The sequence below is a fragment of the Natronorubrum halophilum genome (assembly GCF_003670115.1).
Lineage (GTDB): Archaea > Halobacteriota > Halobacteria > Halobacteriales > Natrialbaceae > Natronorubrum > Natronorubrum halophilum.
The window spans coordinates 1,065,357-1,122,095 of the sequence record NZ_QQTY01000002.1; the positions used below are offsets into that span (position 1 = coordinate 1,065,357).

Sequence of the window (56,739 nt, forward strand, 5' to 3'; positions counted from 1 at the left end):
GTCATGCGGGCTATGCTGTCTGACAGAAATATAAACGCTCGGATGCAAGTATTGCTGGTTAAGTAACTCAACGGCGTGTCCGCACGCCCACCAAATAGCTGTTTCAGCGTGAGAGTGTCGGACTAACAGGATTTCAACAGAGCCTACGGGCGGTAATCGTCGCGACGGGTATCCGGCGGGCCGTTCTGCGGTTTACAATGCGCCGTGAAGTCGACGGTCTCCCGCCTCACGTCCAGACGCGAAGGCAGTCGCTCGAGCAAAAGTGCAGATCGATACGCTCCGTCGGGTCGTTCTCGACGTGAGTCGTGAGCGTGTACGCGACCTCTGCCGACGCACAGTTATCGCAGTTCATGCGAGACGAATCACGGGAGATGATATTCAGTATGTCGTGATTATCAGCTTCGACGTACCGGTTAGTCGCGAACTAACTTCAGTAAGACGGTATTGCAGGCGGGCGAGAACCGGTACCGGGAAAGCCGACGGCTCAGGCCGGGGCGTTCTCTTCGGCCTCGAGCAACTCGTGATACCGGTTGCGGATGGTGACCTCGGAGATGCTGGCGACCTCGCTGACGTCGTTCTGGGTGACCTTCTCGTTGGTCAACAGGGCGGCGGCGTACACCGAGGCGGCGGCGAGGCCGACCGGCGACTTACCGCTGTGGATCCCCTGTTCTTTCGCCGTCGAGAGCAGCGTTCGAGCCCGGCGTTCGGTTTCATCCGAAAGTTCGAGATCGCTGGCGAACCGCGGCACGTAGCTCTCCGGATCGGCCGGCTGGACCTCGAGGCCGAGTTCCCGGATCACGTAGCGATACGTCCGGGCGACTTCGTCCTTCTCGACGCGGCTGACGGCCGAAATTTCGTCGAGGCTGCGCGGCGTGCCGGCCTGACGGGCGGACGCGTACAGCGAGGCCGTCGCGACGCCCTCGATCGATCGCCCGGGGAGGAGATCCTCCTCGAGCGCGCGGCGATAGATCACGCTGGCGGTCTCACGGACGTTCTCCGGGAGACCGAGCGCGCTGGCCATTCGGTCGATTTCGCCGAGGGCCTGCTTGAGGTTGCGCTCCTTGGAGTCGCGGGTGCGAAAGCGCTCGTTCCAGGTGCGCAGCCGTTGCATCTTCTGGCGCTGACGGGTCGAGAGGGATTTCCCGTAGGCGTCTTTGTTCTGCCAGCCGATGTTCGTCGACAGGCCCTGGTCGTGCATCATGTTCGTCGTCGGCGCCCCGACGCGGGATTTCTCGTCCTTTTCGGCGGAGTCGAACGCTCGCCACTCCGGCCCGCGGTCGATCTCACTCTCGTCGACGACGAGACCACAGTCCGCACAGACGGTTTCAGCGTGTTCGGTGTCGGAGATGAGCTGTCCGGCACATTCCGGACACTGCTCTCGGGCTTGCTCGTCCGCTTGCCCGAGTGACTCGTCTGACTCGTGCTGGCGTCGCTTGCCGCTCTGGGTTCGGATCGTGGTATCAGGCATTGTGTTGAATCACAACGATCGCTTGAAAACGTACTGTCGTGGATCATTCCCTGGTATCGCAGTCACTTAAATTCTTCGATAGTATTGCGAGATGAACGCGCGACTGCCGTACAACGTCCGCGCTCGAGCGTCACGCCGCCCCGATCGAACGTCGCGGGACGGATCGAATTACGGATCGCGGGACCGCGGCGTGTACGCGTATCGAAACCCTTACTCCCCGCTGGCAAGTGCGAGCAAGCATGAGCGACGACGCCGTCAGTCCCGAGGAGGTCCGCCACGTCGCGGAGCTGGCTCGCGTCGATCTCGCGGACGACGAGGTCGACCGGTTCACGCGACAGTTCGCGGACATCCTCGAGTACTTCGAGACGTTAGACGAGGTGCCGGAGGTCGACCGCGAGGCCGACCTGACGAACGTGATGCGACCGGACGAGGGACGCGACTCGCTCGAGCGCGACGAAGCGCTCGAGAACGCACCGGAGACCGAGGACGGCTACTTCAAGGGGCCGAACGTTTCCTGATCATGTCGAACGATATTTTCATTACCGAAACGACGATCGAAGGCGGAGACGACGGCTCGCTCGCGGGCACGACCGTCGCCGTCAAGGACAACATTTCGACCGAAGGCGTTCGGACGACCTGCGGCTCGCGGATGCTCGAGGAGTACGTCCCGCCCTACGACGCGACGGTCGTCTCCCGTCTCAAGGAGGCCGGAGCGACCATCGTCGGCAAGTCGAACATGGACGAGTTCGGCATGGGGACGACGACCGAAACCTCGTTCTTCGGCCCGACGGACAACCCCGCTGCACCGGGTCACGTCCCCGGCGGCTCCTCCGGCGGCTCCGCCGCCGCTGTCGCCGCGGGCGAGGCCGACGTCGCACTCGGCTCGGACACGGGCGGGTCGATCCGCTGTCCGGCCGCCTTCTGTGGCGTCGTCGGGATCAAGCCCAGCTACGGGCTGGTGTCGCGCTACGGACTGGTCGCCTACGGCAACAGTCTCGAGCAGATCGGTCCCTTCGCGAACACCGTCGAGGACGCCGCATCCCTGCTCGATGTGATCGCCGGTCCCGACGAGCACGACGCGACCACCCGCGAACCGCCCTACGACGAGGGTGCCGACTGGTCGGATTCCGACGGTGAGATCGACGGAACGTACGCCGACGCCGCCACCGGCGACGTCGACGGCCTCTCGATCGGCGTCCCCACGGAACTGCTCGAGGGGGCCGACGAGGGCGTCGTCGAGACGTTCTGGGACGCCATCGCCGACCTCGAGGACCAGGGTGCGGAGTACCACGAAGTCTCCCTGCCCTCGGTCGAGCACGCCGTCGAGGCCTACTACGTGATCGCGATGTCGGAAGCGTCCTCGAACCTCGCGCGGTTCGACGGCGTCCGCTACGGTCACTCGGCCGACGCCGACGGGAACTGGAACGAGACCTTCGCACGGACTCGCAAGGAAGGGTTCGGCGACGAGGTCAAGCGTCGTATCCTGCTCGGAACCTACGCCCTCTCGGCCGGCTACCACGACAAGTACTACAAGAAGGCCCAGGACGCCCGAGCGTGGGTCAAACAGGACTTCGACGACGCGCTTTCGGAGGCGGACGTCCTCGCCTCGCCGACGATGCCGGTGCCGCCGTTCGAACTCGGCGAGAGCCTCGACGACCCGCTCCAGATGTACCTCGCCGACGCGAACACCGTCCCCGTGAACCTCGCCGATCTTCCGGCTATCTCGGTGCCCGCCGGCGAGACCGACGGCCTCCCGGTCGGACTCCAGTTCGTCGGCCCGGCGTTCGGCGAACGGCGACTGATCCGCGCCGCAAGCGCACTCGAGTGACGCTGTTCGCGGCGTGCAGTTCGGTGAAAGATACTTATATATACTAATTTGTCTAACAGTAATCGTACCGAACCAGTTGCTCGGTGACCGCCCAATGAAAATCACGGAAGATCAACAGGTCGAATTTGACGAATTCTCCCGAGCATGTGACCTCGTCGAGGGGTACTTCGACGAGACGATCGACGACGTCGCACTCCACGCCTCGGTCTCTCGACGCCAGCTCGTCGCCGTGCTCGCTCGAGCACAGCTCTCCGGACGGCAACTGGCGATCGACGGCCTCACAGAGCAGGGTGACGTCGTCTACCAGTCTAACGACGAAACGCTCCTCTGGCTCGATGGCGGGTTCTGGACGGATATGCGCGGTCGCCACCACCTCGCGCCCGACGAAGGACGGGCCGCACGCGAAGTCCATCGGCGACTCATCGAGGCGATCGATGGCGATGTGTCCTACTACAATCACGAACGCGATCCGTTCGTCCTCATCGAACGGTTCGAGCCATACGAGTAGCCCTCGTTCTACCGTTTTGATTCCGGCGCAGCCGTCGCTCTACTGACAACCGCCGAGAACGCGCTGATCGCCACTCGACCTCGAGAAGCGGGAGAATCCCTCGAGTCGGCCGCAATCGCCGGGTGGAACTACTCTTCGTACGCGAGGTTCATGATCCACTGCGAGAAGGCGTCGTTGTTGGCGTCGACTTCCTCCTCGCCGATAAACGGCGAGAGCATGTCGCCGGCCATCAGGAGGGTGAAATCGAGATCGCGAGCCGTCGGCGTGATGTGGTAGGTGTTGTGGCCGTCGTACACCGTTTCCTCGCGATCGACCAGTTCCTTCTCGACGAGCGACTCGACGATCCGGCTCCCTTTGCGCGAGGAGACATCGAGTTCCTTCCAAAAATCGCTCTGGTGAATACCACCGCTCTGGCGAACGAGTTCGAGTCCGGCCCGCTCGTCCTCGGAGAGTTCGGCTTCGATCGCGGAAACGCTCACGGTGACCACCTCGCCGTACTCGTCGCTACAGGCAGGAGTGCGTCCATGTGCGTATGAGATGGATCGAGGCGCTTAAATGTGCCCTTCGGCATCGCAGTCGGAATTATCGGCGGAGGCGACCGTCTCGGTGCCGTGCTCGAGGTCGACAGGTTCGTACGACGTCGTGCAGGGCGGTCCCGGCGCGAACGAGTACCGTCCCCGCCCCTCGACCCCGAGTGCGATCAACGACGACGATCGCGTGCCGTACCCGTCCCCGTGGACACAGACGCCGTACTCGTGATCGCCGAGCACGTTGCCGGCGCGCTCGAGCCACGCCGAAACAGACTCGTCGCCGCTGACGGACAGGGTTTCGCGGACCGCTCGAGCGTTGTCGGCCTGGACTCGAGCCGCGTCGGACCGAATCGTCGGGATATCGACGACCTCGTCGACGGCGACGTTGACCACGACGTGGACGCCGGGTTCGAACTCGATCCGGGACCGCTCGCCGTCCCACTGGTAACAGTAGGCCGCCGATTCGTCGGCGATCACGAGGTAGAAGCCGTCGTACTCGTCGCGTTCGGTCGCGTCCTCGAGAACCTCGGCCGCCGCCGCGGCGGACTCGGCCTCGAGCACGTCGGCGACGAGCAATCCCCGCGAGCGCTCCCCGGCGAGGTCGGCGTCGGTCCACTTGTTCGTGATACCGGCGAAGACCCCGTGTTCGTTGTATCCGATCCACGTGCCGCCGGCTTCGGCGTCCCGCGGGGCGACGATCAGCGGGTCCTCGCGGTAGATGTCCGGCGGGAGCGCGTCTCGCTCGAGGAACTCGTCCCGATTCGCGGCGACCGCGACCGGCGCATCGTCGAAGACTCGCCAGGCGAGAGTGAGTGTACACACGGAGTATGAGAGGAGCGCCAGCGCCTTAACTACGGTTCCACGCCACGAGGGCGCGCCGCTACGTTTTCACCGCGGCTCACTTCCGTCCGTTCCTGCCTCGAGCAGTCGGTCGCGAACCGCGTCGCGGTCGACGGTTCCCGACGCGGTTCGGGGGAGCGAATCGGCGACGCCGATCGTCTTCGGTCGCTTGAACCCGGCGAGACGCGCGTCGCAGTGTTCGAGGATCGACTCGAGATCGATCGTCCCGTCCGGTTCGTGTCCGCCGCCGTCGACGGGGATGACCAGCGCGCCAACCCGTTCGCCCCATTCCGGGTCCTCGAGGCCGACGACTGCGGCCTCCTCGACGGCCGGATGGGATCGCAGCGCCTCGAGCACTTCCCCGGGGTCGACGTTCTCGCCGCCGGTCACGATCCGATCGGTCCGTCGGTTGAGCACCCACAGGTAGCCGTCCGCGTCTTCGTAGCCGATATCGCCCGTGTACAGTCCGCGCTCGCCGAACGCCGCATCCGTCACCTCGTCGCCGAGATAGCCCGGCGTCACCGTCGGACCCGAAACCACGAGTTCCCCCGGTTCGCCGGCTGAAACCGGATCGCCCGTCCCGTCGACGACCGTCACGTCGGTACAGACGAGCGACTGGCCGACCGTCCCCTCGCGGGTCGCCGTCGCTTCGGGGGTGGCCGTCGCGATCTGAGACGCCGTCTCGGTCATCCCGTAGGTCGGATACGCCGGAACGTCGGCCGCCCGACAGCGCTCGAGCAACTCGCTCGAGGCGGGGGCTCCACCGAGCAGGACGAATCGCAGCGCGTCCGTCGGCTCCCAGCCGGCGTCGAGCAGCCGTTTGCACATCGTCGGCACGAGCGAGACGCCCGTAACGGCGTACTCCTCGAGAACTCGTCGAGTCTCGTGGCGATCGAACGTTCGCTGGATGACGACCGTCGTGCCGTACAGCGTCGACCGGAGGACGGGAGCAAGTCCGCCCATGTGGTACATGGGAAGACAACACAGCCAGCGATCGGCCGGATCGACGCCCAGCCGGAACGCGGAGGCCGTCGCGCTCGCGACGAGGTTTCCGACCGTCAGCCGAACGCCCTTCGGCTCGCCGGAGGTCCCCGAGGTGAACATGAGCAACAGCGTGTCGTCGCGCTCGAGCGAAACGGGGTCGACAGACGCCCGGGTTCGTCGATCCGAATCCGACCCGTTCTCACCGCCAGCGGCCGGGCGCAATCGTCGCGCCCGATCCGTCGCCGGTTCGTCCACCGTCAGCACCGGTGTCGAGTTTCCTTCTGCATCGATCTCCGTGGGGAGTTCGAGGGCCGGCGACTCGGTATCGCGCTCGCAGACGATCGCCGCGAGATCGGTCCGATCGGCCTTCGCGGCCAGTTCGCCGACGGTTTCGCGGACGTTCAGTGGGACGACGGTGACTCCCGTCCGCATCGCGGCGAAAAAGACGGCGACGAACGCGGGCCTGGTATCCATGAGGACGCCGATCCGGGTTCGATCGCTCCGATCGCGATCGGCGGCGACCGTCTCGAGGCTCCGGGCCACACGATCCGCGCGCCGGTCGAGTTCTCGAAACGTCAGGGTCGTCCCCGTCCCGTCGTCGATCAGGGCCGTCCGCTGGGGCGTCGCCGCCGTCCGGTGAGAGAGGAGGTCTCGAGTCGGCCACTCGACCGGGTCGCCCGTCACTCCGCCCACACCCCCTCGACGCCGAGGCCCTTCGCCTGCGGGACGACGGCCGCTCCCTTCTCGAGGAGCACGGGATCGCGACCCAGATCGGCGGCGAGTAGATTCGCCGTCGCCAGTCCGCACGCCGGCACCTCGGGGATCGATGCGGCGAGATGAACCGCTCCCGTCCGGGCGACGACGCCGTCGATCGTGGTCGTCACGATCGGCGTGATCTCGAGTTCCTGAACCCACGCGGCGACCTTGCGGGCGACGTCGACGCCGCCGAGCGCCATGGGTTTCAGGACGACGGCGTCGGCCGCTTCGGCCTCGCAGATCGCGTCGATCCCGTGCTCGAGGAGTCCCTCGTCCAGGGCGATCGCAACCCCGTCGCCCCCCTGGGCCTCCCGGAGATCCGCGTGTCCCTCGAGCGAGCCTCCAGGGAGCGGTTGCTCGGCGATCGAGACTTCGAGTTCGTCGAAGGCCTCGAGGGCCGTCACCGCCTCCTCGTAGGTCCACGCCTCGTTCGCGTCGACCCGCAGTTCGACGTCGGGGCCGACGACCTCGCGGGTTCGCCGCACGCGTTCGATATCGGCGTCGACGGACCGGCGGCCGACTTTCAGTTTGCAACAATTGAACCCGCGATCGACGGCTTCGCTGGCCTCGCGAGCGGTCTCGGTCGGCGATCCGTCTCCGATCGTCGCGTTGACCGGCACCCGACCGACCATGGGTCCCTTCCCGATGTGCCGGTACAGCGGCGTCGCCTCGCGGGTGGCCTGCAGATCCGCGAGTGCGAGCGTGACCGCGTGCCTGGCCGCGACCTGCCCGGCGACCGCCTCGAGCGCCTCCTTCGGCGCGGTCCGAATCGCGTCGCCGGCGCGCTCGAGGGCGGCCCCGCAGTCCGCGGGCGATTCGGTCCAGCCCGGCAGCGGCGCGGCTTCGCCGTAGCCGACCACCGGATCGCTCCCGTCGGAGGCCGCGTCGACGATTCGGATGAGAAACCCGTCTCGCGAGTCGATCGTTCCGTTCGCCGTCTCGAGCGGACTGGCGAGTTCGAGGGAGAACGACCGGTACTCGAGTTCGAGCGATCGGTTCTCGTCGCAGCCGTCGTTCACACCACCACCCCGACGGCGAACAACGCCGCGTAGATCGCCAGCAGTTTGCCCGTCCCCTCGAGGGCGGGGTTGAGCGCCTCGCCGTCGGTGCGCGTACACACCGTTCGAGCGATGACGGCCGCGTAGGGCAGCGTCACCAGCGGGAGCAACGCACCGGGGCCGAACCCCTCGCCGAGCCAGAACCACAGCGGCGTGACGTAGGCGAGCGCGAGGAGCGAAACGTACTCGAGGCGACTCCACCGGTAGCCGAGTCGAACCGCGAGCGTCCCTTTCCCGGTCTCCGCGTCGGTTTTCCGGTCGCGAATGTTGTTCACGACGAGGATGGCCGTCGAGAGGCCGGCGACGGGGAGACTCGCGACGAACGCTTCTCGCGTGACCGTCCCTTCGGGCACCGTCGTCGCCAGGGGCTCCGCGAGGGTGGCTGCGGCCTGGACGTAGAACGTGCCCATCACGGCGACGATCCCGAAGAAGACGAAGACGAAGAGGTCGCCGAGTCCGTGATACCCCAGCGGGTAGGGGCCGCCGGTGTAGGCCCACCCGCAGAAGACGCTCACGAGCCCGACGACGAGAATCGGGACGCCGCCGGCGTAGACGAGGTACGTTCCGGTAACGATCGCCAGCGCGAACGTCACGATCGTGGCCAGTTTGACCTGCGCCGGCGAGATGAGTCCCGACTGCGTAACCCGCGTGAACCCCTCCCGATCCTCCGTGTCCGCACCCTTGATCGCGTCGTAGTAGTCGTTCGCGAAGTTGGTTCCGATCTGGATCAGCGCCGCCCCGACGAACGCCATCACCGCCGGAAGCGGGGCGAACACGCCCTCGTGGATCGCCAGCCCCGTCGCGACGATTATCGGCGCTGCAGCCGCGGGCAAGGTCTGTGGTCGTGCAGCCATCACCCACGCCTTCGTCCGCGAGATATCGACCTCGGCCGTACTCATTGCTCGAGTATCCCACTCGTGGGAGTGTCAACGTTGGCATTGCAGCCGACCGGCAGGTCCCCGCTCGGGTCGATCGAAACGCCGCTACCGACCGACTCGATCACGGTTGAGAGCCGATGCGGCGGCTCCACAGCACCAACAGCGCACCGATCCCGGCCAGCGTTAACGGGAGCGTGAAGCCGGCGATGGAATCGTCGTTCTGCTCGGCCGAATCGCCACCGGCGACGAGGACGGTGGCGTTCCGTTCCACCGACGGCTGTGGATAGTCGCTGACGAGGATCGCCTCGGCGTCTGCAATCCCGATCGTCTCGGTCGTCGACGGGGCGTCCTCGGCGACCGCGACCTCGACCGTGGCCGCCGTCTCGGTCGCTTTTGCGCCGTCGCCGGAGGGAGTCCGCTCCTGGTTGACCGTCACCTTTCCGTTCTCGTCGTCGATCTCGACCGTGCCATCGACCGTCGCGTTGGAATCGCCGTCGGCCAGCATCGGTCCGTGTTCGACGTCGGTCACGGTGAACACGTCGGGATCGTACTCGAGCGCGAACGAGAGTTCGTGGATTCCGTCGCCGGTGTAATCGCCGTGACTTCGTACGACGAGATCGAACGACACGGTCTCGCCTGGGTCGGCGTCGATCTCACCCGGATCGGTGTAGAGTATCGACGCGTTGTCGCCGGCACCGACTATCATCGGGAACGCGAGACCAGCGATAAGGCTACACGAAAGCGCGATCAGCAGGACGATCGAAACGCGAGAGACCCGTGATTTCATTGGCTGTAGATCCTCATTCGCGCTCCGGAACCGTCAACTCGAGCGGCGGCATCTCGAGGAACGCCGTCTCGTACCCCTGGTGGCGAGCGACCTGTGGCGGGGATTCGATCGCGATCGTCACGGCGTCGCCCGGCCGAGCGTCCGGGAGGGACGCGCCGTAGTGGAGGTCGTACTCGCTGTCGATGGTCTGCTCGAGGATCGTTTCGTCCGCGCCGGCGACCGTCTCACCGTCGCGCTCGACCGTTACGTTCATGGTCATATCCGCGAGCGGGACGCGGTTGTAGGGCGTGCGCGGCGAGACGAGCAGGTAGCGGTCGTCGCCGTCGGCCAGTCGAGAACCGGACTCGAACAGCGTGACGAGGAACGCCGCGTCGCCGCTTCGAGGAAGGTCGGTATCGGAGTCGTCGGTCGGCTCGAGGTGCGTTCCCGGATACGCGTCGGCTGACGGAAGCGCGGAGTAGGGGATGGCAGCCTGACCGTGGCCATCGTCGCTGTGATCGTCGTGTTCGTCTCCGCCGTCACCGTGGCCGCCGTCGCCGTCCCCGTGGTCGTCGCCGTCGTTCTCGCCGTGGGTCATCGGCTCGAGGGCACCGAGCGCTCCCCACTCCTCCTCGTCGAGGTACTCGACGCCCTGCGTGACCGCTTCTCGGAACGACTCGTCGTAGTCGAACTCGAACGTCGCGGTTTCGACGTCGGTGAACCGTCCCTCGAGTTCGCCGGCCGTCCGCGCTGGAAGCGGCGGCAGTTCGACTTCGACCGCGTAGGTGCCGTCCCCCTCGAGGGGAACGTTGTCGCCGAAGTGAAAGCCCATCTGCTGGGAGATCATGGCCCACGGCGACGTCGGCGAGCCCACCTGCTCGCCGTCCAGCGAGACTCTGATCACGGCACCGGAGTCGACCGGCAGAACGATTCCGGTCTCGTCGTCCCAGAGGGTAATCATCATGTGGACGCCCCGGCTCTGCTCGGGAACGACGCGTTCGACTTCGTCCTCGCTCCCGCTCCCGCCGACGAGCCAGAACGGATGCGGATACGAGAGCATCGGCGCAAGGGTGTAGTCACCGGCCTCGATCGGCTCGAGCATCCGCATCGATTCCCGGTGCGTCGGGAGATAGACCGCCGCTGGCGGGTCCTCAACCATCGGAAACCCGGGCAGGTCGTCGACGTTCTCCTCGGAGTCCTCGTCTTCGCCGTCGTCGCCGAGACAGCCCGCCAGCGCGAGCGCCCCGGTTGCGACGCCTGTTCGCTTGAGGAACGTTCGTCGATCGGGATCGTGTTCGTGCATGTGTCTGGTCGTGAGCGGTGGTGGCTCGGTGCGTCGTTACTCCGGAGATGGGGCCGCCGACGGCAACGCCCGAATCGAACGGGGCGGAATCAGATAGTTGCCGCGCCGGTTGACGAAGAGATAGCTCAAAATTCCGTTATTCGAGTGGCCGACGGCGAGATCATCGCCCGTCATCGCCTCGCGAACGCGGACGAAATCCCCGATCCCGTGTTGCAGGGAGACGAAGTGCAAGCCCGGACCGCCTCCGTCGACGGTGTTGAAATCCCGTCGCAACAGCGGCGGTTCGCCGTCCTCTCTCGCTCGAGCGGCCTTCTGGGCGTGCCCGACGACGCCGCTCCGCGCGTCGGACTCGGTGGCTTCGATCCGCTCGTCGGTCAGCCCGTTCGAGTTCGTCAGCTTTTCGCCGACGTCGCCGACCAGGTCTTCGTCGGCGTGTTCCGGGCTGAACGTCTTCCTGATCCGCATGGAGTGACTGTCCTGCTCGAGCCACGTTCGGAGCTGAATGTCCATCGACTCGATGTGCTGCGTCGTCCCCCCCGCGAACGGGCCGTCTTCGATCGTCACCCGGTCCTCGGTCGCCTGGCTCCGCTCGAATCCGGAGCGAAAGCCCATGAAGAACGGGGCCTCCTCAGGAACCGAGTCGGGAACGCCCGAGACGTCGGTGTGCTCGGCGGGCATTCCCGCACCGACGAAGCCGGTCCGGCGCTGGTCGTCTACGCGTTCGAACGCGCCGGTGAGGTCGGTCTCGAGGTCGGTGCCGTTGAGTTCGGTCCGCTCGCCGAACAGCCCCTCTTCGGCCTCGAGAACGACCTGCGAGTGGTCGCTGGCGAGGTGAAGGACGGCGTCGAACTCGTCGAGCGTCGGATCTTCCCCGGCGGCCAGCGCCTCCGGTTCCGGGAGGTCGACCGCCTCGGGCAGCGGCTCGTCGAACCGGTCGAAGTACGCGGGCGTGTAGCCGAGCGTGAAGAGCAGTCCCTCATTGCTCCGCTCGTAGGCGCGCTCGAGCGCCCGGAGGGCCGCCTCGACCCGCTCTCGAGCGTCGTCGCTCGGCTCCGTATCCAGCGAGAGCGGAACCAGAACGTGGTGTTCCGCCGGCCGAACGTTTCCGTCGTCGTCTCGGGGCAGGGCGTCGTTCCACGCGTGCTGTCGCGCTGGAAGCGCGTCGGGGTCGTCCGTTCCGGAAGGGACGTCGGTCCCGTCGCTCTCGGACATGCAGGCGCTGAGCGCGGTTGCGCCGCCGACAGCGACGAGGCTTCGGAGGTAGTCCCGACGGGACAGCGCGGACCGATCGGGGAGTGTCACTGCTAGGTCCTCCGGGCTGGAACGCCCAAAGCGTTGCCCTTTTTCTCGAACCGGCCCCGGTGGACGACGGCGGGAGGGCTTGATTCACCGCCACACAGGAGGGAGCGGGACGGTATCGGTCCGTCAGAACGATCTCGCCGGAGACGACCGATCGGAGATTCCGGACTGTGTAGCCGGCGGTCCGGAGCAGCGATTCGAACTCGAGTCGACGCCCGTTCCGGTGCTAGCTGGAACGAGAGAGGCGGCCGATCAGTAGTGCCACGGGTAGTCGTCGAAGTCGGGGTCGCGCCCCTCGACGAACGCGTCCCGCCCCTCTTTCCCCTCGTCGGTCATGTAGCCCAGTCGGGTCGCCTCCCCCGCGAACACCTGCTGGCCGACCATCCCGTCGTCGGTCATGTTGAACGCGTACTTGAGCATCCGCATCGCCGTCGGGCTCTTCGCGTTGATGCGCTCGCCCCACTCAAGGGCGGTCTCTTCGAGTTCTTCGTGAGGAACTGCCTCGTTGACCATCCCCATTTCGGCGGCCTCCTCGGCGGAGTAGGTCTTTCCGAGGAAGAACACCTCGCGGGCCTTCTTCTGGCCGATCTGCTTGGCGAGGTAGGCCGAGCCGAAGCCGGCGTCGTAGCTCGCCACGTCGGGGTCCGTCTGGAGGAACTTCGCGTGCTCTTCGCTCGCGATCGTGAGGTCGCAGACGACGTGCAGCGAGTGGCCGCCGCCGACGGCCCACCCCGGGACGACGCAGACGACCACCTTCGGAACGTGTCGAATCAGCCGCTGGACCTCGAGAATGTGGAGTCGCCCCTGCTCCGATGCTCGTGCTCGCGGACCCTGTCCGCTCGCTTCTTCCGAGGCGCTCCGCGCCTCGCTCTCCTCATCGTCCTCGTACTGATATCCGTCCTTACCGCGAACGGTCTGGTCGCCGCCGGAACAGAAGGCCCAGCCGCCGTCTTTCGACGACGGGCCGTTACCGGTCAGCAGGATACAGCCGACGTCGGTCTGGCGTTTGGCGTGGTCCAGCGCGTCGTACAGTTCGTCGACCGTTCCCGGGCGAAACGCGTTGCGCACGTCGGGCCGGTCGAACGCGATCCGGACCGTTCCGGAGTCGATCGCTCGGTGGTACGTAATATCCCGAAAATCGCGCTCGAGATCGTCGATCGGCTCCCACTGCGCCTCGTCGAAGAGTTCCGAAACCATTGCCTCGAGTTTGGTGTGCCGCGGGTGAAATAGGTTCGCGTCGCCGCCGCTCGCGGCCGCTCCCTGGAGCGGCCTCAGTCCCGAATCAGTGCGGATAACAACCGGCGACGGGCGCATACGCGGCTCCCCCCAGTCCGAGTAAATCAGCCGATCCGCTGATGGGAGTCCGTTCAGATCGATCGTACAGCCGCCGTTCGATCGGAGCAGTTTCCGGCGACGAAATACCAGTTCGCGATGACACGGATCGTTTTATTACCGTAAGCGTCGTTTCGATATGTACTTCGTGATGACAGAATCGGACGAGAGCGCCCCGCACGCATTCGAGTTCCGTCGCCAGCTAGGCGTCATTCTCGCCAAGGCCACGCTGCTCGAGGACGAGTCCCTCGGCCCGGTGACACCCGAACAGCGTGACGCGCTCGAGGAGGTCGTCGCGGCGACACTGAAACTGACTGCGGAAACGGCGGACACGCTAGAAACGCACGGTGACACCCCGCAGACGACCGACGACCGGTCTCAGTCGACCGACGACGATCTGGCGCTCGACCAGCCGGCCGACGATATCCTGACGCCCGGCGAATCGCCGGCCACACCGGAGTCGGCGACGGTGCTCGACTCGATCGTCCTCGGGGTCGGCGACGACGAGGAGTTCGTGACGTCGCTGGAGAGACAGTTCGAGCGTGCCGGGTACGCGGTTCACACCGCGACCGACGGCGACGACCTGCGGACGATGCTCGACCGATCGCGCCCACAACACCTCGTTCTGGACTGCCGATTTCCGGCGGGGACCTTCCACGACGGCCTCGAGCGAACGATCAGTGGACTCGACGGCGAAACGTCGCTGACGCTCGTGTCGACGGTGGAAGGCGACCTCCCGGGACCGCTTCAGGGGATCGCGGGCATACTCGCGTCGAGCATCGAGCCGGAACCCCTCGCGGCACTCCTCGAGAACCGGTTCGAGCTTCCGATCGAGTCCTCGAACGCCGGCACGGCGGTCGCCGTTGTCGGCGACGTCGGAGACCGTTTCCTCGCGACGCTCGACGAACTCGACAACTCGATCGATCGGGTGACGCACTCGTCCGCCACGGCGCTCGACGCGGTTGATCCGGGCGACGTGGATTTCGTCTTTCTCTCCGGCCCGGCGATCGATCACGCCGACGAATCCGCGTTGGCCGGGCTCCGAAACCCGACCGACGGGGAAGCGATACCGCTCGTCGCGGTCGGATCGACGCCGACCGAGGCCGAGTGGGTGCCGTTCCGCGGCCACCGAACGCTCGCACAGACACCGCTCACATCGACCCAGCTTGCCGCGGCAGTACTCGCGGCGATCGAGCCGGATCCGGACGAGGAACGATGACACGTCACGTCCTGATCGCCGAGGACGACCGGCCGATCATCGAGATACTCCGCTATCGGCTCGAGAACGAGACGTTCGACGTCGACGTCGTCGACGACGGTGACGACTGCTGGGAGTTTCTCCAGTCGGCCGACCAGCTCCCCGACGCGCTCTTGCTCGATATTATGATGCCCGGACTCAACGGATTCACGATTCTCAAGCGACTCCGTGCCGAGGAACAGTACGACGATCTCGTCATCGTTCTCGTCACCGGACGGGGACTCGAGGAGGACGTCCTTCGGGGATTCGAACTCGGGGCGGACGACTACGTGATGAAACCGTTCAGTCCGTCAGAGATCGTCGTCCGCCTCAAACGACTGCTGCGATAATGGTAGACCTACAGGATGCGTTCGTCGTCATCGTCTCGCTCTGTCTGTTCGCCGGAGGGCTCACGCTTGCGCTCTCAGTCGTGCTCTTCTGGTTTGATCAGCGGCGCGAATCGGTTCGGGCCGCACTACTCCCCGCGCTGTTCGAGCAACTCGAGGATCCGGGGCCGGAATCGGTAGCGTGGTACGGGTCCCTCTCGGTGATCGAACAGTACGTCGTTCGGCGAACGATCGTCCGGTATCTACGTCGGCTTCAGGGTAGCGATCATCAACAACTGGTTACGCTGTCGTCCGAGTTGGGACTGGACGAGCAAGCCATCTCGCTGCTTCGGAGCCGATTCTCGTTCAACACGCTTCGCGGACTCATCTGGCTGACCCTGCTCGAGCGACCGGTTTCGAAGGAGTTGTTACAGAAACACTGTACGAACCGACCGAACGTCCGCGCGGCCGCCGCCCGACTCATCTACGCGGTCGGCGAGGAGAACGCCGGGAGGGACGGGACCGCGTTACTCCTCCGGGACGGGGATCAACCGCTCTCGGTGTACGGAATCGACACGCTGTATCTGCTCAATAAATCCGATGCGACGCCGTTGCTGTCCAACGCGGAAGTCGACGCCAGTTGGTGGGACAACAGACTGTTGTTGCAGTGTTTGACCGTCCTCGCTCACTGTCAGTCGGCCGAACGGGTCGAGCACTTCGAGTGGATCCCGCCGCTGCTGTCCGACGACTCCCCGCAGATCCGAGCCGGCGCGTTGAACGCGTTCGAGCGCCACGGATGGCGCGACGCGTTCCGCGAGCACGTCGACATCGAACAGGTGGTCGCCGATCGGTACCCTGAGGTTCGAACGGCCGGCTACGAACTGCTCAGCCAGTGGGGCGACCGGCGAGCGATCGAGTGGCTTCACTACGCGGTTCTCAACGATCCCGACGATCGCTCTCGGCTCGCTGCGGCCCGCACGTTGGTCTCGACGGGCCACGACCTCCCGACGCCGACGGAGTCGGCCACCGACACTATCCGAACCGTCGACTGGGCGCGCGCCGAACTGCGATCCAGACGGAGGGTGGCAACCGGATGGTCGTAAGTGTCGATCTGAGCCCGCTGATCTGGGCGATCAGCTGGTTCTTCCTGTCGTACTTCGTACTCGTCAACGGGAGTTATCTGTTCGTTCACCTGGTCTCGATCGTCTCCCTCCAGCGGGGCCTCCGGGAGTGGTTGCTCGAGTCGACGTACAACCCGTACCAGTCGCCGTTTCTCCCCGGAATCGCCATCATCGTCCCCGCGTACAACGAGGAGGCGGTGATCAGCAACTCGGTCCGCTCGCTGTTGAACCTCGAGTACGGCGTCTTCGAGGTCGTCGTCGTCAACGACGGCTCGACCGACGAGACGCTCGAGCGACTGCTCGAGGATTTCGACCTCGACCCGGTCGGCGCGGAGGTTCCGTTCGACCTTCCCTGTGAACCCGTCGATCAGGTGTACCAGTCGACGGAGGTCGACCTCGTCGTCATCGACAAAGAAAACGGCGGGAAGGCGGACGCGCTCAACGCGGGCGTTTTCTTCACCGATCAGCCGCTGTTCTGTGCGATCGACGCCGACAGCATCGTCGAGCGGGAGGCCCTTCTCGAGGTGATAGAACCGTTTCTGCGGGATCCAGAGCAGACGATCGCAACCGGCGGCGCCGTCCGCGTCGCGAACGGCTGTTCGGTTACTCGGGGGACCGTTACCGACGTCGGGCTTTCGAAGAACCGACTCGCGAGCCTCCAGACCGTGGAGTACCTTCGGGCGTTTCTCTCGGGACGGGTCGGACTCAGCGCGCTCGGGGGGCTACTGATCATCTCCGGTGCGTTCGGCGTGTTTCGCACGAGCGCGGTACGGGAGGTCGGTGGGTATTCGACGGAGACGATAACCGAGGATATGGAACTCATCGTTCGTCTCCACCATCACTATGCGGGCACCGACTACCGAATCTCGTTCGTTCCGTACCCCGTCGTGTGGACCGAGGTCCCGTCCTCCAGACGGGCCCTGGCGCGCCAGCGGATGCGCTGGTATCAGGGCCTACTCGAGACGCTCTGGACGCACCGCAGAATGATCGGGAACCCGAAATACGGCTCGATCGGGCTCTTTGCGCTGCCGTTTTTCCTCTTCATCGAAACCATCGGGCCGCTGATCGAAGGGGTCGGCTACATCGTCGTCCCCTTCGCGTTCATCCTCGGCATGTTGAACGTCCCGTTTTTCCTGCTCTTTCTCGGGGTCGCAGTCGGCGTCGGGACGTTGCTTTCCTGGCTGAGCGTCCTCAACGAGGTCATCAGCTTCCGGCGCTACCGAAGTCCCGGGGATATCGCCAAACTCCTCGGGTACGGGCTGCTCGAGCACGCACCCTACCGCCAGTGGAAGGCGGCGATTACGTGGCTGGCGCTCGTCCAGTACGTTCGCGGCGAATCAGCGTGGGGCGAGATGGTGCGAGTCGGCTTCGAGCGCTAACGGGAGTCGCCGACGCTCTTCGACGGTATCCCCGTGCGTCGAGGCGAAACGCCGAGCGGATTCGACGCAATACGACGTTACAGCCGTCGAAGCACGCACGTCATTTATGTTCGTGCCTCTGCTACGTGTTTTGAATGATCGATGCGAAATCCCTCTGGCTTATTCTCCCTCGCCAGATCCGGGAGTTGCCGGCGGATTTAATCGCCGTCCTCATCGTCGTCGCTGCGACCAACGCCGCGGCGTTGCTTCCCGTCGTTCGGGAGACGCCGATTCGAGTTCCGCTCGGGCTCGCGTTCTTGCTTTTCCTCCCCGGATACGCGTTCGTCGCCGCCCTCTTTCCGGAGGCGAGCGAGCGATCCCGTTCCGGCGACGAGACTGACGGATCGAACGGCTCCGAAGCCGAATCACCCGATTTCGACAACGGATCTGCTCTCCTCGGCACGACGAGTATCACCGGCATCGAACGGGGCGCGCTCTCATTCGGTTTGAGCGTCGCCATCGTTCCGCTGATCGCACTCCTCCTCGATTTCACGCTACGGAGACCCAGCCTCACGTCGATCCTGATCGTGACCAGCGCGTTCGTCGTTCTCTCGTCTATCGTTGCGGGGATCCGGCGCTGGAATCTGTCTCCGGAAAACCGCTTTGCGGTCCCGTACCGTCTGTGGATCGAATCCGGACGAGAGAGGGTCTTCGGATCGGATAGCCGTGGAACCGTGATCGTGAACGTGCTACTGGTCGCTTCCGTGCTCCTCGCCCTCGGTACGGTCGGCTACGCGATCGCCGTTCCGCAAGACGGCGAACGGTTCTCGTCGGCCTACATTTTGGTCGAAAACGACGGCGGAGAGCTCGTCGCCGACGGGTATCCGACCGAGTACGACAGCGGAGAATCCCGGGAGATCGTGTTCGGGATCGACAATCAGGAGCACCGAACCGTTGACTACACGACGGTCTTCGCGATACAAGAAATCGAGACCCAAAACAACGAAACGATCGTCATCGAACAGGAGGAACTCGATCGATTCGAGGCGCAGCTGGCACACGGAGAGAGCTGGCACCACGATCACGAAATCGACCCGACGATGACCGGCGAGAACCTTCGCCTGGTGTGGCTGGTGTACCTCGACGGGGAACCACCGGACGAACCGACGCTCGAGAACGCGGATCGATCCGTCGACCTCTGGATCGACGTCGACGAATAAGCACGGGTTCGGTCGCGTGCTACCGAAACGCCGACCGAAGACGGTTCTGGCACGGCTACAGCGCCGTGGCGTTCGATAGATCCGCGAAACCGAAACGGTGTGTGATCGTCGAATAACGGTTTGTACCCGGTGAGCGGCTTATGAATCCGGTATCAACTGACGGATACCCGGGATTCGGCGCTGGATGATCTCCTCGAGAAACTCGACGAATACCAGATCGTACGTCTCTAATGACCGGCTTGCGATCACGATACCGAGCGTCAAGACGGTCACCACGATCGCGAATGCACAAATCGTGAGGGCGGTGGTTGGGACGACGCTACGGAAGAGAAACCCGAAGGGGAGCAAGACGAGCGGGAGCGCAACGACCGCTCTAATCGACGTTTCAGTGAAGGGCCTGACATCGAAATTCCGCGATAAAAAGGCGTAGATGAGGATATTCAGGGCGATGTACGACGCTGCGGACGCGATGGCCGCTCCGATAAACCCGTACAGCGGAATGAGCACGAGGTTCCCGACGACGTTGACGATGAACGCGGCCACGTTCGTTATCAGGATGAATTTCGTGTACCCGAACGCCGAGAGGGTTTCGCGATTGCGTCCGACCGCCGCGTTGATGAAAAACCCGATAGAAAGTATTGCGAGCGCAACACCGCCGGTGGAATATTCGTCGCCGAACGTAAGCGAAATGATCTCCCCCGGGAACACGACGAACAGGACAAATATCGGAAAGGTGAGAACGTAGGTCCATTTAGAGGTCATCGTATACAGCGTTTTGACCCCGTCCAGGTCGTCTTTGTTGTCCAGTCTGGAGGCGACGGGGAGGTAAAGGTACCCGAACGTGCCGAGCAGCAATACCAGGGCCCCGGCGAGCGGATACGCCGAATTGTATATTCCGACCTCGGTCGACGAACGAAAGTAACCGAGCATCAGCGTATCCGTCCTCGCGAGAAGCGTGGAAACGACCGTCGAGACGACTAAGGGGGTCGAAAACGCCGTTATCTCCCGTACGTGGAGCGTGAACGAACCGAAGAGGGGCATGAACCGGCGGAGAAGAGCGAAGGTGACGACCGTGGTCAGCACCGCAGCGATCAGGTAACTGTACCCAGTCGCGATCACGTCCATCCCCGCCGCGAGGAGGAGAGCCAGAACGAGCAGTCGAAGACTCGGGTAGCCGATGTCTTCCGCAACGATCTTGTACCGCGTTTTTTCGAATCCGCGAATCGCACTCACGCCGAGACTGAACGTAACCACGAACGGGATCGTCAGGACAAATAACAGGAGCAGAGAGAGCGACCGAGCGTCTTCAAACAACAGGGATACGATGGTTTCGTCAAACACCAGCAGGAGTACGCAGATACCGCCGGCTATCGGAAGCGTGACGACCAGTCCGGTCACCCACGTTCCTCTGATATCCGCCGGGCTATCGTATCTCGCCATGAAACGGGGTATCCCCTGTTGGTAACCGGCCAGCGCGAGCGTCACCGCGAGCATCATGAGATCGACCGCGATACTGAACTCACCGTACGCGTTCGCCGACAACACTCGACCGAGAAGAACGCGTTCGAACAGGACGGCGACGGAGCCGAAAACCGTTCCGACGAACATCAATCCCGCGCTCGAAAGAACCTTCCCGAGGTCGTGTTCGCGGTCCATCGTCAGAGGTAGCCGAGGTCACTCAATCGATCGCGGACTTCGTCTTGATCCTGGTCGTACTCCACCTCCTGAGGTATCGAAACGTCGTACTCCGCTACAGTCGTCGAGGCGGTCAGGAGGTCGTCGCGAGTATCGCCGGTCATCTGTTTCGGAACGGGGTATCCCAGCACTGACATCGTCATCGGCGCGATATCGACGAGATCGATCCGACTCCGTTCGTCGGTTTCCTCGAACCCCGGTCCGGACCCGATAAAGACGCCGGTGCGCTTGTGGTCGTACGTCGACGCGGGGAGGAACTCCGTTCCGTACAATTTCGTCGAAACGGTGTGGTTCATATCGGTCGGTAAGAACAGCACATCACACGCCCACTCGCTGTACGGCCCCGTGTAGAGCTCCTCTCTCGGACGAACGAATTCGAACGCCTTCTCGCCGGTCGGCATCCGCAAAGAGGACAGGAGTGAGATGATCTCGCTCCGAACGTCCTCGTACGCCGATCGAGGCACGACCCCTGATGGATCGCGACCTGCGACGTTGATCCGAATCCCCTGTTCGGATCCGTGACGGCAGTAGGCCACGGAATCTTCCCACACCACGTTCCGTGCAGCCCCCTTCCAGAGTCGCTCCGGAAGGCGTCCGATCAGTGGCTCCGCCAGACCGAGTCGATCGGCGACGTTGTACAGTTTCGCCGGCGGGAGCCCGACCGCGGAGCTCGCTTTGAAACCGGTCTGAAACAGTGTCGAAAGCGGACCCGTCTCCTCGCCGTTCGCCGTGCGTTCGATGTTGACGTCACCCGGCCCAGTGCTATCGACGCTCGAGGTGAGGAACCCGTTGTTCTCCAGGATCTGATTGACGTGTATCTGATAGCCGTCCACCGGTCCCATCCCGTGATCCGAGCAGACGATGATGTTCGTCTCGTCGTCGACGGCATCACGAAGCACCTCGAGCGCATCGTTCGCGGCCGCGTAGACCCGTCTGAAATGGCGCGGATCGCTCGAGTTGTGGAATATCGCGTCCGTCTTTTGGAATTGAACGATCGCGAGCTGCCACGGGTGGGCGTCCAGTACGTGAGCCCCGGCACGAGCGCGCATCCCGAGTAAATCGACGTAGCCGGCAACCCGTTTCTCGGCGTCGGTCGTCGCTTCGTCCTTCGAATAGATACGATACCGTTCGCCGATCGCTTCAGAAATGTCTTCACGAATACCCTTCGGATATCCCGGTTCGTCGGCCGGAGAGAGGTACCCCGGAATCAGTACCCCGTCCAGTGGCTCCGCGGGGTGGGTGACCGGGAGATTCATCACCACCGAGGGGACGTCGATCGACGTGAGATACGTCCACAGCGCTGGAGCGCGGACGTCGGCTCTGGTGACCGTTCGTGCAGTATCCGGGTAGCGATCCTCGTGGTGGAAGAAATCGAATACCCCGTGGTGATCCGGCGAGACGCCCGTGTACATCGAAGGCCAGGCGCTTCCCGTCCACGGCGGATGAACGGACTCGAGTCGAGCGGTCGTCCCGTCCTCCCGGAGCGAGTTGATCTCGCTTACGTCGGCTGCAAATCGATCGAGATACCGCCAGTCCATTCCGTCGAAGCCGACGATAAGCGTCTTATTTCCGGAGTGTTCATTTTTACTAATCATTATTGGCGCTGGGTTTATCCCGTCGTGGAGGGCGTACAACCGCTCGAGAACGTTACCGAATTCTACTGGAGATAGAGCGCCCGGGTACTTGAAATCCTCCCACGGTTTCCTTACCGGTCGTCGGCATAATGGTCCCATTCCGGAACGTTCATCCTCGGTTTCCGAGAGTATCTTTCCGATTGTGAAATATCAGATTCCGGTTGTGTGGGCGGTGTGTGAACGATCGATAGCGGCCAGAAAAGTAACATACCGACGATGGTAATATCCTGACCGGAGATACTATATAATTACTGAAGAACGCCTTTACCCTTCGGTCACGAGTGGATAGCTATGTCCACCCCTCCTGACGCGAACGGTGCGTTCGTTTTCGGACTGGACGGTGCCCCGTGGGATTTGCTCGAGAAGTGGGCCGAATCGGGCGAACTTCCGAACTTCAATACGATCATCGACGAAGGGGTTTCGGGACCGCTCGAGAGTACGGTTCCGCCGACGACTCCCGTCGCGTGGCCCTCTATCGCGTCGGGGGTAACGGCTGGAAAACACGGAATCTACTCGTTTCGCCGCCTCACATCCGATTATCGGTACGAGATAAATACGAGCGCAGCGATCCGGCAACCGCTGCTGTGGGACATCTGTTCGCCCTCGGTCGTCGGCAACGTCCCGATGACATACCCGCCGAAAGAGATCGACGGCGAGATGGTGACCGGCATGATGACGCCCTCCCTCGAGGGGGCATTTACGCACCCGCCGGAACTGGCCGACAAAATACGAAGCCGAATTCCCGAGTACGAGGTCGGATTGAGCTGGAGTTCGTACCAGGGGAAAGAGGAGCAATTTATCGACGACCTACACGAGTTACTGGAGAACAGGTATCAGCTGATGAAGTTACTGTTCGAGAACGACGAGTGGGAGCTGTTTTTCTTCGTCTACACCTCTCCCGATCGGTTACAGCACCTGATCTGGGAGGAGGACGTGTTACTGGATTACTACAAACGAATAGACGATATCTTGGGAGAGGTACTCGAGTACGTCCAGGATCGGGGAGCCCACCTGTACGTCGTCTCCGATCACGGGTTCGGACCCGTTTCCGAGAACGTCCACGTGAACACGATTCTCGAAAACGAGGGGTTCCTCGATGTCGGCGGAAACAAGAGCCGTTCGACGCTTTCCAGGGCGGGCATCACCAAGAACAGGGTGTTAGGCCTACTCGAGTCCGTTAACGCCAAAGAGGCTGCGTTGTCGTACGTTCCGGACGCGGTCATCCGCGACATCGCGACGCGGGTTCCGGGTGAGCACGGACTCTTCGACGTCGATATCAGCAGTACCGAAGCGATGGCGCACGAATACGGGTTAATCTATATCAACGACGACGAGCGATTCGACGAGGGAGTCGTCCCGGCCGACAACCGCCAAGCCGTGAAAGACGATATTTTGGCCGCACTGGACTCCGACGAGGGTGCCGAACCGTACCGGTCACTACTGAGCGCCCACGACGGAACGGAGCTGTTTCCGACCGACGCGGATGCGCCCGATCTCGTCGTCGTCGTGAAAGACGGCTACGAGATCAGTACGGCGATTGCACCGGAGGTACTGACCCCGTTACCGGAGAAAGGCGCAACCCACCGAAAGCAGGGGATATTCTTCGCCTGGGGTGAAGATATCCGCCACGAGTCCGTCGACACCGGGTTCTCCGTGTACGACGTTGCCCCGACGTTGTTACACGGACTCGGAAAACCGGTTCCCGAGAACGTGGACGGTCAGGTTCGTAAACAGATCTTCGAGGAGGGGTCGGAGCCGTACGGTTCGGCGGTGGAAACGACGTCGTATACGAGCGAATCACGATCCGGCGGACGAGACGAGGACTTCGAAGACGTCGAAAGCCGATTACGCGGGTTAGGATACATCGACTGATCCATCCGCGCTATTCGACGTAGTAGAGGTCGAACCCGTCGGAGGAGTGGACGTGGTGAACGCCCGGTTCCGTTTCGATATATTCAAAGTCGTCCCGGTCAAATCGCTCTCCGTCGATCGAGCGAAGGTGGTACGCTCTATCGGAATCGGAGACGGTGAGTAATTTCGGCTGTTCGTACTCGTCTCGTATCGACTGGTTGGCAAAGTGATCGGGAACTGGTTCGTAGGGTTGCCCACCGTAGTACTCGTTTCGGTCGTGTCCTGTGAACCCCTCCGTTGCATCACCGTATCTGAAAGTCAGCGAGCTGAGATCCGCGTAGGTGACCTCTTCGCTCCATGTGTCGAGGGTGGCATCGTAGCCGTGCATCTGCGCTTCCGTTACGTGTCCGCTCCCGCGGTATAAGTACGGAGACGTGTGAACGATCGGTACTGAAAGGACGAGAAACAGTAGTATGATCACGGCGACCGTTTCTCGACCGATCTCGAGACTGAACCGTTCCCGAATCGCACCGAGTCCGTAGATAATACCGATCGAACCGAAAACGGTCACGATCGCCATAATGAACCCGAAATGTCGAAGATACTGTGTAGAGACGTTTCCTGACAGATACACCACGAACAGTCCGGTTACAGGGATCATAGAGAACATGAAATACAGGAGGAGGTCGTATCGGTATTTGGATACCTCGTCAGTTTCCCTCGTTCGGCGTACGAGTAGACTCGTAAGCAAATATGCCGACAACAGACAGTAGATGAAGCTTACCAGAAACAGTTTGGCGAAGATCTCTTCGACGCTCGCACCGACCCCTGCCAGGGAGACCCCTGCATCGCTGATCCGTTCGCCGGCGACGGTTTCGATGAACGTAGAGACGATCACCCGGTGAAAAGCGGTTTCGAACGTCCGGTATTGGTTGATCCAGACCCACCACAGTAAATAAAAGGCGAGAACGGAGAGGAGCTCTACGGTGATTCTGAGTCTATTTCTTGCCGTGAAGGTTGGGAACACGATTACGAGAACGACAACAGTCGAGAGGATCAGGAGAAGGTTCGCCGCCTGTTGTGGGTGGATGAGGATGAAAGACAGCGAAATGAACAGGAAGATCAAGAGATCCGCGGGTCGGTTCCGCTGAATCAGTCTGATGAAACAATAGATCGGTACTACCGAATACATGATCGCATGGGACGTGGGATGGAAATTCAGGTGAACTGCTACGTGATTTATCGGCAACAACAGAAACGCGGAGTAGAGGGCGACAATGGGTAACAGCGTGTTAAAACGACTGAACAACGCTTGTGCGACTAGCGGTACGAAGAGGATGAACGACAGGAGGAACGCGTAGACGACGAGCATCATCGAATGCGGTATCGAGACCGACGTGACGAAGTGAATCGCACTCGCCAGCAGGTGAGAGCCGGGGTACAGCAGTTCGGCCACCGGAATCGTCCCGTCTACCAGGTCCTTGGTCAATCCCCAGTGGGTCATACTATCGAACGGGCCGACGAAGTGATAGCCGCGTATGAGCGGGAGCGCGTAGATATTCACGACGGATAACGCTCCGAGAAGTATGCCGCCCCACCGCTCGTACTGTTTCTCAGAGACGGAGAAAAAGACCGAGATAACCAACGAAATCGAAACGCCGATCCAGAAGAGTACCGGCGTCCCGTTGTACACCGAGAGTTCGTACCCCGTTGCAGGGTTATTGTGTGCTACCGCGACGGCGACCGTCACCGAACAGAACCCGATGATCAGCGATAGTTTTCTACGATCCATTTCTGCCAACCTTGCTCACTAACCGACCGAATATTTCAGACGTGCGTTCCCTCCAAAAATATGCCCGAACGTCCGGATCCTCGATTCGCGGTGCGCGTCGGAGGAAGTTCGAAAAGTATCCGTACAGGTAGCCGATCGACTGTTTGAGCGGTGACCCGGTGGGGTTGTGAATGGCCTTCAAAAGGATGACGACGGGATGGTATCCGACGTAATAGTTATCGGCACCGTTCGAAACGCCGCGTTCGAAACGATTCTCCTTGCCGCCGGTAGGTCTGGACTGAGTCGCCCACTCATCGAGGTCGGCCGCGTAAGCGCACTTTCCGCCCATCAGACGCGCCTTGGCTTTTGTGACACTATCGACGCACGGGCTGAGAGGCGGACCGGAGATGGCTCTGTAGAACTCCCCGGCGATTACCGTCGCCCCGCCGATCGGCTGGTCGCTGAACCGCTCCTCCTGAGACCGTTCGCCATCGTGGTCTATCCGAAGCCCACCGCTGACGACGAAGATCTCTTCGTCGTCCTCGAGGATTTCGAGCAGGGACTCGAGGTATCCCGGCGTCAAACGCATATCTCCATCGAGAATCATGTAGTAGTCGAGGTCGTCTCGCCACCGTCGATACAGGTACCGGTACCCGGTCGCGATCACGCTGGCGTAATGCGCACCGATATCGTATTCGGGACGTCCCTCGAGCGATATCGCGTGTACCCAGTCGAGTCGCGAACTGACCGATCGGATGATCTCCGAACTGCCGTCGGCACTCCCGTCGTCGACGATGATCCACGCTCGCGGTCGGACCGATTGAGCGACTACCGAACCGATTAGCGCGGGAAGGTTTTCGACTTCGTCTTTGACGGGCGTGATGATCCCGGCGTCGACCACGTTTGTGTCGGTCATCGGTATCGTTGCCTTCGTGACGTACTGCCCGGGCGGTCCGTTTCGCCCCCTTCCTCGAGTAGGCCATCCGTACTCCCGACCGGGCGACTTGCCGGTGCGTTTGAGCGCAGTTCGGCGTTCGTCGTCCCGCTCCGCAGTGGCTGGCTCGGAACCGATCGACACGGTACCGCCCACGATCGATAACCGAAGCCGGCCGCCGTATTGCCACTCATGCTGGTGCGTTCATCTGTTAGCTAGTGGTGAAGGGGTGACAACATAAACGAGAAGTATTGTTTCAGGGGGAAAAGCGGGTGACGGTCGCGATAGCACGCGATTTACACCCCGTGGACCGATGGTGTCGACGAGGGGGCGCGAGTGACGGCCGTTCAACGACCGAATTCCGTCGAAACGACTCGCGACGGCTCTCGCGAGAGAATCGGCGACACGAGGTTTTCGATTCCGCCCGCGAGCGCCCGTCCAGGGCCGCCAATACTCGAGCTTGAGCGAGGGTATCGAGTGCGTATTCGTCAAACGCAGGTGTGCTGTTTATGATCGCAGGCGTCGTCGTTCTCGTGATGGGAACCCAGCGATGGATTCGGTTCGTGAACCTCCAGATCGCGTGGATGCTTTTCGCGGTTCTGTTGCTTGCAGCGGTCGAGGGGGCGTCTCTCGAGTTGTTCTTCTCGCTCTCGCTGCTCGGCCTGTTCGTCATCGCCGGGATCACGACTCCCTTCAGCGTTGTCCCCGAGTGGCGGCGTCGGCTCCAGTGGCTCATCGTACTGGGAACCGTCGTGTTCGCGTTCCTGGTCTTTCAGCGAGTGCTAGACATCGCCGGCGGCGTTTCACCGGGGTAAATCGTGGGTAGTCAGCTACACCAGCCATCCAGAGACGCACGAGCGCCAACCGAGAGCCGAGGACACCGATGAAACTGCACGAGTGGATTACGACTGATCGACAGCGTAACTGGCCCGAGACGCTGGCCGTCGTATTCGGGGCCGTCGTCGTCCTGACGGTCGTTCTGGCCGTCGCGACGTCCGCCGCGTCGTTCGGTCCGTACAACTACGCCTGGGACGGAACGTCGGAGTTCCGAGATCGAGTCGCAGAGGATCCCGACACCGAGCTCGAGATCGTCAACGAAACTGACCAGTACGAGGACGAAGACGCCGACGAAACCGTCGCGTTCGTGATCGCGCCCGAGACCGACTACGGCGAGACCGATACCGAACGGGTCCGCCAGTTCGTCGAAGACGGCGGCACGCTCGTCGTGCTCGATGATTTCGGCCAGCACTCGAACGAGTTGCTGTCCGCGATCGGCGCCGACGCTCGAACGGACGGACAACTGCTTCGCGACGACGTCAACCACGAGTCCACACCGATGATGCCCGTGGCAACGCCTGTCGGGGATGACGCGCTCGCGCCCGGCGTCGACGAGGTGACGTTGAATCACGCATCGGCGGTCGAACCGGGGAACGCGACGGTTCTCGTCAGGACGAGCGAGTTCGCGTATCTCGTCGAGGACGAGGAGGCGAATCTGAGCGCCGACGGCGAACTCGAACCGAGGCCGGTGGCGACGACCGAGGATATCGGTGACGGACAGGTCGTCGTCGTCAGCGATCCGAGCGTGCTCATCAATACGATGATCGACCGATCGGACAATGCGGCGTTCGTCGAGGGATTCTACGCGGACAAATCGGTCGTCCTCTTAGACGTTTCGCACGGGACCTCGGTCCCGCCGTTGATAGCGCTCCTCACCGACTTCCGGACCGAGCCGGTCGCACAGATAGCCGTTGGGCTTCTCGGGATCGGTCTCATCGCCGGCCTCTCCGGGCGGCTATCGAACGTGACCGCCCTCGCTCGAGAGGACCGAAAATCGACAGATCGCCGCACCGATCCTGATGCAAGCGACAGACAAACACCCGCTGCACCCGAACGACAAGACACGAAATAACAAAGTGATTACAGATGACTAACGACAACGAGACCGCGTCGGACAGTTCACACTCGACGACGCCAAGTGAGCTATACGATCGATTGTACGCGGAGATCAGTCGGGTTCTCGTCGGCAACGAGGAAACGGTCAGACACCTCACCGTGTCCACGTTGACCGGCGGTCACGTCCTGCTCGTGGGGAATCCGGGCGTCGCGAAGACGACGATCGCCAAACTCTTCGCCACCGCCATCGGGCTCAGCTACCGGCGCATCCAGATGACGCCCGACATCCTCCCCGCAGATATCACCGGAACGCACATCTATCGGCAGAATACCGGCGAGTTCGAACTCCAGCGCGGCCCCATCTTCTCCAATCTCCTCGTCGCGGACGAACTCAACCGCGCGACGCCGAAAACCCAGAGCGCGCTGCTCGAGGCGATGCAGGAACAGCAGGTGACCATAGAGGGCGAAACGCTCCAGTTACCCGGCCCGTTCCTGGTCATTGCGACGCTCAATCCGATCGAAAACGAGGGTGTCTTCGACCTCCCGGTCGCCCAGCGCGACCGGTTTCAGCTGCAATTGACGGTCGAGCGACCCGAACGAGCGGACGCACACGAACTCCTCGATCGAATCGACGAAAAACCGGACCTCGCCGATCCCACCGCGACGCAGGTAACGTCCGCCGATGAGATCGCCGAAGCCCAGGAAATCGTCTGGGACGTCTACGTTGCGGAGGAGATCATCGACTACATTCTCGATCTGGTCGAGGGGACGCACTCGCACCCGGACGTCCGTCACGGCGCGTCCCCTCGGGCGAGTATCGCGTTTCTCAACGCGTCGAAGGCGTCCGCGGCGATCGACGGTCGCGACTACGTCATTCCCGACGACGTAAAAGCGCTCACCGAGTTCGTGCTGGCCCACAGGCTCGTCTTGAACACCGACGCGGAGTTGAGCGACGTTACGGCTGCGGACGTCATCGCCGACGTCATCGATGCGACGGATCCGGTAAGCGTGAGTCCGGAGCAGCGGTAATCGGTATCGATACGAGCGATGGTGCCGTCGAACGCGACCCGTTTTACGATTCCTCGACGTCCCAGCGACACGTTACCAGCCAGTCGTATCTCGAGCCACCGTCCGTTACCTCGAGAGAAACGACGCGGTCGAGACCGATCGCGACGCCGCAGCCGAGAAACGACGCGATCGGATGATCGAGTCGGTCGACGTCGCCAAAGGTGCTGTCAGCGATCCCGAACGTGATTCGGCCGCCGTCGACGTCGACTTCGGGGTCGACGACCGCAGCCAGTTCGAACTGCTCGACGACTCCAGCAGCGAGCTGTGAAGCGAGCTGTTCGGGGGCCGCCGTCAGGTCCTCGGAAAGCGTGTTTCGAAACTCCCGGAAGAGTTCTCCGCCGGTCGGCTGGAGAACCAGGCCGCGACCGTCATCTTCGGTAACGACCGGGCCGGATCGAGGCGACGGGATCTCGGGGTCCGCTTCGAGCGGAACGAAGAGCCGAGCCGAAGGGGGTGCGTCGTCGGTCGGGACGTACAGTCGCTCCTCGCGGAGTCCCAGTTCGGCTGCGACCGCGGCGAGCGTGTCGGCCAGCGGCGTGTAGACTCGTTCACCGATCTCTGCTGCGACGAACTGACCCGGTACGAGATAGGAGGTGAGAACCGCGGCGAACAGTCCCGTTCCGGCGAGTGCGAAGAGGACGTCTCGAGTGTTCTCGAACGCGATGCCGGCGATTGCTGCCACGAGCCCGAGCCCGACGAACAGAAGCGCCGCTCGCCGGAAATCCGCTCGACGGGCGTTGGCGTACTGGATTCGGAGCCGTCGGTTCTCCTCCGCGAGTCGTTCCGCCCTGGCTTCGTACCGGTCCGTTCTGCGTTCGTCGTCAGACCGCGCTACCGTGTTCGTCGTTTCCGCCTCGACGTGTTCGACGTTCGGCTCGTCGGCGCTCACGTCGGCTCACCTCCGCCGGTCCGGTCGGCCGATCGGTCCGCGTGTTCACCGTCGGAACGCACACCGCTCGAGCGATCGTCCGACACGAGTCCGAGCGCGACGAGTTCGTATCGGTGCAGCCCGTAGCTCAAGAGTGCGAACGCGACGAGCGTCCCACTTACGGCGATCCACAGCGGCCACGTCTCGAGCGCTCCCCAGCCGACTCCACGGAGAACGGCTATCGATACGAGCGCCACGGTTCCCGTCCGGATTCGTCGGCGTGTTCTAGCCGCTACGGTGAGGACCAAAAGTACCATCGCGGTCGTCACCAACGCGAACGAAAAGCCGTCGATTCCGTCGGGGAATAACCCGACCAGGAGCACGGCGGCGGCAGCGATCGCGTACGGCGTGCCGAATCCGTACCACGTCGCTGCGACCACGAGTCCGGCGAGTGCGCCAATCGGTCCGGTGATCGCTGCGACGGTACCGGCGAGGACGAGGACCGCAATGGCCCCGCTCCACGTTCTCTCCGCGATAGCTCCGCCCAGCCGCGACGCACGCTCCGGTGGTCGAGCGGAAGGATCGTTCTCTCCCATCAGGCAACACCACTCGGACGGTTTTCCTGGCGCATAGCCGAGAGCAACGTTGCAAACCGATCCTTCGACCCGACTTCGACCACGTTGACGCCCTCTATCCGCTCGAGCGACCGTCGGTACTCTTCGAACGCCGCGTAACGCTGGGCGACCGTTTGTGTATCGGTCATCTCCTGGATGTCGAACAACACGCCTGGCGCGAGAACGACGAGTACCCGGTTCAAACTATGACGTGCGGTCTTGACCGTCCGATAGAGTTCGGCTCGGTCGTGGTCGTCCGTAAAGAGGATCATCCAGACGGGAGCTCGCTGTCGAACGACTGCCGACTCCACCGCCGAGTGGAACGGATCGTCCTCGAATCGATGCTCGTAGGTCAGCTGTCGTTCGTAGTACGGGACGATCACATCCCCGAAATCGCCGGAACGGTCGAGCGTTTTCAGCCGTTCGATTCGCCGTCGAAGGTCCGTGTCCGTGAGTCGCTCCCCGAGGCCATCGGAGCGCCGCAGCGGTCGGTCGGGCGCCTCCATCGGCTCGAGCGCGAGTAATCGACGCCTGACCGTATCGTACGTGCGCGAGGAGGAAGCGGTTTTCAACCGTCCGGTAATGCCGTCGTTCCCGACCGTCAACAGCCCGATCGGATCGCCGTGTTCGTGGACGTGATCGGTCGTCGCCAACGCGACTTCCCGGAGGTAATCCAGTTTCGATTCCGCGGGTGCACCGTCGCCGAGCGACGTCCGATGGTCGACCACGAGCATCGTACCGCGGGTCGTTTGACTCTCGAAGTCGCGAACGTACAGTTTTCCGAGCCTGGCGGTCACGTTCCAGTCGATTCGATTCAACATATCTCCCGCGGTATACTCTCGAATATCGATGGGTTCGATTCCGGACCCGAACCGCGACGTGACGTGTTTTCCCATCGCAGTCGTGATGCGGTCGACGACCAACTCCGTGTCGGGATATCGCGAGGTCTGTGCGCCGACGGTTACCTCCGGCGTCGGGCCTGCACCGATCGTTTCGGCGAAGAGACCGTCGGTCGCAACGATCGTCGGCTGCGTGAAGTCGTGCATTCCCGCCACGGGCCACTTCGCGGAGACCGTCTTCGACGCACCGGTCTCGTTCGGTCCGATCGAGACGGTGAGCGGGTCGTCGGTGTTCGCTCCTATCGGGGGCCCGCCCGCCACGTCAAGTGCGAGTCCCGACGGCTGATCGAGTGAGACGGCGAGCGTGACGGGAACGGCCTCCTCCGTTTTCACGGCTGGACGTTCGATCGACTGATCGACGACGATCGAGTCGTTCACCCGCGACAGCGCCGAGTAAAACCGATACTGGCGGGAGAGTACCCACGCGCCGATCAGAATCGGCCCTGCGAGTAAGAGCGGACGTGCCAGAACGATCGACAGCGTCGCAACGAATACGATGAGTACGCCGATCGCGACGGTGTGGCGCGTGGGACGCATACCATCCGCTACGGTCGGCGTGCTGTTGAAGCTAGTCCTTAGATGTAACTCCCAAATACGTAATATCTAAACAGAGCTTCCCTGTTGACAGTTAAAACTGTGTGATATTGTTTCATGTCGCATTTAAAATCCACGATCAATGCGAATTGGAGGCCCAGTTTTTTCCCCTCTCGGCGGCTCTAGAGGAGTGGATGTTCGCTCTCCGCGTCCTCGCAATCGTCGTTTTGCTGATCTGTACACCAGTGACGATGATCTGCGGTGGAGTCGCCGCCACCGGAGGGGCAACGGTCGAAATGACCGACGGGGCGACGGCACAAAACGAGACCGACGCCCATCGAGATCCGGGGACGGTCGACGAAGACGGCGATCTGGAAGCCGTCGAGCAGTGGCTCGTCAGCCGGATGAGCGATCTGCTCGCCGAGAGTTCGGCCGAACTCAGCGACGGCGACACCGACAGTGCGAGAGCGTCCCAGGAAGAGTACCAACGACGCCTCGAACAGCTCGAGGACATTTCGGGTGAGGTCGGGGCCCAAGAGGAGGTCGCGTTGTTCGAACAACTCGGCGTCGAGCAGGAGCAGTTGATCGACCAGGTCGAGGAGTACGAAACGCTCGAGGCCGAGTACGCGGCGGCTCGCGAGGACGGAGACGAGGAGCGGGCGCGAGAGCTCGCTCGCGAACTCGACGAGCAGCGGATCGAGATCGAAGAGACGACGCAGACGCTCGACGAAACGTCCAGGACGGTCTCGACCGAAACCGGGATGGACACGACCGAGTCGCGCGAGACGATCGATTCCATCGAAGCGGAAATCGACGCCAACGCGACGGAGATACAGGAGGAAGCGTTAAACGGCACTGAACTGGAGATCGATGCCGACGAGGACATCTCGTTTCAGGAGCCGCTCGAGGCCGAGGGCACCATAACGACGACTGACGGCGAGCCGATCGACGCCGACGAGATCGAGTTGCTCGTCGAGAACGAAACGATCGTCACGGAACTCGATGACGGCGAGTTCGAGTTCGAGTACCGGCCGACCGATCTTCCGCTCGATACGGAGTCGTTGACGGTAGAGTACGTTCCTGCATCCGACTCGCCGTACGCGTCGACCGAGACCGACGTCCCGGTCTCGGTCGAACAGGTCGAACCGACGCTGACGGTGTCGGAACTGCCGTCCGAGGTGGCGTACGAAGACAACGTCACGATCGAATCCGAACTGGAAGTCGATGATGAGGCGGTCGACGGCATTCCGATCGCCGCCGAACTGGACCGCGCCGGGAGCGACGAAACGATCGAACTGGCCGACAACGAGACGACGAACGGATCGGCCGCCATCGACGGTCCCGTTCCGGCCGACATTCCGGACGGGGAGTACGAACTCGTCGTCGGGGTTCCGTTCGCCGATCGAGCGATCGCGGGCGTCACCTCCCGCGAGTCGATCGTCGTCGCCGAGACGGACACCGAACTCGAGATCGAAGTCGACCAGCTCGTACGCGAAGCCGACCGCGAGGTGGCAGTCCGCGGGACGTTCGTGACGGCTGACGGCGAGGAGATCAGTCGCCAGCCCATCGAGGTGTTCGTCGGTGGCGTCTCGGTCGGGACGGCTGTCACCGATCGGAACGGGGAGTTCGACGAGGTCGTCCCGCTCCCCGAAGATGTCGGATCCGGAGAAGTCGAGGTGACGGGCGCATACGACGGCGAAGAGACGAACCTAGAGAGCGCGTCGGCGACGTCGACTGTGGCCGTTCCAAGCGACGGTATCATCGGGATGACCATGTCCCTCGAGCGGTGGGTCGGGCTGGGGATTATCGTCGCCGTCGGTCTCTTCGCCGGGAGTCAGCTGTATCGACGGCGAAACCGTCACGGAACGCCCCTCGACGAAGACGCCACGTGGGAGCCCCTTTCGTCCGCGGACGTCGACCGCGTCTCGGAGACGACTGACCCGCTCCTCCTACGTGCGTCCGATCAGCTATCGAACGACCGTCCCGACGACGCGGTTCGGACGTGTTACACCGCCGTCCGCAACCTGCTCACCGAGCGTGCCGGTATCCCGCGATCGATAACCCCTCGAGAGCTGCTCACGGCGGCCGAGGACGACGAATCGTTCCTCCCGCAGGAGCCGCGTCAGACGGACGAAAACGACGAGTCGGTTTCCCACTCGGAGCGACTTCTGACGGTCGTCAACGGTCACGAGCGGGCTGCCTACCGCCCCGGCGGTATCTCGACCGAGGAGGCGAGAGCGGTGCTCGAGCGATCCGTGGAGCTGTGTGAGGGCGACGAAACTGAGTAGCCGATGCGGTACGGATCCGTCACCGGTCGAACGGGTCCGTCACGGATCGATCGAGGCTTCGAGGACCGCGACGATCTTCTCGGCGGTGTGCCCGTCGCCGTACAACGAAGGCGCTGATCGCGGCCACGACGTCGATCGAAGCGCCTCGAGAATCGCCGACCGATCGGCGCCGACGAGTCGGTTCCAGCCGCTGTCGACCGTCTCCTGCCACTCGGTCTCCTCGCGCAGCGTGATGCAGGGCGTCTCGAGGTAGAACGCCTCCTTCTGTACCCCGCCGGAGTCGGTGACGACGCGCTCGGCACCCTCGAGAAGTCGCACGAAATCGAGGTAGCCGACGGGATCGATGATCTCGAGGTCCCGTTTCGCGTCCTCCCACAGCCCGTACTCGCGCAGGGCCGCTTCCGTTCGCGGGTGAAGGGGAACGACGACCCGCCGCGGCGCATCGGCGAGAGCGTTGATGATAGCGGTCAGTCGACTCGGCGTATCGGTGTTTTTCGGTCGGTGGATCGTTCCCAGAACGTAGTCGCCCTCCTCGAGCGTCGATCGCTCGAGGATCTCGCTCCGGTCCGCCGCTCGCCCTCGAGCCCAGCGGACGGCGTCGTATCCGACGTCGCCGACGACGTGGACGCCGTCCGTGATGCCTTCCTCTTCGAGCATCGTCTTCGCCAGGTCGCTCGGTGCGAACAGCAGATCGGAGACGTGATCCGTGAGGACCCGATTGATCTCCTCCGGCATCGATCGGTCGTGGCTTCGGAGCCCGGCTTCGACGTGGGCGATCGGAACGTCAAGCTTCGAAGCGGCGATCGCTCCCGCGAGCGTCGAGTTCGTATCGCCGTAGAGGAGGATGAGCGCCGGCGACTCCTCGAGCAGGATCTCCTCGATACCCTCGATCATCGCCGCGGTCTGTCGGCCGTGCGTATCGGAGCCGACGCCGAGGTTGTAGTCCGGCTCCGGTATCGAGAGCTCTTCGAAGAAGACCGCCGACAGGTCGTCGCTGTAGTGTTGACCCGTGTGAACGAGGCGTTCCTCGTGATCGGGCTCGAGTCGGCGAGAGACCACGAACGCTTTGACGAACTGCGGGCGAGCGCCGACGACGGAGACGATCTTCATGCGCCACCGCCGACGTCGTGGATCTGTTCGAGCATGTACTCGGTGACGTCGATCTTCTCCTCGACGAGCCGGGCTCGCTTCGTTTCCCACGTCTCCTGTAGATCCGGCGAGCGGAGCAGGTCGGAGACGAGTTCGATCGTTTCGTCGGGGTCCGATCGGGAGTACAGGAGTCCGTACTCGTCCTCGAGTTCGACGAAGTTGCTCATGTCGGATTCGCCGGCGAACGTATTCGATCGAACCGCCGGCGTGCCGAGGACGGCGGCTTCGGTTGCCATCGTCTGGGAGTCGCCGACGTACAGGTCGGCGTAGTACAGCAAGTCGTGCATCCGTTCGGGCGGGATCGGCAGGCGGTAGGATTCGAACTCGTCGGGGAGCGGTCGCTCGCTGCTGATGTAGACCGCGCCGTACTCGTCGAGGGCCGAGACGAGTTCGCGCTTGGCCTCGCTCGAGAGGCCGCGCTGTCCGACGTCGTGGTGTGCGCCCCAGGAGACGAACCGAACGACGGCGTATGGTTCCTCGGGTTCGATCCCGAACGCTCGGAGCGAATCCGGATCGGGGCTGAATCGATCCGGGTGGAGATACGCGAGTTCGTGGTACCCGTCGTACGTCCGGTGTTTGTCGCCGTGATCGACGCTGAAGTTCGTCGGCGTACAGAGGCGATCGACGAACGGGAGCGTCAGCGACGACGCGAGTTTGACCGGCTCGCTGTCGTTGAACGCGATCACCGGACAGTCGAGCAATCGTCCGGCGTGAGCGGTCGCGGGGCTCATGACGCAGAGCGCGACGTCGGGTTCGAACCGCTTGACCATCTGAATCGTTCGGACTTCGCGTGTCAGCCACTCGGAGAGTAACGAGAGCTTCCGAGTGCCGATCCTCGAGATGGGGAGGTGGTCGATCTCGTAACTGTCGAGCAACTGGATCGTGACGTCCTTCTCGCGGGAGAGCACCAGCACGTCGTGGCCGTCCTCCTCGAGCGCGCGAACGGCGTGTTTGAAGAGGTGGACGTGCGCGGGGTGGCTGACGTCGAACAGTACCTTCATCGCGTGTCGGGTTCCGACCGCCGGTCGTCGATTTCGATCGACTCGGAATCGGATCGGGTCGTCTCGATCCGGAACTCTTTGTCCTCGTTCTGCTCCATGTCGAACACCATCGCGAGCAGCAAGAAGAGCCATCCCAGCGCGAACAACAGGAGGCTCGAGGCCGCCTTTAGGTGGGTCTGTTCGTCGCGGTCGGTCGCCGCGTAGAGCGTCCGGAGGCCGCCGAGTACGCCGCTCCCTGCCGTCGCCGCACCGGCGTAGTACAACAGCGCCAGCGGGTGGAAGTCCCGAACCAGGTACTTGACCTTCAGCCGCCAGAGGAAACTCGAGAGCAACATGAGAGAGACCTTTCGGATGTACTGCGGGTACATGATACCCGACTGTTCGGTGCCGTATATCGCCGGGATCGACACGTCGGCGATCCGCATCTCCTGAACGTTCAACATCACCAGGAGATGGTTGCAGTAGCCGTAGTACTCGTAGAGTTCGTCGAGTTCGATCGCCTCGAGCGCGTCGGTCGAGATCGCCGTGTAGCCGTTCTGGGGATCCGACGTTTTCCAGTAGCCGCTGGCGATCTTCGTCAGCAACGATAGCACGGTGTTTCCGAAAAAGCGCCACGCGGACATTCCCTCCCGAAACTGCCGTGAGTGCAGTCGATTGGCCTTCGCGTAATCGGCTTCGTCTTCGACGATCGGATCGAGCAACTGCGGAAGAACGTCGGGATCCATCTGTTCGTCGCCGGCCATGACGGCGACGACGTCGAGGCCGTCCTCGAGGGCCGCGACGTATCCGGTCTTGATGGCTGCGCCGACGCCGCGATTCCGCTCGTGGCGAATCGGCACGATCCGGCGATCGAACGAGCGTCCCCCGTCCGTTCCCGCCTCGGCGTCGAGGGGGCGGCCCCCGTCGTTGAGGCGCTCGGCGGAGCGCTCGATTTCCGCCCACGTGTCGTCGCTCGAGCCGTCGTCGATCACGTACGCTCGATCGACATACGACGGGAGCGTCTCGAGCATCGTTTCGATGTGCCCCATCTCGTTGTAGGCCGGCACGACGACACCGACGGCGCTGTCTCTATACACCGCGATCACCTCCGACGCCGATCGTGTACAGTCGGTGGCCGGCGTCGGTGATCTCGGCGGGTGCGAAGGCATCGCGGCCGTCGAGAACGAACAGCTGACCGTTCTCGCGCTCGAGTTCGTCCCACCGTATCGATTCGAACTCCTCATGGGGCGTGACGACGACGACGGCGTCGAACGGTCGCTCCTCGAGTTCGGCGAGGGAGAGCCGTTGAAGGTCGAATTCCTCGACGGATTCGAGCATCGGATCGACGCCGTACACCGACGCCTCCCGCTCCGACAGCTGTTGCGCGATTGCCAGCGACGGCGACGCCCGAATCTCCTCGACGCCCGGCCGGTACGTGAGTCCCAGCAGGAGGATCGAGGCCTCCGAGAGCGCCACCCCCTCGGCCTCGAACTCCTCGCGGAGCTTCTCGACGACGAACGCCGGCATCGCGTCGTTGACCGCTCGAGCGGTCTCGAGCAGCGGCGTCGGCGTCTCGAACGGCGCGATCACGAAGTAGGGATAGAAGGGGATGCAGTGGCCGCCAACGCCCGGTCCGGGCCGGTGAATGTCGCAGTAGGGCTGGGTGTTCGCGATCTCGATCGCCTCTAACACGTCGATTCCCAGTTCGTCCGTCATCGTCGCCAACTCGTTCGCGAGCGCGATGTTGACGTCCCGGTAGAGCCCCTCGAACACCTTCACGGCTTCCGCGGTCGTCGCGTCCGAGACGCGAAGCACCTTCGCGTCCGTGAGTTCGCCGTAAATGAGCTCCGTCACGCGCCCGCTTTCGGCGTCGATACCGCCGACGACCTTCGGATACGCACCCCGGATGTCCCTGAGCGCGCGGCCGCTCGAGGTTCGCTCGGGGCAGACGGCGAGTCCGAACTCGCCGACCGACAGGCCGGATGCGGACTCGAGGGCGGGGCGGATTCGCTCGGCCGTCGTTCTCGGCGGCACGGTGCACTCGATAACGACGATGTCACCCGCCTCGAGTCCCGAGCCGATATCCTCGATGACAGCGTCGAGGATCGAGAGGTCGGGTTCGTGGTCGGCCGTGATCGGCGTCGGAACGATCACGACGTGGACGGAGCCGTATTCGGCGGCCTCGAGCGGATCGGCCGTCGCCGAGAGCGCCCCTTCCGAGACGAGTTCCGAGACGAGTTCCGGGAGTCCCGGCTCTCCTTTGACGTGGCACCGACCCTCGTTGAGCTCCTCGACGACCGCGGGATTCACGTCGGCTCCGAGGACGTTTTTCGTCGTCTTCGCGTACATCGCTGCAAGCGGGAGCCCCATCTTCCCGAGTCCGTAGACCGACACTGGAACGGAGCCGCTTCGCAGCGCCTCGATCTGGTGCTCGCCGGATTGCGACGAGTTGTACAACCGCGTCGATTCGGTTTCGGATTGTTGATTAGTCATTGGCGATCTGAGATGGTTTTGGAAGGGTCTTTCCTTTCTTGTCGATTTTTTGTGCGATCTCGAGCGCCCGGAGCCCGTCGCTGACGGTCACCTCCGGTTCGCCGTTCGAAGCGACGGCCTCGAGAAACGACTCGAGTTCCTTGGCGAGTGGCTCCTCGCCGTAAATCTGTGGCTGTTCGATGGTGTTCATCTCGCGAAACAGCGCTCGTCCCTGTTCCTCGAGATACTCCGGCATCGAATTTCGGTGAATATCGATCGACTGGTCGTTGTAGTCGAGTTTGACGAGGCACTCTTCGGCGGTGATATCGAGCGTTCGCGCCGTTTGCTGTGTCAGCCGACTCGCCGTCAACGATGCCATCACGCCCGAATCGAACTCGAGCAGTCCCGTGGCGTGTCTGTTTCCGTACACGCCGGCGCTCTGGATGGTAGACGGCATCTCGTCGAGCAACATGAGGACGATGTCGATGTCGTGGATCATGAGATCGATCACCGCGCTGTCGTGGATGTCGCGGTTCGGCGGCGGGCCGAGACGCTTCGACGTGATATCGATGACCGTCAGATCGTCGAAAAAGTCCAGAAGGGCGATGATGGCGGGGTTGAACCGTTCGATGTGGCCGATCTGGACGACCTGTTTCGATTCCGCCGCCTTTTCGAGAAGGCTGTGTCCGCGGCGAAGGTCGCCGACGACTGGCTTCTCGATCAGGATCCCGATATCGGTTTCGAGGCACTTCACGGCGAGATCGTAGTGGTGGTTCGTCGGCACGACGATCGACGCGGCGTCGACGGAATCGAGCAACTGCTCGAGGTCCATGGCCGTCGTCTCGTACTCGTCGGCGGCCCGTTCGGCGAGCGCTCGGTCGTGATCGGAGACGCCGACGAGATTCGCCGACGGGAGGTTTTTGTACACTCGTGCGTGGTGTTGGCCCATCGTGCCGACGCCGATGACGCCGACGTCGATTGGGGGAGTCTCAGTTGTCATTGATTTTCGTGGTGGGGAAGTGGATGCATCTCAGGTGAGGTACCGCGTGATCACCGTCGAGATTCGATCGATCTCCGCGTCCGAAACCGAGGGGTGGACGGGAAGCGAGAGGACGTCCCGCGCCGCTTGCTCTGCTAGCGGCGCGTCCGCGTCGATCCCGTCGTACGCGGGCTGTTCGTGAATGCAGGTGGGATAGTAGACGCCGCTCCCGATATCGTGGTCGGCGAGGTAGTCCGCGAGGCGGGTGCGGTCGCGCGAGCGGACGCGAACGGTGTACTGGTGGAACGCGTGTTTCGCCGGGGGCGGTTCGACCGGAAGCACGAGATCCGTGTCCGAAAGTCCAGCGGAGAGTCGGGTGGCATTTTCCCGACGCCGTTCGACGAACTCGGGAAGCCGCTCGAGTTGGACGCGCCCGATCGCCGCTGCGATGTTGGTCATCCGGAAGTTGTGCCCGACCGTCGCGTGAGCGTACGTGTCGGTCCGGCCGTGGTTGACGAACTGCCGAACGCGCGCTGCAACACCGGGTCGGTCGGTCACGACGATCCCGCCCTCGCCGGTCGTCATGTTCTTCGTCGGATAGAACGAGAAACACGCCGCGTCGCCGAACGATCCGACGGGCGTTCCGTCGTACGTTGCGCCGTGTGCCTGCGCCGCGTCCTCGACGAGCGGAACGTCGAGATCCGCGGCGAGATCGACAAAGGCGTCCATCTCGGCCGGAAGGCCGTAGAGATGAACGACCACGATCGCGTCGATCTCCTCCTCGGCAGCGACGGCTCGAGCCGCCGCCGGATCCAGATTGTACGTCTCCGGATCGATGTCCGCGAAGACGGGATCGGCACCGACGAGCCTGATCGCGTTCGCCGTCGCGATGAACGAGAACGGCGTGGTGAGCACTCGGTCACCGGGGCCGATCCCGAGGCCGATAAGTGCGGCGTGGAGCGCGGTGGTTCCGTTCGAGGTCGCGACGCCGTGATCAACGCCACAGAAGGCACTGAACTCGCGTTCGAACTCCCGAACCGTCGACCCGTCGGCGATCATGCCGCTTCGGATAACCTCCGCGACGCGTTCGACTTCCGCCTCGCCGAGAATCGGTCTCGCAATCGCGGACATTACGGTCGATTCCGCCCCCGCAACTGTTCGGGAAGCCGTTCGAGCGTCGCCGGGCACCCAACCGCCAGCCGTCGCTTCGGAACGTCTCTCGTAATGATCGAACCGGCGGCGACGAACGAACCGTGACCGATCGTGATTCCCGGAAGCACCGTCGCGTTGGCTCCGACCGAGACGTGGTCCTCGAGCGTCGGTCCGCGAAGGGAGGTTTGTTTACGCGTCGGTGCGGGATCGTTCGTCATGACCGCTCCCGGGCCGACGAAGACGTTGTCGCCGATCGTCGTGTTGGTGGGGACGTACACGTCGGTCTGTAGGCTTACGTTCGATCCGACGTCAGTCTCGCCGTCGATAACGGTGTTCGTCCCGACGAGGACGTTGTCTCCGAGCGTCGTGAACTCGCGAACGACCGCGTTATGCCCGGTCTGGAAGTCGTCGCCGCTAACGACATCGTTGTAGATGACCGTCCCACTCCTGATCGTCGGGTTTTCGCCGAGAACTGGCGGTCGTGAGTCCGGTTCGTACTCATATCCTACTATCGCATTAGACATATCACGTCACAGTTGACTCCCGCTTGGCAAGAACCGGTGCGATCGTTCAGCCTGTTAACGACGATAATTCGCACGAACCGCGTATCGGACGTTCCGAGCGGATTCGCTCTCGAGTTCCCGTCGGGAACCATCTCGTGTTTATACTGGGAAACAGACTATTGGGACTGCGGTATTGCGGCCACTACAGGTCAATAGACGCTCGATCACACGACATCTCTGCGATCGGTGATATTCGCTCCAACTGCTTCGACGCCCGTACTCCCTGTGGCGTTTCCCAACCATCCGCGGTGACAAACGCCGTTCCTGTACGACGGTATCTGGCCGCGACTAACTCGATCCTAACGCAGTTCCAACGTGGAGCGGTCGCGACCGCCGTCGAAACGGTTCATCGCGCTAGTGTCAAACGGTAAATCTCTATTTCGCACGTCCAATAGCTAGCTATTCGACTCGTTTCGGAGGGGAAACCGGCCGGTGAACCGGACGGCACCGATCGAGCGATACCGAGAAAACTCGACCGTTCACCGGGCGTTCGTCCGTCGATACCGACTCAATCGGCGGGTGCGGGCGAGGTATCGATAACGCCGCTCGTCCACGTCCCCCGAAGGAACCAGAGCCCCGCGACGAGGACGCTCACGACGTTCGATACCGCCATCGCGTACCAGACGCCGGTCTCGCCGATCCCGGCCCACTGAATCAGGCCGAACGCGATCGGGATCTGAATGACCCACAGCGAGAGGATCGAAAACCCCATCGCGATCCGCGTACTCCCGCTGCCCCGGAACGCCCCCATCAGTATCTGAAACACCCCGAGGAAGGCGAACGTCGGCCCGACGATCATGAGGAACTCCGCACCCATTCGAACGACGTCGCTCGACTCGTCGCCCGTCAGGAAGACGCCGATGATCTCGGGTGCGAACGCGTAGACGACGACGCTCACCGCCGCGAACGCGCCGCCGACAAGTCCCGCGTTCAACAACACGCCCCGGCGGGCGCGGTCGCTCTTTTTCGCGCCGAGGTTCTGTCCGACGACCACCTCGGTCGCCTGTGCGATTCCCAGCGATAGCAGCGTGAACACGGCGTAGACGCGGCTGCCGATACCGTAGGCCGCGACGGCGTCGGCGCCGGCGATAGCGACGAACGCCGTCAACACCGTCAGTCCGAGCGCTCGAGTGCTCTGTTCGATCCCCGCGGGGATTCCCAGTCGGACGATCGTTTTGACGGTCTCGAACCGCAGCCGAAACTGCGACAGCGACGGCCGAATGCCGAGCTGGCCGGAAAAGAGGAGCCAGATGCCGACCGCCGCGCCGACCGCGCGGCTGAACACGGTCGCGATCGCGGCACCCTGTACGCCGAATCCGGCGAATCCGGTCGCGGCGTAGAACGTCGACTCGAGGCCGCCCAGCCCGAGGACGTGAAAGACCGGATTGTTCTCGAAGCCGAGAATGAGGAACGGATCGAGGGCGACGTTGAGGACGACGCTGATGGTCATCAGGTAAAGCGGCGTGCGCGTATCGCCCCAGCCGCGCAGCAACGCCTGAAACATGAAGAACGCGAACACCGTCACCGTGCCGAGGAACCACGCTCGCGTGTAGCTCACGGCCATTCCGTGAACCGGACTTCCGGCTTCCGCGCCGATGAGCGCGATCAGCTGCGGTGTGAAGACGTAGCCGACGATCGAGGCGACGATCGACACGAGCAGGACGAACGAAATCGTTTGGCCGACGACGTGATCGACCTCCTCGTGATTGTCCGCCCCCTTGTGTTGGGCGATCAGGATGGTTCCGGCGACGGTAAAGCCGCCGCCGACGCTGATCACCAGAAAGATGATCGGGAAGGCAAAGGAGATGGCGGCGACGGCGTCCGACCCGACCCGGCCGACCCAGAACGTATCAGCGACGTTGTAGGCGACCTGAAGCAACTGCGTGAGGACGAGCGGAATCGCCAGAAAGGCGATCGGCTTCAACAGGTCGCCGTCGGTTACGTCGACGGCGCGACTCTCGCCGGCACCACTCATGTTCCACCGACACGAGTTGCGTTCGAAACGGGAGCGGTTCGCAACCGGGGTGAACGTGCGTCGTTCCGCGTCGACTTCCGAGCGGCGGAAAACGCCCTCGAGCGGGGCCGGTCGGGGACGAAGAGGGGGAAACGGTTGTGCGGTCGCCACATACTGACTGACTAGTCAGTCAGTCCATAAATGCGTTGTGTGGAACACTATCTCATAAGGTTACTCGTCGACAGCTTTCGTGTTCAACTTGGGAAAGTCGGTACGTGTGTCGTCTGCGTCCGGGACGAGCCGTGTCAGTTCTCGCTGCTCTACGGGCGATGGACGCCTCGAGCGCGCCCGTACGTCTCACTGCCGTCGAGTCGTTGCTCTGGGAACCAGCCTGCACTGCCGTGACCGGCTCGGTTTCCCCACTAGCGTCGCAGTTCAGCCGGTAGGCTGTGCCTCGTACCCCTGCCCATTTCGTATATCGCCATGGGGTTTATCTGTCGCAAATCGGCCTCGTAGCGCGGTGATCGAATCAGCGATCACAATTGACTCATCAGTTCAGGCGACTTGTATTCGGGGCGGACAGTCAACGAACCCACACGATTTTCTTCCACGGCCACCGATCGTGATGCAGTCGATGGGCGAGACGTACTACGAGATCCTCGAGGTCGAAGCCGACGCCAGCCGAGACGATATTCAGGCGGCCTACCGCGAGCGCGTCCTCGAGACCCATCCGGATCACAACGACGCGCCCGACGCCGCCGAGCAGTTCAAACGCGTCTCGACGGCGAAGTCGGTGCTGACCGACGGCACCGAACGGGCCAGATACGACCGACTCGGCCACGACGCCTACGCGCGACTCGCCCGGCGGACCGCCCGCTCGAGCGAGTCGAACGCCGACGAATCGAATACGGCCGACGCGAACGCATCGGCGACGGACGACTCGAGCGAGAGCACGACCGCCGGCCGACGGTCGGGCGGTTACACCAGCCAGACGCGGACGGGAACCGGTCGAACGCGCGCCGGAGCGGAATCGGATCGCAGCGGTCGAACGACGAGCCATCACGCCCGTCAGCGGAACCGACGCCGCCGAAAGACGGCCCAACGACGGGCCAGAAGCGGCTGGCCGTTCGAATCCGACAGTCGAGCGGCCTCGAGTGCCGGAACCGACACGACGGCGGGAGGCCACGCCGACGAGGATTCGGCGTCGACGTTCCGGTACGCCGTCCACGACTGGGACGACGATATCGACCTCGAGCGGGACGGCCGACCGGTCGATCGGACGACGGCGGTGACGATCGGCTGTCTCTGGGTACTCTATCCGGTGTTCGTCGCCGCGAGTCTCAGCCCGCTGTTTCCGACGTTGGTCAACGGAATCGTCGCCGCGTGCGCGCTCGGTCTCGTCGGTTACCTGCTGACGAGACCCCGAGTCGCGACCCTGGTGTTCGGATCGTGGAGCCTGTTGTTTCCGATCGGAATGATCCAGACGGGCGTCCTCACACCGTTCTCGGTCAGCGGGCTCGTCACGCTCGGATTCGTGTGGATTCCGTTCGGGTACGCCCTCGCGCTCTGGTGGGCGCTACGTCCCTGACTACGACTCCCGCTCGGTATCGATTCGCTCGAGAACTTGCCGCTCGAGGGCGTTCCGTCGCCGATGATTCGCTTCCGAATCGAATCCGACGGCGAGCACCTGCGTGCCCTCGCGCTCGAGCGAGCGCCGATACGCGGCCGCGAAGTCGACGGGATCGACGCGCTCGAACTCGAGCCCGTACAGCTCCGCGAGGGCCGCAAAGTCGAGGCCGTGGGGCGTCTTGAACTGGTCCGTAAACGGCGGTTCGAAGCCTTCGATCGGGAGTTTGTGAAAGATGCCGCCGCCGTCGTTGTTCAACAAAACGATCGTGGCGTCGACGCCACAGCGGTCGACCGCGAGCAGCCCGTTCGAATCGTGGTAGAAGGCGAGATCGCCGGTAACGAGCACGAGCGGGTCGTCGGTCGCGCTGCCGGCTCCGAGGGCGGTGCTCGCGATCCCGTCGATGCCGCTCGCCCCGCGATTTCCGAGAACCGTAAGATCGGCGGTTCGCGGGCGACCGAACCGATCCGCGTCCCGGATCGGCATACTGTTCGAGACGAAGACGGTCGCCGGATCGGGGGCGTCCTCGAAGACGGTCGCGAGCACGGCACCCTCGAACGGATCGGATTCGAGTCCGTCCGGTGTGAGCGCGTCATCTCGAACGTCCCAGTGGCGGCGCTCCGCCTCGTCGAAATAGGCGAGCCACTGGCTCGTCGGTTCTCGGGACCCCGAACCGACGTTCGAGTCGATATCCTCGAGTTCCTCGGCGTTCTCGGACAGGCGCTCGAACACGCGTCCGGGCGACGCCGCGAGCAGATCCGTCGCGGTGAAGGTCGCCTCGCGCCACGCGCCGGCGGGATCGAGGAGGAACTGTCGAGCCTCCGAATCGCCCAATGCGTGACGGAGCGGTTTCGAGGTCGGCGACGCGCCGAACCGGACGACGACGTCCGGATCCGGGATTGCATCGATGTAGCCGTCGTATCCGCCGTAGATCAGTTTCTCGCTCGTATCGCTCTCACTCTTATCCGCGACGTGCGGGCCGAATCGCAGGTTCGAGAGCGGATCCGCGAGGATCGGCGCGCCGATGCGTTCGGCGACGGCGACGACGTGGTCGGGTTCGAGCCCCGACAGAGCCGCGGGATCGGCCGGTCCCGCCGCGATCAGCGGCCGATCGGCATCGGCGAGCGCACGCACGAGAGATCGGTACTGCTCGTCCTCGAGCGTCTGCGTACCGGCGCTGGTCCGGACGAACGCTCCCTCGCGCCCCCGACCGGCCAGCGTCTCCGCGAACGCGTCCGGCACGGCTCCCGGAACCTCCATCGGCTCGAGCGGCTTCCGGAACGGACAGTTCAGGTGGACGGGGCCGGGGTCGGTTCCCGCCGTCTCGAACAGCGCCCGCGCGGCGGTCGTCCTGAGACTCCGGACTTTGCGCTCGTCGGCTTCGGGCTCCGGAAGCTCCGCGTGCCACCGAACCGCGCCGCCGTAGAGTGCGACCTGATCGACCGTCTGATTCGCGCCGCTGTCGCGGAGTTCGCGGGGGCGGTCGGCCGTGAGGACGAGCAACGGCACCCGCGCCTGATCGGCCTCCATCACGGCGGGGTGGAAGTTCGCCGCCGCCGTCCCGGAGGTACAGACCAGCGCCGTCGGCTCGCCGGTACGACGAGCGCGGCCGAGCGCGAAAAAGGCCGCCGAGCGTTCGTCGAGATGCGAGTAGACCTCGATCCCGGCGCGCTCGGCGAACGCGACCGTCAGCGGCGTCGATCGACTCCCCGGAGCGAGACAAACGGCCTCGAGTCCTCCCTTCGCGAGTTCGTCGACGAGGACGCGCCCCCAGAGGGTCGCGCGGTTTGGCGTGCTCATCGAATCACCTGAGTTCGTCGAGGATCGGTCGGAACTTCAACTGTACTTCCTCCCACTCGTCGCGAGGGTCGCTGTCGGCGACGATTCCGTTACCGGCAAAGAGCGTGACCGTCTCGTCGGTCGCGATTCCCGATCTGATGCCGACCGCGAACTCGCCGTCGCCCGCGTCGTCGAACCAGCCGATCGGCGCGGCGTACCAGCCCCGTTCGAAGGTTTCCGTGTCGTGGATGGTCTCCCACGCTGTCGCCGGCGGGACGCCACCGACGGCGGGCGTCGGATGCAGCGCTTCGACGATCTCGAGGATGTGGCTATCTCCACCAAGTGTCGCCGATATCGGCGTCTGCAGGTGTTGAATCGTCGCTAACCGTCTTACCGTTCGGTCGCCGACGGTAAGTTCGCGTGCGAGGGGCTCGAGTTGGTTCCGTATCGCCTCGACGACGAGTCCGTGCTCGTGTTGTACCTTCTCGCTGTCGGTCATTCGCGCGGCGTGGGCGTCGTCTTCGTCGGGCGTCTCGCCGCGCGGTACAGAGCCCGCGAGGGCCTCCGTCTCGATGCGGTTGCCCCGCTTCGAGACGAGGCGCTCCGGTGGCGCGCCGAAAAAGGTGCCGCCCACCTCGTTGCCGATCAGGAACCGATAGCAGTTCGGATACCGTCGGCGCAGTCGCTCGAGCGTTCCGGGAACGTCGACCGACGCCTCGAGGGCAGCCGAGAGGGACTGGGCGAGGACGACCTTCGTGAGGTCCCCGCCGTCGATCCGCTCGAGGGCGGTTTCGACCTGGGTCGTCCAGTCTTCGGGGGAGGTCGTCCGCCGCGTCGACGTGACGCCGGGACTGGTGCCGCTGGGTTGCATCGCCGGGAAATCCGCCAGTCGGTCGTCCCAGCGCGCGAGCCAATCCGCGGCCTCCTCGTCGCGGCTCCCGACGGCCGTCAGCCAGGTCCCGTCGTCGCTTCGGACGACGAGAATCCGCGGAATAACGAACGACGCCGCGTCGAACCCGGACCAGGGTGGGCTCGGCTCGTGTCCGTCGTGAAACGCGAACCCGCCGAACGCCCGCGGGCGGGCGACTCGGGGCCCGTCGTGTTCGAGTCCGTCGAAGGCGGCGTCGGCTTTCGACCGAATGCGGTCGAATCGACCCGGCCCGCTGGCGGTCACCCGAGCGGCGATACCGCGTCCAACGACCTCGAGACCGTCGGGCGTGGCCCACAGCACCCGCGACTCGGCGTCGGCGTCGAGGATCGCACCGAACGAAACGTCCTCGAGTTCGCGGCTGTGGCTGACGAGAGCGGTCGTTTCGTCGGCTGGCAGCGAGTCCACCCCACCCGCCAACCGACGCTCACCCGACGATCGATCCATCGAACCCACCTCAGGACCGCCGTGCCTTCAGCCTAACTATCCTGATCGCTGTCCAGTGGTGGTTGCACGCCGTATTCTCGTGAACGCAATCCGAATCCGTCGGAGACCGCGGAGCGCGTCCTCCGGGAACGGCTCGCGGGCTAGCTGTACCGTTCTTCCTGCCACGGGTTTGCCGTTTGAGAGTAGCCGCGTCGCTCCCAGTAGCCGCGCTCGGGTTCGGTGAGGAACTCGATGCCGTCGACCCATTTCGCCCCCTTGTAGGCGTACCTGTGGGGCGTAACGACCCGTAGCGGTCCGCCGTGATCCTCGGACAGGGCGTCGCCGTCGTACTCCCAGGCGAACAGTACTTCCTCGCGCAGGCAGTCCTCGAGCGGGAGATCGGTCGTGTAGCCGTCGAGCGCGGAGAACATGACGTGGACCGCACCGTCGTCGACCCCCGCTCGATCGGCGAGTTCCGGGAACGAGACGCCCGTAAACTCGCAATCGAACTTGCTCCAGCCGGTGACGCAGTGGAAGTCCTGTCGTTGGGTTTCACCGGGAAGGTCGCGGAACTCGTCCCACGAGAACGCGAGTTCTTCCTCGACGGCACCCGTAACGGTGAACTCCCACGTCTCGAGATCCCAATCGGGCGTTCCGCTCTTCGAGAGGACCGGGAACGCCGAGGTTTCGCGCTGGCCCGGCGGAAGCCGTTCGTCGCCGAACTCCTGGTAGAGGTCCGTGACGTCGTTGATCATATACGTGCGTTCGTCGCGACGACCGTAGATGTGACGCTACCGTCGTGGCACCCGCAGACGGAGGCAGTGTAGCGATGCCGTGGCCGCGCTCCAGTTGCCGGTCGTCTCGGTACGACAGCGTGACCGGTAGCTCCCGGGCGGAGTGATACGACTCCCACCGAATAAGCTCGTATTCCCGGGAGGGAACCGTACCTGAAACGTACTGAAAGAGTCGAATCGACGTCACAATTCGGAGGCTTCCTCGCGAAACCCTCGCCATCCCTTAGTACGGTCTCGGCTAGTCAGGTAGTGTATGGAAAGCAGACAACAGATGACGGAACGAGAGATGTCCGGACAGGCAGCGGAAGAGGTCGGCGAACAGGCCATGGGTCCCGCGTTCATCGCGTCGGCCGCATCGGTCGGGCTCTCGCTGTACTACTTCTTCATCCGGGGAGAACGCCAGCTCGGTACGTTCATCGGGCTCTGGCCGCCGACCATCCTCGCGTTCGCGAGCTACTTCAACCAGCGGAAAATGCGCCAGCAGCTCGATTCGATCACCCAGCCGGGGACGACGCTCAAGAACGCGTTCGACTCGGTGATGGGGAACAAGTAACTGAATCGACGCGGATCGGAACGACCGCAGCGAGCATCCTTCTCATAACCGATTCGGCGGGCGGCGACCGTCGATCTTCGGCCATCGGTTGTACACAGCCGCCAGCGATCCCGCTCGGTGGAGCGCGACTCCTCTCAACAGGCAGTACTTCCCTCACTCGCCGACCGCGGGTCGATCTACCGCTAACCCGACAGTCTGATGGGAGATACGTTCATCATCAATAGTGACTGGTACGGGTGATCGCGAGTAGAGTCCCCGTCAAACCTAAATACCCCCTCGCCGAAAGCCGAATCAGATGCCGAAAGTAGAGATCACCATACCAGAGCACCTCGAGATGCAAATCGCCCAGATGGTCGAGCGCGGTGAATTCGTCAACCGTGAGGAGGCGATCGAGGACCTCCTGTCGACGGGCATCAAGGCCTACAAGACCAGTGGACCGATGGACGAAGAGGAAGGAACGACCGGCGGCACCGGCCTCGAAGACGACGGCATGATGGGCCACGACGACGAGTACGTCTTCTAACTCGGTTTTCGTATTACTCCCTCAGCCGTTAGCATCAGACCGTTAGCAGCGGGATTCCGAACGCTACGGCTACGCCGATCGCCATGACGAGAAAGCCGACGGCGACCGCACGCGAGGAATACTCGCTCATCGGGGCGGTCGTTCGCTCGGCCTCGAGATCGTGGCCGACATCGGCGGCCGAATCCTCGTCCACTTCCGGGTCCGTATCGTCGCTCATAGGTGCGTGTTGCCGATTGAGCATAATAAAGTCACCTACACGGAAAGCGGGTTGTCCCGATCGCCCGATGCAGACCACTTTACTACTCCGGGTCCCAACGCTCGCACAACACCCATATGGTACTGACCAAGCGAATCATCCCGTGTATCGACGTCGACCTGGACGAGGACGGGAACCCGGCGGTCTACACCGGCGTTCACTTCGAGGATCTCAAGTACACCGGCGATCCGGTCGAGATGGCCAAAGCGTACAACGAAGCGGGCGCCGACGAGTTCGTCTTCCTCGATATCACCGCCTCCGCGGAGGGGCGCGAGACCATGCTCGACGTCGTCGAACGCGTCGCCGACGAGGTCTTCATCCCGCTCACGGTCGGCGGCGGTATCCGAACGACGGACGACATCAAGGAAACGCTGCGCGCCGGCGCGGACAAGGTCTCGATCACGACGGGCGCGCTCGAGCGACCCGAACTGATAAACGAGGGCGCGCGCGCCTTCGGTAGCCAGTGCATCGTCATCAGCGTCGACGCCAGACGGCGCTTCGACGAGGGCGGCGAGCACTACGTCGAGATCGACGGCGAGTCCTGCTGGTTCGAGTGTACGAAGAAAGGCGGTCGCGAAGGGACGGAAATCGACGTCCTCGAGTGGGCCGCGGAGGCCGAAACGCGGGGCGCGGGCGAACTGTTCGTCAACTCGATCGACAAGGACGGCACGAAAGACGGCTACGACATCCCGCTGACGGCGGCCGTCAGCGAGGCCGTCGACACGCCGGTCATCGCCTCTTCGGGCTGTGGCGGTCCCGAGGACATGCACGAAGTGTTCACCGAGGCCGACGCCGACGCCGGCCTCGCGGCGTCGATCTTCCACTTCGACGAGCACTCGATCGACGACGTGAAGCGGTATCTCGAGGAGCGGGACGTTCCGGTTCGGCGCTGAGAGCGGCGACGGAGTCGTCACGTTTCGGTTTTCAATACGCTTATACTCGCAGCGTCGCGCTCTACTACCTGTGAAGTGGCGGTGTACGTGGTGTGGCAAACCACACGCGGAAAACGATCCACCCTGCGACAACTGCGGACACAACGCCTTCGAGAAGGCCGTCGTCCGCGAAGGGGACGACGAGTCGTCCGTCCCGCGGACCGACACGGTCGACACCGGAACGACCTACGTCTGGACCTGTCCGAACTGCGGCCGCGATCACGTCAAGAACAACCCGCCCTGCTCGCGGTGCGGTAATCCCGAACTCGAGAAGACCGAACAGACCTACGACGACGTCGAGCGAGATCTGGTCACCCCGGGATGGCTCGAGGTAGCCAGACCCTACACGCCGATCGTCGTCGTCTTCGGCCTGATCGTCGCGCTGTTCGCGACCGGGATCGTTCCGCTCTCGATTATTCCCGGCGTCGGCGCGCCGTCGCCGCCCGACGCGCCGGGCGAGGGAACGGAGGCGGCCGGCCTCGATCTCGAAGCCGCCGAAGGGGAGGTTCACGAGCGACTCGAGGCCGAACGGGACGGAGACGCCTCGCGAACGCACGACGGCGACCTCGCGGCGTACGCCGAGTACCACAACCGCGCGCTGGTCGCGATCGAATACGAGGGTGCGGAGCCCGACGGGGTGGAACCGAGTGACTTCGGCGCGGACTGTCGGGACGCACCCCACATTAGACAGTTTCCGGGGACCCTGTCAACTGCCGATTACGACGACGAGGCGGCGCTCGCCGATGACATCGCCGCCTCCCTCCGTGACAACAGCGGCGGCCCCGAACTCGATAGTGAGGGGCTGGACCTCCACGTCGTCGACGGCTCGATCTACGTCTTGTACGCGGCGTGCTAGTCGAAACCACGACTCTCGAGGCGCTCGCGTTACGCCTCGCAGCCGGCGCGCGCCGTTCGGCCGGGAGTACGGCTCCGCGCGAGAGTGCGCGGAGCCGTGGGACCCGGGGGGGCAGGCCGGTAGCCGGCCCTGGCGGACAGAAAGGGCGAGCGGTGCGACCTCGAAGCGGCGAAGCCGCGGAGCGAGCGCTGTCACGTCCTCGCGAGCGCGCTCGAGGAGGGTGCTACGGCTCGAGCCGGTTTTCTCAATGGATCAACCGAAGAACGGAGGCACCGACTAGCGTTATGCGGCCGCTTCGAACGCGTCGCGGAACGAGACCGCCTTCTCGCGGACGGTGATTGCGCCGTCCTCGAGCGCTTCGAGCGGATCGACGCCCTCCACGGTCTTGATCGTGAGAATCGGTTCGGTCTGGCCACCCGACTGTTCGGGATTCACGTCGTAGGTGGCGGCGCTTACGTCGTCGTGCTCGAGCAGTGCGCCCTTGAGGACGTTCATGAACGTGTGGTCCTCGCCGGCGATTTCGATCGAGAGTTCGTTCTCGGTGCTCTCGGTGACCCGCAGTTCCATGTCCTGTTTTCCGTTCGTCGGCTGCTTGTACCTTTCCTTTCGGCGTCGAGGGGTGACTCGAGGGGACGGATCGCGGCCTCGAGATCGGCCGACGGTGACTCGAGGCCGAACGACGGTCGAATGGACGACGGGATCGAGAATGTAAATCCCTATACAGCCTCGCTCGAACCTCTGGATATGCTCTCGGACGCGTCCCTCCTGACGGAAGTTCTTCCGATCCTCGTCTCGGTCGCCACGGTGGGGGCGCTGCTCGTCTCCGTCGCGGTCGTCAGGCGGCTCCACCGACCGGAGCGCGGCTGGGGTGAGACCGTCCGATCGCGACTCGTACTGGGGGTGCCGTGGGGGTCGCTTATCGTCATCGGGCTCGTCCTCTCTGTCTACCTGTTCGTCCAGGACGGCATCACCGAGTTCACGAACCCGGTAACCACCCCCTACCGGGCGTACTCGTACTTCTACCCGGTAGGGATGCTGACGGCGGGGTTTTCCCACGCCGGGCCGAACCACCTTCTCGGGAACTTCTCCGGCGCGCTCGTCGTCGCCCCCATCGTGGAGTACGCGTGGGGACACTACCCCGACGAACGCGGTGAGGGGCGGCTCTGGACGTGGTACACCACGCCGTGGATCCGAGCGCTGGTCGTCTTCCCGCTCGCCGTCGTCGTCGTCACGATCGTCACGAGCCTGTTCGCACTCGGCCCCGTGATCGGCTTCTCGGGCGTCGTTTTCGCGTTCGCGGCCTTCGCGCTGGTTCACTATCCGATCGCGACGATCGTCGGCACGCTCGGCGTCCAGAGCGTCCTGCTGACGCTCTACCGGGCGCTACGGAACCCGGTTGGCGTCTACGTCGCCGAGCCGAGCCCTGCGTCGGCTCCCTCCTGGGCGGGCATCGCCATCCAGGGCCACGCGCTCGGGTTCTTCATCGGCCTCGTCCTCGGTATCGCGGTACTCCGCCGGCGCGACTATCGACCCGATCCGCTTCGAATCTGGCTGGCCATCCTCCTCGTCGGCTTCGCAAAGGGACTGTGGCAGATCTACTGGTTCGGCGGCGAGAACACCTACATACTCTTTCAGGGACCCGGCGTCCTGATCGTCACCGCGCTCGCGCTCGTGGTGACGCTCGCGATTACGGGCACCGAAACGCCGCTCGTCCCGCGACGAATCGATCGCCTGTTCGCTCGAGGCAGTCGATCCGGCCCCAGTTCACCCGTAGATCGGCCGCTCGAACTCAGTCGAAACGCCGGTGACGGGTCCACGGCCACCGCAGCCAGAATAGAGCGGATCAGCGAGATCAGCGGCGGTGAGCGCGCACGCGAGACGACCCGGCTGTCGAACCTTGGCCAGCGGCGGACCGCGTACGTCGCCGTTCTCGCCGTTCTCGCCGTCGTCGCGGGAGTGGCGATTCCGGTGAACCTCTTCGTCCTCGACGACGCCACCGCGTCCTCGGACGCCGCCGTCGAGGTCGATGATTACACGATTCAGTACGCCGAGAGCGTCGAAAACGAACTCACGTCGCCGGTCAGAGTCGGTCCGCTCGCGGAGGCCGTTTCCATCGAATCCAGCGGCGTGATCGTCGCGAGCGAACGGCGACAGCTCTGGTCGGAGGTGGTTCCGGCCCAGCAACTCGCCTTCTCGGGCGAGGAATCGATCGTCGTCGGCGGCCCCGGCTGGCGCGAGACCGTTCACGTCGAACGAACCGGCTGGGAGCCGGTCAGCAACGAAACCGTCTATCAGGTCGCGATCTGGGCGGACGGCGAGGATCGCCGGATCGCCCACGAGTCCAACGAGTCGCGCGCCGACGTTCGCATCGACGACCGAAACGTCACGATCGCACTTGAGGACGGTGAATTCGTCCTCGAGGTCGAAGGGGCCGGGACGGATATCGACACCGTCGCAACGACACCGATGCCTGGGGAGGGCGAGTCGACGATAGCAGGCGGGCTGGCGTTCGAGCACGAGAACGGCACCATCTACGCGTCGTCGAACGGGACCCGGATCGCCGTTGCGAGCGAGGAAACATACCACTAGTCGGCGCCCTCCGAGGAGGCCGATTCGAGTTTGGGTCTCCGTACTGTTACTATTCCGACGGGAGTCGTCCGCAGTCGGTCGAACACGCTCGCGTCGTGTACGCACCGTCCTCTAGCGTCTCGAGCGGGATTCCGCTCGGTACTATCGGACCGACGGCTGTGGTCGACTGTTCGGAACGGCCGACGAACACGTGCGATGGTCTGACAGTCATCAGTACAGTCACGTTTCGGACGAGCGGGGCGGCGGTTGTCGGTCCCAAACGCATTGTTGTCCCAGATGGTCGCGTTCCGAGCACAGTTGTCAATGTGCAATAATTCACAAAGAATTAGATGAGAAATTAACGGGGTCATGGCTACGGGAAGCCGGAGAGAAACAATGACCCGATGAGCCGTCCGTTCGACCGAGTTGAATTCTGGACAGATGAGCAACCATGCACTGCAGCAGGCGACCGCCTCGGATGGCCAGACGAGTAGCGACGCCGACTCGACGGCGGCCGTTCGTCTCGCGGACGTCACGCACGAGTACGGCGCGAACGGCGGCCGAGGCCACTCGGGCGGTGATCGGACGGTGACTGCACTCCGGGACGTCTCGCTCGCCGTTCAGGCGGGCGACATCGTCGGACTCGAAGGGCCAAGCGGGAGCGGGAAGTCGACGATTCTGCACGCGGTTACCGGCCTGTTGGTCCCGACCGACGGCGCGGTCGAGTTGCTCGGGACCGACCTCACCGCCCTCTCGAATCGGAAGCGAACGAGGCTCCGTCGTCGCCACGTCGGGATCGTCTTCCAGCGTTTTCATCTGCTGTCGTCCCTGTCCGCCCGGGCGAACGTCGCGTTGCCCCTCGTTCAGGCAGGGATCCCCCGGTCGAAACGGCGCGAGCGCGCCGAATCCTTACTCGAGCAGGTCGGTCTCGGGGATCGAATCAATCACCTTCCGGGCGAACTCAGCGGCGGCGAGCGCCAGCGCGTCGCGATCGCTCGAGCGCTCGTGACCGATCCGGACGTCATCGTCGCCGACGAGCCGACGGGCGAACTCGATACGGCGACCGGGAAGGAGGTGCTCGAACTTCTGACGGATATCGGTCGCGATCGGGCCGTGCTGGTCGCCTCGCACGACGATGCGACGCTCGCCGTCGCCGACCACGTGATCGGACTCCGCGACGGACGGGTGGTCACGGATGGGGGATGACGAGTTCGACGTAGATGCCGCCGGAACGCGTCGGACTCGGTGGAAAGGACTCGTTAGCGTCTCGATCGTTCGGCTGTGGAAACGCACGGTACAAACCAAATCGGGCCGAATCGTGGCGACGATCAGCGCCGTCGCGCTGACGATCGCGCTACTCATCGTCGTAACGGGAATCGCGCTGGCG

At 63.5% G+C, this 56,739-nt stretch carries 53 protein-coding genes (2 of these 53 running past the window's edge); 21 read left to right on the forward strand and 32 right to left on the reverse strand.

Translation table 11 applies throughout. From position 1 onward, the window contains the following. The 3 genes from DWB23_RS11385 to DWB23_RS11390 form a co-directional block, all read right to left on the reverse strand. Positions 1-5, reverse strand: the 5' portion of a protein-coding gene (locus tag DWB23_RS11385; protein WP_121742905.1) for an MOSC domain-containing protein. Its footprint begins 487 nt before the window's first position; only the first 5 of its 492 coding nucleotides appear in the window; its start codon is at positions 3-5; the stop codon falls past the left edge of the window. Between the two features lie 221 nt (positions 6-226). Further along, complete coding sequence (locus tag DWB23_RS23740; RefSeq protein ID WP_275086302.1) at positions 227-352, reverse strand: hypothetical protein; 126 nt, start codon at positions 350-352, stop codon at positions 227-229. A gap of 132 nt (positions 353-484) precedes the next feature. Beyond that, a complete protein-coding gene (locus tag DWB23_RS11390; RefSeq protein WP_121742906.1) occupies positions 485-1,468 on the reverse strand; it encodes a transcription initiation factor IIB in 984 nt (327 codons plus the stop codon). 239 nt (positions 1,469-1,707) lie between these two features. Here DWB23_RS11390 and gatC point away from each other — a divergent pair, with 239 nt between their 5' ends. The 3 genes from gatC to DWB23_RS11405 all read left to right on the forward strand — a co-directional run bounded on the left by gatC (position 1,708) and on the right by DWB23_RS11405 (position 3,804). Beyond that, positions 1,708-1,986 (forward strand): Asp-tRNA(Asn)/Glu-tRNA(Gln) amidotransferase subunit GatC, encoded by a 279-nt coding sequence (gatC, locus tag DWB23_RS11395; protein ID WP_121742907.1) that lies wholly within the window; start codon positions 1,708-1,710, stop codon positions 1,984-1,986. Positions 1,987-1,988: 2 nt separating this feature from the next. After that, complete coding sequence (gene gatA, locus DWB23_RS11400; protein ID WP_121742908.1) at positions 1,989-3,296, forward strand: Asp-tRNA(Asn)/Glu-tRNA(Gln) amidotransferase subunit GatA; 1,308 nt, start codon at positions 1,989-1,991, stop codon at positions 3,294-3,296. A 94-nt stretch (positions 3,297-3,390) separates the two neighbouring features. Next, on the forward strand, positions 3,391-3,804 hold the full coding sequence (locus DWB23_RS11405) for a hypothetical protein (RefSeq protein WP_121742909.1): 414 nt from the start codon (positions 3,391-3,393) through the stop codon (positions 3,802-3,804). Positions 3,805-3,932: 128 nt separating this feature from the next. Here the strand turns inward: DWB23_RS11405 and DWB23_RS11410 are convergent, their stop codons facing one another. From DWB23_RS11410 to DWB23_RS11450, 9 genes are all read right to left on the reverse strand, one after another. Continuing rightward, on the reverse strand, positions 3,933-4,283 hold the full coding sequence (locus DWB23_RS11410) for a helix-turn-helix transcriptional regulator (RefSeq protein WP_121743092.1): 351 nt from the start codon (positions 4,281-4,283) through the stop codon (positions 3,933-3,935). Between the two features lie 72 nt (positions 4,284-4,355). Continuing rightward, positions 4,356-5,156 carry an NRDE family protein gene (locus tag DWB23_RS11415; RefSeq protein WP_121742910.1) on the reverse strand — a complete coding sequence of 267 codons (801 nt, stop codon included), beginning with the start codon at positions 5,154-5,156 and terminating at the stop codon, positions 4,356-4,358. A 66-nt stretch (positions 5,157-5,222) separates the two neighbouring features. Then, positions 5,223-6,842 (reverse strand): class I adenylate-forming enzyme family protein, encoded by a 1,620-nt coding sequence (locus DWB23_RS11420; RefSeq protein ID WP_121743093.1) that lies wholly within the window; start codon positions 6,840-6,842, stop codon positions 5,223-5,225. Next, a complete protein-coding gene (locus DWB23_RS11425) occupies positions 6,839-7,933 on the reverse strand; it encodes a mandelate racemase/muconate lactonizing enzyme family protein (protein ID WP_121742911.1) in 1,095 nt (364 codons plus the stop codon). Before DWB23_RS11425 ends, DWB23_RS11420 begins: the two co-directional genes overlap by 4 nt. After that, the gene (locus tag DWB23_RS11430; RefSeq protein WP_121742912.1) at positions 7,930-8,871 is read right to left on the reverse strand and encodes a 1,4-dihydroxy-2-naphthoate polyprenyltransferase; all 942 of its coding nucleotides are present in this window, start codon (positions 8,869-8,871) and stop codon (positions 7,930-7,932) included. Before DWB23_RS11430 ends, DWB23_RS11425 begins: the two co-directional genes overlap by 4 nt. 100 nt (positions 8,872-8,971) lie before the next feature. Further along, positions 8,972-9,637 (reverse strand): cohesin domain-containing protein, encoded by a 666-nt coding sequence (locus DWB23_RS11435; protein ID WP_121742913.1) that lies wholly within the window; start codon positions 9,635-9,637, stop codon positions 8,972-8,974. Positions 9,638-9,650: 13 nt separating this feature from the next. Then, entirely contained in the window at positions 9,651-10,919 is a 1,269-nt protein-coding gene (locus tag DWB23_RS11440; RefSeq protein ID WP_121742914.1) for a DUF7350 domain-containing protein, read from the reverse strand. A gap of 36 nt (positions 10,920-10,955) precedes the next feature. Continuing rightward, positions 10,956-12,221 (reverse strand): DUF7405 family protein, encoded by a 1,266-nt coding sequence (locus DWB23_RS11445; protein ID WP_121742915.1) that lies wholly within the window; start codon positions 12,219-12,221, stop codon positions 10,956-10,958. 249 nt (positions 12,222-12,470) lie between these two features. After that, positions 12,471-13,415 (reverse strand): 1,4-dihydroxy-2-naphthoyl-CoA synthase, encoded by a 945-nt coding sequence (locus DWB23_RS11450; RefSeq protein WP_121742916.1) that lies wholly within the window; start codon positions 13,413-13,415, stop codon positions 12,471-12,473. A gap of 286 nt (positions 13,416-13,701) precedes the next feature. On the opposite strand from DWB23_RS11450, the gene DWB23_RS11455 reads away from it, so the two are divergent. The 5 genes from DWB23_RS11455 (at position 13,702) to DWB23_RS11475 (ending at position 18,812) form a co-directional block, all read left to right on the forward strand. Next, positions 13,702-14,769 carry a response regulator gene (locus tag DWB23_RS11455; RefSeq protein WP_162989800.1) on the forward strand — a complete coding sequence of 356 codons (1,068 nt, stop codon included), beginning with the start codon at positions 13,702-13,704 and terminating at the stop codon, positions 14,767-14,769. Next, positions 14,766-15,137, forward strand: coding sequence for a response regulator transcription factor (locus DWB23_RS11460; protein WP_121742918.1), 372 nt, complete (start codon positions 14,766-14,768; stop codon positions 15,135-15,137). The genes DWB23_RS11455 and DWB23_RS11460 overlap by 4 nt, the downstream gene beginning before the upstream one ends. After that, complete coding sequence (locus DWB23_RS11465; RefSeq protein ID WP_121742919.1) at positions 15,137-16,216, forward strand: HEAT repeat domain-containing protein; 1,080 nt, start codon at positions 15,137-15,139, stop codon at positions 16,214-16,216. Before DWB23_RS11460 ends, DWB23_RS11465 begins: the two co-directional genes overlap by 1 nt. Further along, on the forward strand, positions 16,207-17,613 hold the full coding sequence (locus DWB23_RS11470; protein ID WP_121742920.1) for a glycosyltransferase family 2 protein: 1,407 nt from the start codon (positions 16,207-16,209) through the stop codon (positions 17,611-17,613). Before DWB23_RS11465 ends, DWB23_RS11470 begins: the two co-directional genes overlap by 10 nt. A gap of 134 nt (positions 17,614-17,747) precedes the next feature. Further along, complete coding sequence (locus DWB23_RS11475; protein ID WP_121742921.1) at positions 17,748-18,812, forward strand: DUF1616 domain-containing protein; 1,065 nt, start codon at positions 17,748-17,750, stop codon at positions 18,810-18,812. 138 nt (positions 18,813-18,950) lie between these two features. Here the strand turns inward: DWB23_RS11475 and DWB23_RS11480 are convergent, their stop codons facing one another. Together DWB23_RS11480 and DWB23_RS11485 are read right to left on the reverse strand one after the other, a co-directional pair. Further along, the gene (locus DWB23_RS11480) at positions 18,951-20,468 is read right to left on the reverse strand and encodes an oligosaccharide flippase family protein (RefSeq protein ID WP_121742922.1); all 1,518 of its coding nucleotides are present in this window, start codon (positions 20,466-20,468) and stop codon (positions 18,951-18,953) included. A 2-nt stretch (positions 20,469-20,470) separates the two neighbouring features. Beyond that, positions 20,471-22,102 (reverse strand): alkaline phosphatase family protein, encoded by a 1,632-nt coding sequence (locus DWB23_RS11485; protein ID WP_162989801.1) that lies wholly within the window; start codon positions 22,100-22,102, stop codon positions 20,471-20,473. A 330-nt stretch (positions 22,103-22,432) separates the two neighbouring features. Between DWB23_RS11485 and DWB23_RS11490 the strand changes: the two genes are divergently transcribed. Continuing rightward, positions 22,433-24,013, forward strand: a complete 1,581-nt coding sequence (locus DWB23_RS11490; RefSeq protein ID WP_238717391.1) for an alkaline phosphatase family protein — start codon at positions 22,433-22,435, stop codon at positions 24,011-24,013. A gap of 10 nt (positions 24,014-24,023) precedes the next feature. Here the strand turns inward: DWB23_RS11490 and DWB23_RS11495 are convergent, their stop codons facing one another. Together DWB23_RS11495 and DWB23_RS11500 are read right to left on the reverse strand one after the other, a co-directional pair. Continuing rightward, on the reverse strand, positions 24,024-25,784 hold the full coding sequence (locus DWB23_RS11495) for a hypothetical protein (protein ID WP_121742925.1): 1,761 nt from the start codon (positions 25,782-25,784) through the stop codon (positions 24,024-24,026). Beyond that, positions 25,774-26,679, reverse strand: a complete 906-nt coding sequence (locus tag DWB23_RS11500) for a glycosyltransferase family 2 protein (RefSeq protein ID WP_121742926.1) — start codon at positions 26,677-26,679, stop codon at positions 25,774-25,776. Before DWB23_RS11500 ends, DWB23_RS11495 begins: the two co-directional genes overlap by 11 nt. Positions 26,680-27,206: 527 nt before the next feature. Between DWB23_RS11500 and DWB23_RS11505 the strand changes: the two genes are divergently transcribed. The 3 genes from DWB23_RS11505 (at position 27,207) to DWB23_RS11515 (ending at position 29,619) form a co-directional block, all read left to right on the forward strand. Next, positions 27,207-27,512 carry a hypothetical protein gene (locus tag DWB23_RS11505; RefSeq protein ID WP_238717392.1) on the forward strand — a complete coding sequence of 102 codons (306 nt, stop codon included), beginning with the start codon at positions 27,207-27,209 and terminating at the stop codon, positions 27,510-27,512. Positions 27,513-27,580: 68 nt separating this feature from the next. Beyond that, positions 27,581-28,606, forward strand: a complete 1,026-nt coding sequence (locus DWB23_RS11510; RefSeq protein WP_121742927.1) for a DUF4350 domain-containing protein — start codon at positions 27,581-27,583, stop codon at positions 28,604-28,606. Positions 28,607-28,620: 14 nt separating this feature from the next. Beyond that, the gene (locus DWB23_RS11515) at positions 28,621-29,619 is read left to right on the forward strand and encodes an AAA family ATPase (RefSeq protein ID WP_121742928.1); all 999 of its coding nucleotides are present in this window, start codon (positions 28,621-28,623) and stop codon (positions 29,617-29,619) included. 43 nt (positions 29,620-29,662) lie between these two features. Here DWB23_RS11515 and DWB23_RS11520 read toward each other — a convergent pair whose 3' ends face one another. Genes DWB23_RS11520 through DWB23_RS11530 form a run of 3 tightly spaced genes read right to left on the reverse strand, consistent with a single transcriptional unit; the run spans position 29,663 to position 32,576 of the window. Further along, entirely contained in the window at positions 29,663-30,547 is an 885-nt protein-coding gene (locus DWB23_RS11520) for a hypothetical protein (RefSeq protein ID WP_121742929.1), read from the reverse strand. Beyond that, on the reverse strand, positions 30,544-31,122 hold the full coding sequence (locus DWB23_RS11525; RefSeq protein WP_121742930.1) for a hypothetical protein: 579 nt from the start codon (positions 31,120-31,122) through the stop codon (positions 30,544-30,546). Before DWB23_RS11525 ends, DWB23_RS11520 begins: the two co-directional genes overlap by 4 nt. Then, complete coding sequence (locus DWB23_RS11530; protein WP_121742931.1) at positions 31,122-32,576, reverse strand: DUF58 domain-containing protein; 1,455 nt, start codon at positions 32,574-32,576, stop codon at positions 31,122-31,124. The genes DWB23_RS11525 and DWB23_RS11530 overlap by 1 nt, the downstream gene beginning before the upstream one ends. A 191-nt stretch (positions 32,577-32,767) precedes the next feature. On the opposite strand from DWB23_RS11530, the gene DWB23_RS11535 reads away from it, so the two are divergent. Beyond that, positions 32,768-34,861 (forward strand): AAA family ATPase, encoded by a 2,094-nt coding sequence (locus DWB23_RS11535; protein ID WP_162989802.1) that lies wholly within the window; start codon positions 32,768-32,770, stop codon positions 34,859-34,861. Positions 34,862-34,900: 39 nt separating this feature from the next. On the opposite strand, the gene wecB is transcribed toward DWB23_RS11535, so the two are convergent. From wecB to DWB23_RS11575, 8 genes are all read right to left on the reverse strand, one after another. Beyond that, entirely contained in the window at positions 34,901-35,971 is a 1,071-nt protein-coding gene (wecB, locus tag DWB23_RS11540; protein ID WP_121742933.1) for a non-hydrolyzing UDP-N-acetylglucosamine 2-epimerase, read from the reverse strand. Beyond that, positions 35,968-37,011, reverse strand: coding sequence for a DUF354 domain-containing protein (locus tag DWB23_RS11545; RefSeq protein ID WP_162989803.1), 1,044 nt, complete (start codon positions 37,009-37,011; stop codon positions 35,968-35,970). Before DWB23_RS11545 ends, wecB begins: the two co-directional genes overlap by 4 nt. Further along, the gene (locus DWB23_RS11550) at positions 37,008-38,087 is read right to left on the reverse strand and encodes a glycosyltransferase family 2 protein (protein ID WP_121743095.1); all 1,080 of its coding nucleotides are present in this window, start codon (positions 38,085-38,087) and stop codon (positions 37,008-37,010) included. Before DWB23_RS11550 ends, DWB23_RS11545 begins: the two co-directional genes overlap by 4 nt. Then, entirely contained in the window at positions 38,080-39,483 is a 1,404-nt protein-coding gene (locus DWB23_RS11555) for a nucleotide sugar dehydrogenase (protein WP_121742935.1), read from the reverse strand. The genes DWB23_RS11550 and DWB23_RS11555 overlap by 8 nt, the downstream gene beginning before the upstream one ends. Continuing rightward, positions 39,476-40,462 (reverse strand): Gfo/Idh/MocA family protein, encoded by a 987-nt coding sequence (locus DWB23_RS11560; RefSeq protein ID WP_121742936.1) that lies wholly within the window; start codon positions 40,460-40,462, stop codon positions 39,476-39,478. Before DWB23_RS11560 ends, DWB23_RS11555 begins: the two co-directional genes overlap by 8 nt. Positions 40,463-40,492: 30 nt before the next feature. Next, positions 40,493-41,572, reverse strand: a complete 1,080-nt coding sequence (locus tag DWB23_RS11565; protein ID WP_121742937.1) for a DegT/DnrJ/EryC1/StrS family aminotransferase — start codon at positions 41,570-41,572, stop codon at positions 40,493-40,495. Beyond that, entirely contained in the window at positions 41,572-42,117 is a 546-nt protein-coding gene (locus tag DWB23_RS11570; protein ID WP_121742938.1) for a DapH/DapD/GlmU-related protein, read from the reverse strand. The genes DWB23_RS11565 and DWB23_RS11570 overlap by 1 nt, the downstream gene beginning before the upstream one ends. A 547-nt stretch (positions 42,118-42,664) precedes the next feature. Continuing rightward, positions 42,665-44,131 (reverse strand): MATE family efflux transporter, encoded by a 1,467-nt coding sequence (locus DWB23_RS11575; RefSeq protein WP_121742939.1) that lies wholly within the window; start codon positions 44,129-44,131, stop codon positions 42,665-42,667. A gap of 613 nt (positions 44,132-44,744) precedes the next feature. Here DWB23_RS11575 and DWB23_RS11580 point away from each other — a divergent pair. Then, positions 44,745-45,698, forward strand: a complete 954-nt coding sequence (locus tag DWB23_RS11580) for a J domain-containing protein (RefSeq protein WP_121743096.1) — start codon at positions 44,745-44,747, stop codon at positions 45,696-45,698. On the opposite strand, the gene menD is transcribed toward DWB23_RS11580, so the two are convergent. From menD to DWB23_RS11595, 3 genes are all read right to left on the reverse strand, one after another. Next, complete coding sequence (gene menD / locus DWB23_RS11585) at positions 45,699-47,537, reverse strand: 2-succinyl-5-enolpyruvyl-6-hydroxy-3-cyclohexene-1-carboxylic-acid synthase (RefSeq protein ID WP_121742940.1); 1,839 nt, start codon at positions 47,535-47,537, stop codon at positions 45,699-45,701. 4 nt (positions 47,538-47,541) lie between these two features. Continuing rightward, positions 47,542-48,891, reverse strand: a complete 1,350-nt coding sequence (locus DWB23_RS11590) for an isochorismate synthase (RefSeq protein WP_121742941.1) — start codon at positions 48,889-48,891, stop codon at positions 47,542-47,544. A gap of 140 nt (positions 48,892-49,031) precedes the next feature. Continuing rightward, a complete protein-coding gene (locus DWB23_RS11595) occupies positions 49,032-49,625 on the reverse strand; it encodes a sulfite oxidase-like oxidoreductase (protein WP_121742942.1) in 594 nt (197 codons plus the stop codon). A 292-nt stretch (positions 49,626-49,917) separates the two neighbouring features. Between DWB23_RS11595 and DWB23_RS11600 the strand changes: the two genes are divergently transcribed. Next, positions 49,918-50,217, forward strand: a complete 300-nt coding sequence (locus tag DWB23_RS11600; protein WP_121742943.1) for a hypothetical protein — start codon at positions 49,918-49,920, stop codon at positions 50,215-50,217. 295 nt (positions 50,218-50,512) lie between these two features. Next, positions 50,513-50,740, forward strand: a complete 228-nt coding sequence (locus DWB23_RS11605; protein ID WP_121742944.1) for a ribbon-helix-helix domain-containing protein — start codon at positions 50,513-50,515, stop codon at positions 50,738-50,740. 34 nt (positions 50,741-50,774) lie between these two features. Here DWB23_RS11605 and DWB23_RS11610 read toward each other — a convergent pair whose 3' ends face one another. Further along, the gene (locus DWB23_RS11610) at positions 50,775-50,957 is read right to left on the reverse strand and encodes a DUF7550 family protein (RefSeq protein WP_121742945.1); all 183 of its coding nucleotides are present in this window, start codon (positions 50,955-50,957) and stop codon (positions 50,775-50,777) included. A gap of 116 nt (positions 50,958-51,073) precedes the next feature. Between DWB23_RS11610 and hisF the strand changes: the two genes are divergently transcribed. Then, the gene (hisF, locus tag DWB23_RS11615; protein WP_121742946.1) at positions 51,074-51,889 is read left to right on the forward strand and encodes an imidazole glycerol phosphate synthase subunit HisF; all 816 of its coding nucleotides are present in this window, start codon (positions 51,074-51,076) and stop codon (positions 51,887-51,889) included. A gap of 70 nt (positions 51,890-51,959) precedes the next feature. After that, entirely contained in the window at positions 51,960-52,784 is an 825-nt protein-coding gene (locus tag DWB23_RS11620) for a hypothetical protein (RefSeq protein ID WP_121742947.1), read from the forward strand. Between the two features lie 282 nt (positions 52,785-53,066). Here DWB23_RS11620 and DWB23_RS11625 read toward each other — a convergent pair whose 3' ends face one another. Further along, positions 53,067-53,351 (reverse strand): DNA-directed RNA polymerase subunit L, encoded by a 285-nt coding sequence (locus DWB23_RS11625; RefSeq protein ID WP_121742948.1) that lies wholly within the window; start codon positions 53,349-53,351, stop codon positions 53,067-53,069. 177 nt (positions 53,352-53,528) lie between these two features. Here DWB23_RS11625 and DWB23_RS11630 point away from each other — a divergent pair, with 177 nt between their 5' ends. The 3 genes from DWB23_RS11630 to DWB23_RS11640 form a co-directional block, all read left to right on the forward strand. Continuing rightward, positions 53,529-55,373: a rhomboid family intramembrane serine protease gene (locus DWB23_RS11630; RefSeq protein WP_121743097.1), complete on the forward strand. Its 1,845-nt coding sequence runs from the start codon at positions 53,529-53,531 to the stop codon at positions 55,371-55,373. Positions 55,374-55,793: 420 nt separating this feature from the next. Further along, the gene (locus DWB23_RS11635) at positions 55,794-56,558 is read left to right on the forward strand and encodes an ABC transporter ATP-binding protein (protein WP_121742949.1); all 765 of its coding nucleotides are present in this window, start codon (positions 55,794-55,796) and stop codon (positions 56,556-56,558) included. Then, on the forward strand, positions 56,548-56,739 hold the 5' end (the start) of the coding sequence (locus DWB23_RS11640) for an ABC transporter permease (protein ID WP_121742950.1). 1,089 nt of this gene lie beyond the right edge of the window; 192 of the gene's 1,281 nt are visible here — the first part of the coding sequence; the start codon lies at positions 56,548-56,550; the stop codon falls past the right edge of the window. The genes DWB23_RS11635 and DWB23_RS11640 overlap by 11 nt, the downstream gene beginning before the upstream one ends.

What these genes read in the sequence shown, in the direction of transcription:
- DWB23_RS23740 (WP_275086302.1), bottom strand. Translation starts at nt 352, where the DNA reads ATGAACTGCGATAACTGTGCGTCGGCAGAGGTCGCGTACACGCTCACG.
- DWB23_RS11390 (WP_121742906.1), bottom strand. Translation starts at nt 1,468, where the DNA reads ATGCCTGATACCACGATCCGAACCCAGAGCGGCAAGCGACGCCAGCAC.
- gatC (WP_121742907.1), top strand. Translation starts at nt 1,708, where the DNA reads ATGAGCGACGACGCCGTCAGTCCCGAGGAGGTCCGCCACGTCGCGGAG.
- gatA (WP_121742908.1), top strand. Translation starts at nt 1,989, where the DNA reads ATGTCGAACGATATTTTCATTACCGAAACGACGATCGAAGGCGGAGAC.
- DWB23_RS11405 (WP_121742909.1), top strand. Translation starts at nt 3,391, where the DNA reads ATGAAAATCACGGAAGATCAACAGGTCGAATTTGACGAATTCTCCCGA.
- DWB23_RS11430 (WP_121742912.1), bottom strand. Translation starts at nt 8,871, where the DNA reads ATGAGTACGGCCGAGGTCGATATCTCGCGGACGAAGGCGTGGGTGATG.
- DWB23_RS11435 (WP_121742913.1), bottom strand. Translation starts at nt 9,637, where the DNA reads ATGAAATCACGGGTCTCTCGCGTTTCGATCGTCCTGCTGATCGCGCTT.
- DWB23_RS11440 (WP_121742914.1), bottom strand. Translation starts at nt 10,919, where the DNA reads ATGCACGAACACGATCCCGATCGACGAACGTTCCTCAAGCGAACAGGC.
- DWB23_RS11450 (WP_121742916.1), bottom strand. Translation starts at nt 13,415, where the DNA reads ATGGTTTCGGAACTCTTCGACGAGGCGCAGTGGGAGCCGATCGACGAT.
- DWB23_RS11455 (WP_162989800.1), top strand. Translation starts at nt 13,702, where the DNA reads ATGACAGAATCGGACGAGAGCGCCCCGCACGCATTCGAGTTCCGTCGC.
- DWB23_RS11460 (WP_121742918.1), top strand. Translation starts at nt 14,766, where the DNA reads ATGACACGTCACGTCCTGATCGCCGAGGACGACCGGCCGATCATCGAG.
- DWB23_RS11465 (WP_121742919.1), top strand. Translation starts at nt 15,137, where the DNA reads ATGGTAGACCTACAGGATGCGTTCGTCGTCATCGTCTCGCTCTGTCTG.
- DWB23_RS11470 (WP_121742920.1), top strand. Translation starts at nt 16,207, where the DNA reads ATGGTCGTAAGTGTCGATCTGAGCCCGCTGATCTGGGCGATCAGCTGG.
- DWB23_RS11475 (WP_121742921.1), top strand. Translation starts at nt 17,748, where the DNA reads ATGATCGATGCGAAATCCCTCTGGCTTATTCTCCCTCGCCAGATCCGG.
- DWB23_RS11480 (WP_121742922.1), bottom strand. Translation starts at nt 20,468, where the DNA reads ATGGACCGCGAACACGACCTCGGGAAGGTTCTTTCGAGCGCGGGATTG.
- DWB23_RS11485 (WP_162989801.1), bottom strand. Translation starts at nt 22,102, where the DNA reads ATGATTAGTAAAAATGAACACTCCGGAAATAAGACGCTTATCGTCGGC.
- DWB23_RS11490 (WP_238717391.1), top strand. Translation starts at nt 22,433, where the DNA reads ATGTCCACCCCTCCTGACGCGAACGGTGCGTTCGTTTTCGGACTGGAC.
- DWB23_RS11495 (WP_121742925.1), bottom strand. Translation starts at nt 25,784, where the DNA reads ATGGATCGTAGAAAACTATCGCTGATCATCGGGTTCTGTTCGGTGACG.
- DWB23_RS11500 (WP_121742926.1), bottom strand. Translation starts at nt 26,679, where the DNA reads ATGACCGACACAAACGTGGTCGACGCCGGGATCATCACGCCCGTCAAA.
- DWB23_RS11505 (WP_238717392.1), top strand. Translation starts at nt 27,207, where the DNA reads ATGATCGCAGGCGTCGTCGTTCTCGTGATGGGAACCCAGCGATGGATT.
- DWB23_RS11510 (WP_121742927.1), top strand. Translation starts at nt 27,581, where the DNA reads ATGAAACTGCACGAGTGGATTACGACTGATCGACAGCGTAACTGGCCC.
- DWB23_RS11515 (WP_121742928.1), top strand. Translation starts at nt 28,621, where the DNA reads ATGACTAACGACAACGAGACCGCGTCGGACAGTTCACACTCGACGACG.
- DWB23_RS11525 (WP_121742930.1), bottom strand. Translation starts at nt 31,122, where the DNA reads ATGGGAGAGAACGATCCTTCCGCTCGACCACCGGAGCGTGCGTCGCGG.
- DWB23_RS11530 (WP_121742931.1), bottom strand. Translation starts at nt 32,576, where the DNA reads ATGCGTCCCACGCGCCACACCGTCGCGATCGGCGTACTCATCGTATTC.
- DWB23_RS11535 (WP_162989802.1), top strand. Translation starts at nt 32,768, where the DNA reads ATGTTCGCTCTCCGCGTCCTCGCAATCGTCGTTTTGCTGATCTGTACA.
- wecB (WP_121742933.1), bottom strand. Translation starts at nt 35,971, where the DNA reads ATGAAGATCGTCTCCGTCGTCGGCGCTCGCCCGCAGTTCGTCAAAGCG.
- DWB23_RS11545 (WP_162989803.1), bottom strand. Translation starts at nt 37,011, where the DNA reads ATGAAGGTACTGTTCGACGTCAGCCACCCCGCGCACGTCCACCTCTTC.
- DWB23_RS11555 (WP_121742935.1), bottom strand. Translation starts at nt 39,483, where the DNA reads ATGACTAATCAACAATCCGAAACCGAATCGACGCGGTTGTACAACTCG.
- DWB23_RS11560 (WP_121742936.1), bottom strand. Translation starts at nt 40,462, where the DNA reads ATGACAACTGAGACTCCCCCAATCGACGTCGGCGTCATCGGCGTCGGC.
- DWB23_RS11565 (WP_121742937.1), bottom strand. Translation starts at nt 41,572, where the DNA reads ATGTCCGCGATTGCGAGACCGATTCTCGGCGAGGCGGAAGTCGAACGC.
- DWB23_RS11570 (WP_121742938.1), bottom strand. Translation starts at nt 42,117, where the DNA reads ATGTCTAATGCGATAGTAGGATATGAGTACGAACCGGACTCACGACCG.
- DWB23_RS11575 (WP_121742939.1), bottom strand. Translation starts at nt 44,131, where the DNA reads ATGAGTGGTGCCGGCGAGAGTCGCGCCGTCGACGTAACCGACGGCGAC.
- DWB23_RS11580 (WP_121743096.1), top strand. Translation starts at nt 44,745, where the DNA reads ATGGGCGAGACGTACTACGAGATCCTCGAGGTCGAAGCCGACGCCAGC.
- menD (WP_121742940.1), bottom strand. Translation starts at nt 47,537, where the DNA reads ATGAGCACGCCAAACCGCGCGACCCTCTGGGGGCGCGTCCTCGTCGAC.
- DWB23_RS11590 (WP_121742941.1), bottom strand. Translation starts at nt 48,891, where the DNA reads ATGGATCGATCGTCGGGTGAGCGTCGGTTGGCGGGTGGGGTGGACTCG.
- DWB23_RS11595 (WP_121742942.1), bottom strand. Translation starts at nt 49,625, where the DNA reads ATGATCAACGACGTCACGGACCTCTACCAGGAGTTCGGCGACGAACGG.
- DWB23_RS11600 (WP_121742943.1), top strand. Translation starts at nt 49,918, where the DNA reads ATGGAAAGCAGACAACAGATGACGGAACGAGAGATGTCCGGACAGGCA.
- DWB23_RS11605 (WP_121742944.1), top strand. Translation starts at nt 50,513, where the DNA reads ATGCCGAAAGTAGAGATCACCATACCAGAGCACCTCGAGATGCAAATC.
- DWB23_RS11610 (WP_121742945.1), bottom strand. Translation starts at nt 50,957, where the DNA reads ATGAGCGACGATACGGACCCGGAAGTGGACGAGGATTCGGCCGCCGAT.
- hisF (WP_121742946.1), top strand. Translation starts at nt 51,074, where the DNA reads ATGGTACTGACCAAGCGAATCATCCCGTGTATCGACGTCGACCTGGAC.
- DWB23_RS11625 (WP_121742948.1), bottom strand. Translation starts at nt 53,351, where the DNA reads ATGGAACTGCGGGTCACCGAGAGCACCGAGAACGAACTCTCGATCGAA.
- DWB23_RS11630 (WP_121743097.1), top strand. Translation starts at nt 53,529, where the DNA reads ATGCTCTCGGACGCGTCCCTCCTGACGGAAGTTCTTCCGATCCTCGTC.
- DWB23_RS11635 (WP_121742949.1), top strand. Translation starts at nt 55,794, where the DNA reads ATGAGCAACCATGCACTGCAGCAGGCGACCGCCTCGGATGGCCAGACG.